The organism is Citrobacter sp. HN-141, assembly GCF_033341895.1.
Lineage (GTDB): Bacteria > Pseudomonadota > Gammaproteobacteria > Enterobacterales > Enterobacteriaceae > Citrobacter.
Genome location: NZ_JAWPBF010000027.1, coordinates 1 through 40,389, shown reverse-complemented (window position 1 = coordinate 40,389; position 40,389 = coordinate 1). Strand labels below are relative to the sequence as shown.

Here is a 40,389-nt window from a genome sequence, read left to right as displayed (position 1 = left end):
AATCGGTGGAGCTGCATGACAAAGTCATCGGGCATTATCTGAACATAAAACACTATCAATAAGTTGGAGTCATTACCAGTAGATATTACACTTTGTTAAAATTTAAGATAAATCGTTTAAATCACCTCTGTGAAGATGATTGATAGATTTCGCTTATTGATCGGCGGGGTTTTGTGTCCGTCGATTCGATAATGACAGGGGATTCCTATAGGTTTTGAAGGGGGATATTGTTAATTTTTATTAATTTCAAACAGATATGTGATTTTCTTAACGGGGAAGGAAACAACCAGGAGAATTCTTAATCAAAGACAGGGCCGGAAAGGAGATAAATGTTCAGAAGAAGAAAATAGCGTTTGATTTGAATTAATGGGCTGTAAATGAAAATAATTTAGATTTATATTCTTTTGGTTTATTGATTTTAAGGTGTTTTATCTAAAGTAAGCTTTTCGTGCTTAATCTAAAAATCAGTCTTGCAGCCGCTTTTTTGTCTGCTTTTTGTACGCGAATTTTCTTAGCCAGCCAATAGCTCTTGCTCCACTTGTTGTACCTGCATTTCCAGCGTAGTGCGGATTTCTGTCAGTGCTCGTTGCTGATCGGAGAAGTAGGCTTCTTTGTCTGTTACTGAAGTGGCAAGACGCCAGGCGTTTTCCGCCTCCAGATCGCTAATCTCTTTGAGCAGCGCATTAATTTGCTCCCTGAGCTGCTGAATCTTGCTGCGTAAATGCTGCAGATCGTTTAATCGGTCACTTGCCATCATCGGTTCGAGCCCGGCTTGTAACTGGGTCAATAATGCCCTAACCGCGGCCAGATCGGCATTTTGTCGTGCCTGATTAAGCTGTACCATCATCTGATGGGCTTTCTCTTTCAGGTCATCCGCTACCACGTCCGGGTGGCAAAGGCGACTGGCCTGACGCCACAGGCGTTTTAACTCATTACGTTCATCTGCTGAAAGCCGCTGGTCGCGGGTGTAACGGTGCTGTGCATCCTGCTGTTGTTCCTGATATTCATCATACTCATGGCTGGCTTCCTCCTGTGCCTGACGGGTCGCGCTGTCGTCCTGGCGAGAAAAGTCGTTTTCCAGTTCACGAATTTCCGCCAGCAGGGCGGTGATAAGCTCAGTCTGTTGCTGAATGCGCTGGCGAGTTTCCACGGATTCGCGGGAGTCCGAACTCAGATTTACCCAGTGCTGCTTGAGTTTCGCCAGTTGATCAACGGCCTGTGAAATATAGTGCAGGCAGGACTGATAATCTTTTTCCCGACGTTTTCGTTCTGCTTCCTGCTTACGTTGCGCGCTGGCGGCCAGCTGCTTACGCAGTTCGAGAATTCGGCTCATCAACGGTCCAAGACGAAGATGGTACAGGTCATTGAAATCATCGAGGATTTGAATGCGCGTGTTGCGCTTATCAATCAGATCGCGCAGTTGGGTTTCAAGCGCTTTCAGTTCGAGCTTACTGGCGGCAATGCCGGGGTCCTGCCACGTTGATACTGCGCGCTGGGATTGTAGCCAGTGTGTAATTTCACGCAGGGCATCGCCGAAACGCCGTTCTTCAATCGCCGTCACGATGACGCCGGGAATGACTGGCAAAGGTTCATTTTTCAGATGCGCCAGCTGCTGGAAAATAATCTCTTCATCTTCCAGTTCGATGGCGCTTTTGACGATCTCAAGTCGTTTAATGATCTTATTCATGACAGTCGTTGCCTGGCGTGGTTCAAAAACGAGTGACTGAACCACGACAGGTTCACCCGTTTGAAAATGTTGGAAAAACAGTAAAGTGCATTCTGTGGCCTGCGATGCCTTTTCGTCCAGAATAATTCACTGTAATTATGAAAAAGCGGTACTGCCGCGCACTTCTTCGCGTCTTTAAACCCTCGTTTCATCTTTTTTATTCACCAGCTAATTATTCTTGATCTGATAAAGATAATGCGTATAGTTCTCATTCTCTTTTTGTTATTAACAATCTGCGTGAACTCTGGTAAGGACCCCGACAATGAAAAAAACAACATCCGCTCTGGCATTGTTGGTTGCCGTTGCATTAAGCGGCTGCACAGCTAACGCCACGCCAGCCAGTAACCCGGTGGCACAGGAAAAAACAATCGCACCGGCAGCAACGGATATTCAGCAGCGAGCACTGGCTGATGGCTTGTATGAAATGGCGCTGAGTCCAGCGGGTGATGCGCTGTACGTCGCCAGTGCGGAAGGGTTCAAAGATGTTCAGGGTGGGGTGGTTTACAAGCTGGAACCGCAAACGCTGAAGACCCTCGGTCTGAGCCACACCGATCTGAAAAACTTTGGTATGGCTATCTCGCCAGACGGTAAAACGGTGTATGTCACCAACTCTCTGGATGGTGGTCTAAGCGCGCTGAATACCGCTGATGGCAAAGTGAAGAATCGCGTGTTATTCCCGGAACGTAACCCAGAAGGATTCCCGTACGGCGCACGTCAGGTGCTGTTGCATAATGGTCTGCTCTATATTGGCGCCGTTGCCGATCCGGCGGTGATTTGGGTGGTTGATGCTGAAACGCTGAAACTGAAAACCCGGATTAAAAATACCGGTAAATGGATGACCGGACTGCATTACTCAGAAATGACGCAGCGTATTTATGCGGCAAATGGCGGCGGTGAAATCCTCGTTATCAACCCACGCACTCAGCGCGTTGAAAAACGCTGGCAACCGCTGGGCGATAAACCCGCGTTGCTGTTGAATATGGCGGAAGACCCGCAAACCGGTCGCCTGTTTGTCACCGACAATTCCAAAGCGAAAACGACATTGGTGTTGGATATTCATACGGGCAAGCTGCTTAAACAGCTGGATATCGGGGATTCGCTGGCGGTGAAATTCAATGCAAAACGCAACGAAATCTATATTACCCAGCGTGATTCCGGAAAATTGCTTAGCCTGAATGCAACGGATTACAGCGTGAAGAAAAGCTGGGATCTCCTCCCCAATCCAAACAGCCTGTTGCTCTCTGCTGATGGCCAAACCTTGTTTGTTACAGTGAAACAGAAATTCAATAAAGACCACTCCACCTCCGCGCCAGATAACGTGGTGCGTATCGATCTGAATAAATAATAACACCATGTTGCCGGGGCGCTCTCCGGCAACGTCGTCAGACTTTTAATGGCATGGCTATGGACAACACTAAAACATACGCACACTTAATGAGAAAAACGGTGCTGGCCGCTACTATTGGCGCGCTTTCCGGCACGGTGAATGCTGCTGAGACTCCCACAGAAGCGGAAGAGACCATTGTGGTCCAGGCTGCCGAGAGAAGTGATTTTAAATCCGGTGGCGATACGTTACTGCCTGCTTTTCTCGACGGCCAGGTCGCCAATGGCGGCAGGCTGGGGATGCTAGGTCAGCAAAATGCCATGGATGTGCCATTTAACGTTATAAGTTACACCTCAAAAATAGTCGAAGATCAGCAAGCTAAGACCGTAGCCGATGTTGTCGCCAATGACGCGAGCGTGCAGGCGGTACAAGGCTACGGTAACTACGCAGAGACATACCGTATTCGCGGCCTGAAACTTGACGGCGATGATATGACTTTTGGTGGATTATCCGGTGTGCTGCCGCGTCAGGTGGTGGATACGCAGATGATCGATCGCGTTGAAATCTTTAAAGGTGCGAATGGATTGCTCAATGGCGCGGCCGGTAGCGGCGTTGGCGGGATGATTAATCTTGAACCCAAGCATGCAGACGATACGCCGATCACACGCCTCGGTATGGATTACACCAGTGACTCACAGGTGGGAACGTCGCTCGATGCCGGACGCCGTTTTGGTGACAATAACCAGGTCGGCGCCCGTGTGAATCTGTTGCATCGTGAAGGGGAGGGGGCGGTAGACGACGATAAACGCCGTACTACGCTGGCATCGCTGGGACTGGATTACCGTGGCGACCGTTTCCGCAGTTCATTAGACGTTGGGTATCAGAAAAAGACGTTTCACGGTGGCAACATGGGGATCAATATTTACTATGTGCCATTTGTCCCCGATCTGCCGAAAAATACGCACAACTATAGCCAGAGATGGGGTTATAGCGATATTGAAAATGAGTTCGGAATGGCGCGCACGGAATATGATCTGACCGATAACTGGACCGCTTATGCCGGTTTAGGCGCGCAACACGCGCATGAGATTGGCTTGTACAGTGCCCCGGAAATATACAACCAGGCCGGTGACGCGAAAGCCGGACGCCTTGATACCAATCGTATTATTGATGCGTTCAGCGGGATGGCAGGGCTGCGCGGGAATTTTGATACGGGTTTTGTGTCGCATAAGGTAAACGTAGGTTATTCCGCCGTCACTAAAGAAGACAAAATCGCCTGGCGCATGGGGTCACGTGCCGCACGTCCGGACGTCAATATCTACGATACGCAAGCTGTCGCAAAACCCGCGGTGACGGCGACGGGAGGTAACTATAGCGATCCGTTAACCAGTGGACGTACGCGTAGTCAGGGGTGGTTACTCAGCGATACGTTGGGCGTGCTTGATGATCAGCTTCTGTTTACCGTCGGCGCACGCCACCAAAAGGTCGTGGTACGTGATTACAACAAAGAAACTGGCGCTGAAAACGTTAAGAACAGTTTTGATGACAGCCGCTGGATGCCGACGTACGGTGTTGTATACAAGCCGTGGCAGGAACTCTCTTTTTACGCGAACCATACCGAATCGCTACAGCCAGGCAGCACCGCGCCAAGTAATGCGGTGAACTACGGTCAAAGCACCGGAATCATCCATGCAAAACAGAATGAGGTTGGGGTCAAAACCGACTTTGGGCGTGTCGGCGGCTCACTGGCGCTGTTTGAAATCAAAATGCCGGTCGCGCAACTGGATAGCCAGACCCGGTATTACGCCATCAACGGTGAGCAGCGTAACCGTGGCGTGGAGCTGAATGTTTTTGGTGAGCCAGTGTTAGGATTGCGGCTGAACGCCAGTGCAACGTGGCTGGATGCGACGCTCAGTAAAAATCAAAACGGCGTCAACAACGGTAACACGGCAATCGGCGTACCGGACTTCTATGCGGTGCTGGGGGCTGAATATGATATTAAACCGGTTGAAGGACTCACCGCGACGGCACGGCTGAACCATTCTGGCGCTCAGTATGCCAACGCGGCAAATACCAAGAAACTCGACAGTTTTACCACACTGGATTTAGGTGTGCGTTACCGTATGTCACTCAATCAAAACCAGAACCAGATGATTTTGCGTGCAGGGGTCGATAACGTCACCAACGAAAATTACTGGTCAGGTATTGATGATACCGGAACTTATCTGTTCCAGGGCGAGCCGCGCACGCTGAAGGTTTCCGTCAGTTACGACTTCTGATTTTTTTTCCTGGGCCTCGGTGCGTTGGGCAAGGATGCCCGGCGTATCCAAACGATTGCGCCTTGCGACAACCAGGTTGAAATGTTAAAAGAAGCCCCTTCAATAAAAACCACACAGGGGTAGGGCGTGAAAAACGCGTCAACTGCATCTGACACCAGCGTGTCTGATGCCGCGTCGACGAATGAACCGACGCTTCAGCGGGGGTTGCAAAACCGCCATATTCAGTTAATTGCGCTGGGAGGCGCAATTGGTACTGGCTTGTTTCTGGGAATCGGCCCGGCTATTCAGATGGCGGGACCTGCTGTATTACTCGGTTACGGTGTTGCCGGGATCATCGCGTTTCTGATCATGCGTCAGCTGGGCGAAATGGTGGTTGAAGAACCCGTTTCAGGATCGTTTGCCCACTTTGCCTATAAATACTGGGGTCCGTTTGCCGGTTTTTTGTCTGGCTGGAACTACTGGGTGATGTTTGTGCTGGTTGGCATGGCAGAACTCACCGCCGCCGGAATTTATATGCAGTACTGGCTGCCTGATGTCCCAACCTGGATTTGGGCCGCGGCTTTCTTCGTGATTATCAATGCGGTCAACCTGGTCAACGTGCGTCTGTATGGCGAAACGGAATTTTGGTTTGCGCTGATCAAAGCCCTGGCAATTATCGGCATGATTGGCTTTGGTATCTGGATGCTGTTTTCCGGCAACGGTGGCGAACATGCAAGCATCGATAACCTGTGGCGTTATAACGGCTTTTTCGCGACTGGCTGGAACGGACTGATCCTGTCGTTGGCGGTGATTATGTTCTCGTTTGGTGGTCTGGAACTGATCGGCATTACCGCTGCCGAAGCGCAGGACCCACAAAAAAGCATTCCGAAAGCGGTAAACCAGGTGGTGTATCGTATTTTGCTGTTTTACATCGGCTCACTGGTGGTGCTGTTGGCGCTGTATCCGTGGGTGGAAGTAAAATCGAATAGCAGCCCGTTCGTAATGATTTTCCACAATCTTGACAGTAACGTGGTGGCATCTGCGCTGAATTTTGTCATTCTGGTGGCTTCACTGTCGGTCTACAACAGCGGTGTTTATTCGAACAGTCGTATGCTGTTTGGCTTGTCGGTACAGGGAAATGCACCGAAATTCTTAACCCGGGTCAGCCGTCGTGGCGTACCGGTGAACTCATTGATTCTGTCCGGCGCGATTACGTCGCTGGTGGTACTCATCAACTATGTGCTGCCGCAAAAGGCCTTTAGCCTGCTGATGGCGCTGGTGGTGGCGACGCTGCTGCTGAACTGGATTATGATCTGTCTGGCACATCTGCGATTCCGGGCGGCGATGCGTCGTAAGGGACGTGACACGCAGTTTAAAGCACTGCTATATCCGGCAGGGAACTACGTGTGTATCGCCTTTCTCGGCATGATTCTGGTGCTGATGTGCACCATGGATGATATGCGCCTGTCCGCTATCCTGCTGCCGGTGTGGATCTTGTTCCTGTTCGCGGCATTCAAACTGCTGCGTCGCAAGTCCCGCTAATATCTAACCGATCTCATCCTGGTGATGAGATCGGTCCTTTTTTCATGCTACCGATTAACGCTGAAAAACGCCTGCCAGTGCGCGAATATCATTTCCGGTAGGGGATTGATGAATGCGTAAACCGAACTCTTCGACGACGGCAAAAATATGGTCGAAGATATCAGCCTGAATACTTTCATATTCCAGCCACACCACCGTATTGGTAAACGCGTAAATTTCAATCGGTAAACCGTGGTCATCGGGTGCAAGCTGGCGCACCATTAACGTCATATCTTTGCGAATGCGCGGATGGTGGCGTAAATATTCGTTCAGATAAGCGCGGAAGGTGCCGATATTGGTCATCTGGCGATGATTCAATACGGACTCAGGCGCATCTAATTGCTGGTTCCACTCGCTGATTTCCTGGTGACGCGTGGTTAAATAGGGTTTCAGCAGATGCGCTTTATGTAATCGCTGGCGTTCATCTTCATCGAGAAAATGAATGCTGGTGGCATCGATGCTGATGCTGCGCTTAATGCGTCGACCACCGGAAGCTGACATCCCGCTCCAGTTTTTAAACGAGTCTGATACCAGCGACCAGGTAGGGATAGTGGTGATGGTGTTATCCCAGTTGCGTACTTTTACCGTGGTTAATCCAATATCAATAACCGCGCCATCGGCACCGTATTTCGGCATTTCCAGCCAGTCGCCCAGCTTGAGCATATCGTTGGCTGACAGCTGAATACCGGCGACCAGTCCGAGGATCGGATCTTTAAATACCAACATTAAGACGGCGGCCATCGCACCCAGACCGCTGATCAGTATCGCTGGGGACTGACCAATCAGCAGGGAAATCATCAATATTCCGACGATAATTGCGCCAATTAACTTGATGCCCTGAAATATTCCTTTCAACGGTAGTTGTGATGCGGCAGGGAGTTTTTGCGACAGATTGAGAATCACGTCCAGCAGGGAGAATAAAGACAGCAGGGCGTACATCATGATCCACAGCTGTGCGCAGGTGACTAATATTTCTGCGGCTTCACTGCCTTTCTGTAGCCAGAGTGCGGCCTGTATATTGACAATGATACCCTGCAGGGTGAATGCCAGTCGGTGAAATAATTTGTTCTGCGTGATGATTTGTAGCCACAGGCGGGAGCTGGCGTTGGCGCGCTTTTCAAATGCGCGTAATACCACCCAGTGCAAAATAACGTGAACAATAATGGCGGTGATAAAAATAATGCCAAAAATCATCACCAGCGAGGTGGTGTGATTTATTTCAATGCCGAGTTCTTCTACCTGAGATATCAATTCCTGCATAATGTCTCCTTAATAAACAGCGGTCTATGATGACCGCTGTGTGGAGCTTATGCAAATGTGGGGATCAGACTTCTGTCAGCGTCGTTTCTTGCGGCAGACGTGATTTTGGCAGGGCAGCGTTGAAGTCTTCTACGCTGTGATGACCCACCGGGACCACAACAACGCTGGTGTAACCTTTTTCTTTCAGGCCAAATTCTGCATCCATGATGTCCGCATCAAAGCCTTCAATCGGTACAGCATCCAGACCCATCGCCGCCACACCCAGCAGGAAGTTACCGACGTTCAGGTACACCTGTTTCGCCATCCAGTGGTTGTCGTCTTTCAGTTCCTTGCGGTGCAGGTCGGCAAAGAATGTACGACCTTTGTGGTTTGCCGCTTTGGCTTCTGGGGTAGCAAAGCGTCCATCGCGCTCTTCTTGATCCACCACGCGTTCCAGCCACGCATCGTCCATCGCCGTTTTGGCGCAGAACACCACGACGTGGGAAGCATCCAGCATTTTACGTTCGTTGAACACAAAGCCGCCGGCTGCGGATTTAGCCACCCGCGCTTTTCCTTCGTCAGTGCTGGCAACGATAAAGTGCCAAGGCTGAGAGTTGGTACTGGACGGACTAAACTGCAGCAGTGTTTTTAATTTTTCTGCTTGCTCAGCGGTCAGTTTTTTATTCGGATCAAATGCCTTAGTGGAGTAACGTTTTAAGGCGACAGAAACAATATCCATAACTACTCCTGGTGGTTTTTCGTACCCTGCGGGTGCGTTTTGTTTCAGCAGGGTACAGGGTTAGCGGGAAAATGATAAGACCGAAAAATGCAAAAACACTTATCGACGCTAACGATAAATCAGCCAGGCCGCAGGCGTTTTTGATCCCGCTTAGGCAGGCCGTCTACCACCCGATGCCATGAGTCGTTCACCAGGTCGGTCAGTAATGACTCGCTAATATCATCGCCGGGGTAGACGGATATCCAGTGCTTTTTATTCATGTGATAGCCCGGTTCGATACTGCGGTAAATCTGCTGATTCAGTAGTGATTTTTGTGGGTCTGACTTCAAATTAACCAACGGACGGCCGCGCTGCTCTGAGACAATCATAAAAATCTTACCGCCGACTTTGAAGACATCGTATTCCGGGCCGAACGGCCAGCATTGCTCGGTAAAAGGGAGTTCGAGCGCAATACGTTTAGCACAAGCATGCAGCGTTTGGCCGTCCATTATTTTTCCTCGCGGGTTAGTGCGCGCCACATGGCCTCAAACCCCATCGAAATGTATTCATTCGCGCGGGCAGGATCGCGGGCGGCGAATTCCATGGTTGTCTCTGCCAGTGAAAGAAAAAGCCCATCACCGAAGGCACGATATTCGTCAGACATAAATTCAGGGCGAACGGAACGATGACATAAATCGCGCAGTTCCGGAAACATATCGTCAGCCTGCTGTTCGGTTTCTTTGCTGATTTTCTCGCTGACGGCCAGTTGGCGGATAGTGCGATGTCCACAAGTATGGTCCAGACCCCAACTGATGTAGCTGTTCCAGATGTAGTGAGTCATGGTTTTGGCATCGGTCACTGAGCGATCAAGATTTGCCATCATTGACTGGCAGAGGTCTTGCTTTAAATGGAGGTAAAGCTCGTTGATCAGATCATCTTTTGTTGCGAAATAGCGAAACAACGTTCCCTCTGCGACACCTGCATTTCGGGCAATAACGGCGGTAGAGGCCGCAATACCTGATTGTGCAAATGCTATGGTTGCAGCTTCCAGTAATGCCTGTTTTTTGTCTTCACTCTTCGGACGAGCCACTACACTTTACCCCTAAGTCTGTAAAAAAATAGGATTGAATCACGGCCTTTGCAGCACCGCAACGGCGAATGTCAAAGATTGAAAATCATCTTGACGACAAACTTTCGATTTCTATAATGAGTGCTTACTCACTCATAATCAAGAGTCAGTCGTGCAACCCAGCGGAAAGGGAGCGCGTTTAAGGTCAGGATATGAAGCGTCTCACAGTTTGTGTGGTTGTTATTATGCTCATTGCCGCAGCAGCAAGTTTACCGTTTGTACTCAATGCCGGATTTGGTCAGGCGCCGCAAGGAGCACAACTGAGTCAGGTTGAACAGTCGCCACACTATCGTGATGGACAGTTTCATAATCAGGTCCCGACCCCAGGCTATACCGGCAACAAAGGTATGTTGGCGGCCTGGTGGGAGTTTCTGGTCGCGAAGCGAGAAAACGCGCGACCCGCGCAGCCGTTACCCCTGGTTGCGACCGATCTCGCCAGTTTATCGCCACAGCAGGATACCCTTGTCTGGCTGGGGCATTCCTCATGGTATTTGCAGTTGGCGGGCCAGCGTATTCTTATTGATCCGGTGTTGAGCAATTATGCCGCACCGTTTTCATTCCTGAATAAAGCCTTTGCCGGCGAGTATCCGTGGACCGCGCAGACGATGCCGGAGATCGATCTTCTTATTATCTCGCATGATCACTATGACCATCTGGATCTCGCCACCATCAAGGCTCTGATGCCGAAGATTAAGCGCGTGATTACACCGCTTGGCGTAGGTTCGCACCTGCGTTACTGGGGAATGAACAGCGAGATCATTGAGGAACGCGACTGGAATCAATCCGTCAAAGTGACGGATTCACTGATCGTCCATGTCCTGCCTGCCCGCCATTTTTCTGGCCGGGGGATTAAACGTAACCAAACGCTGTGGGCCAGTTTCATGTTTGAAACGCCGGAACAGAATGTTTACTACAGCGGCGACTCCGGCTACGGGCCGCATTTTAAAGCGATTGGCGAGCAGTTTGGCAAGGTCGATTTGGCAATTATGGAAAATGGTCAGTATGACCAGGACTGGAAGTTCATTCATATGATGCCGGAAGAGACCGCCCAGGCCGCAGCCGATCTCCACGCGAAAGCGGTATTACCCGGACATGCGGGTCGCTTCGTTCTGGCAAAACACACCTGGGATGATCCCTACAAAAGACTGGCACTTGCCAGTCGCCGCCAACATTACCGATTGCTGACGCCGATGCTGGGTGAGCCGGTAGCACTGTCCGAACCGGACCAACAGTTTACGGCCTGGTGGCAGCAGGCAACGCAATGAACAGAGGGGAGAGCATGATGACGATTTCTGCTCAGGTAATTGATACGATTGTTGAATGGATTGATGATAATTTGAATCAACCCTTGCGCATTGATGATATTGCGCGCCATGCGGGGTATTCAAAATGGCATCTGCAACGCCTTTTTCTGCAGTACAAAGGCGAGAGCCTCGGGCGGTATATCCGTGAACGTAAGCTATTATTAGCGGCACGCGATCTGCGCGATACCGACCAAAAAGTTTACGATATCTGCCTAAAGTATGGCTTCGATTCGCAGCAGACTTTCACGCGTATTTTTACCCGTACGTTTAGCCAGCCGCCTGGGGCGTATCGTAAAGAAAATCACAGCCGCACACATTAACGGTATACGGGTTCTCGCGGGTCTATTCTGCCAGCGAGAACCAACGCCGCCAGATGAAGCGCAGTACAAAATACTCGATCACCCCGAGAAGCAAGAACCACAGACAGAACAACAAAGTATAAAACTGGTTAAGATCCATTAAATGAAAGGTTGTGACTAACTTTTGCGCCAACACCAGGCCAAGCGAAGGGGCGGGCAGCAACAGACAGGAAAGCAGAGCCAGCAGCAGTATCCCGGCGGCGGTCATCAGTGATTCAAGCGGGTGTTTCATGGCATTGTTAAACTTGAGTTAAAAAGCCATTGTCGGGGATATCGTTGGTTAACGCAAACGTCGCGCTTAATGCCCCGCCCAGATCTCACAGTGTTTTTTCACCAGTCCACTCAGCGAGCCACCGTTTGCCACAAAATCACGCATGTGCCGGACCTCATTGTAACCCTTTTTCACCTGCTGATGTAAGGTGTTTATGGCACTCGCTGCCCCCACTTTTTCCGCCGACGCGGCGACAGTGTCCAGTAAGCGTAGCGTGTCATCCGCCAGGCGATGGCGATCCCCGGTATTCACGTCGGTGAGTATTCCTTCCATACCAAAACGACAGGCCTGAAAACGGTTGAACGTGTACAACAGATAATCATTTTCCTGATGCCTGAATGGCCGGTCGGTGAGTAACCAGTGGGCGGTAGCCTGAATAAGCCCGGCCATGTTGAGTGCGTGCTCAAGGGTCAGCGGGGTGTCCATCACCCGCACCTCTACCGTGCCAAAATGCGGACTGGGGCGAATATCCCAGTGCAAATCTTTAATGCTGTCAATCATGCTGGTATACGCCAGTCGGCGAAAGAGCCCGGTAAATTCCTGCCAGTTGCTCACCCACGGCATCGGGCCATTATCGGGAAATCCGGAGAAAATGTTCAGCCGTGCACAGGCAAAACGTGTATCGGCAGCCTGCATATAGGGCGAGGCCGCAGAGAGCGCAATAAAGTGGGGGACAAATCGCGACAGGCCGTGCAGCAGGTAAATCGCATCGTCACCGTTGGCGCAGCCGATATGGACATGCTGACCGAAAACCGTCGCCTGCTGAATAAGGTAGCCGAAGTTCTCCAGGTTCCGCCGATAGCGTTCGTCATCACACACTTCCTGACGCTGCCATGTTTGAAACGGGTGCGTACCACCGCCGCAGATTTCGAGGTGAAGCGTTTGGGCTGCGCGCAAAACAAGGTGCTGCATGGTGGAAAACTGCGCGGCCGCCTGGTCAACATCGCGACACACCCCGGTCGCCATTTCCAGCATGCTTTCGGTGATATCGTGCTTCACCTCGCCGACAGTGAGTTCTGACTTCACGGTGTCAATCAACCTGGATGCGTCCTGGCTCAGATCGTATCCCGGAGGATTGATTACCTGCATTTCCAGTTCAATGCCTAACGTAAAGGGGTCAGAGACATGAAAATCGGGTAGTGACATCGTGTTCTCCTGAGCGTTGATTTTTAATCAGTATAGAAGGGGCGGCGATTTTCTGTTCTGCGTGAAAAATCCCTGACCAGTGCTTTGAAGGTGAAATGGCGGGTGCTATAACGTGGTTTTTACTTGCATAACAGGGGTTGAACAGTGCCAGAGATAAATCTGTATGGGCAGACGGTGGGTGATGCCCTGCCGGACTGGAATGGCGCAACCGCGCTGCCACGGAGTGTGCTTATTGGTCAATATTGCCGTCTGGAGCCCCTGGATGCTGACCGCCATGCCGCCGATCTGTTTGACGCCTACGCGCAGGCACCTGACGAACGTGACTGGACCTGGCTTGCCAGCACGCGTCCTGCGAGCGTAGAGGAGGCCGTGCGTTGGGTCACGGGCAAATCAACGGATGCCTCTTTGGTTCCCTATGCGGTGATTGATTTACAATCCGGGCGCGCCGTGGGGTTAGTCTCATTTATGGCGATCGACCTTGTAAATGGCTCGGTCGAGATAGGCCATGTGACCTGGTCGCCACGAATGAAGAATACGGTACTGGGTACAGAAACCGTCTGGCTGTTGCTACGCCAGGCGTTTGCGCTGGGCTATCGCCGCGTGGAGTGGAAATGCGATTCCCTGAACGTCGCATCCCGCCGTGCGGCGGAGCGTTTAGGATTTATCCATGAAGGGCGCTTTCGCCAGAAAATGGTGCGTAAGGGGCGCAACCGCGACAGCGACTGGCTATCAATGATTGACGATGAGTGGCCACAGTGTGACGCTGTTTTGCAGCGTTGGCTGGCTGTCGACAACTTTGATGAAAACGGGCGACAACGCCGATCGCTGGCGGCGTTTCAACCGGCATAGTGCGTTTTCCCTGACCACTCAGACAGAAAAGGCTGGTGAGTATGATGGCGGGGCCGGGCATAGGGTAATGATGTTTTCTTCACGCCGAAACCAGCTAACGTTAACGCTCAGCCCGGCGAGGCTTTGCGAAAATGACGGCGTGATTTGCAAGGTGATCTGCGTCGTGGTGAGAGCGATAACGTTGGCGCTGGAGAAGCCCGGAAGGTGAGTCAAGTGCGCTGAAAATGCCTTATACAGACTCTCTTTGGCGCTGAAGGCCAGAGTTAAAGCTAGCGGAAAGGGGAGTGACGCGTGAAGCAAGATCTGTCGCTCAGTGTTGTCTATTATGCTGTCAGCAAGCTCAGCTGCGACCTGCTGCGAAAAAATAGCTTCAATGTCCAGTCCGACGGGGTAGCGTGAGACGACAGCCAGTGCCGTTGTTGCGCTATGGCTGATACTGCCAAAGAGGCCATGTGGCCACAGCGGTTGTCGCTGCTCGCCGATGCCTGGTACAGTTTTGATACCGTATTCACGTAATGCATGTATTGCGGCGATACGTCCTGCCAGGTGTTCTGCTTTACGTTTACGTGCACCAGCGGTTAGCTGGGCATGGTGAGGGAGCCAGAGCAGATCGTGTTCGTGAAAGCTGTTGGGATCAAACCCGACAATATGCAGCGTGTGGTCAGCGAAAGGGAATGATGTGTGTGTTGTACGCATGATTTTGTATCGTTTCCCTCTCCCCACCGGGAGGAGAGGGAACAACGCTATCAGAAGTGGGTATTCACGCTCATGAACCACGTACGACCCGGTTCGTTATAGGTGTACGCGCCAGCGCCCGCCATATAGTCGCCAGTTTTGATATCACTGGTTGTTTGGGCATTGCCTTCACGCCACAGACGTTTGTCGAAGACGTTATCCACGCCGCCGGTCAGGCTGACGTTTTTGGTCACATCCCAGGTTGCGCTCAGGCCGACGATGCTGTACGGGCTCACTTCCTGGGCAGAACTGCCGGTCACCGGTTTACCCTGGTAATCATATTTCTTCGGCTGTTGTTTGCCGTACCAGGTAAAGGTGGATTGCAGTGACAAATCTTCACGCGCCTGCCAGCTCAGCGTTGAGTTCAGCGTGTATTCAGGAATAATCGACAAGCGTTCGCCGGTCTCTTTATTCTTACTTTGCAGCATGTAAGTGATGTTGTTGGTCCAGGTAACGGTTTCGCTAACCGGTACGTTCAACGTCCCTTCCAGGCCTTCCACCACCGCTTTAGGTACGTTTTCCCACTGATAGATATCGGTGTAGGTTGTTGTTGCTTTACCCGTAGTCGGGTTTTTCTGGGTAATTGACGTTCTGCTTAGCGGTACAGTCCCCGCTTCGATCTTGTTGCGATAATCGTTGCGGAACCAGGTGACGCCGGCCAGCCAACCGTCACGTTTGAACTCCAGACCAATCTCTTTGTTGATACTGGTTTCGGCCTTCAGGTCATCATTGCCCATCATATAGCAACCAATGCCCGTCGCAGAACCGGTGGCATAGCAGCCCTGGCCTTTGCTGTACAGAATATAGTTCGGGTTAGTCTGGTACAGGCTAGGTGCTTTATAGGCCCGTGCGATACCCATTTTCAGCGTAAAGTCGTCGCCCAGACCTTGGGACAGGTTCAGGGATGGGCTCCAGTTGTCACCAACGACGCTGTGGTGGTCGAAGCGCAGACCCGGCGTCAACATGGTGCTGTCGGTCAGCTCCATGTTATTTTCTGCAAACAGGGAGAAAATTTCAGCCTGTGAATACGGGCTACGATCGGTGCTGCTGGCACCCGGTATGTTCCCACCCATAAAGGTCTGGGTATTGGAACTCATGTCTTTCATACGCTGCTGGTTCCATTCGGTACCGAGCGTCAGGTTCTGGTTAACCAACAGGTCGAATGGAATGCTAATTTCGCTGTGCAGGGTGACATCCGCCAGGTCAGTGTCGGTAAATTGATTACTGTTAAATAACCCTTCAAGGCCACCTGCCAGACCTTCACCCAAACGGGAGTTACGGGTGTGTTCGTATTGCGCCCAGTTGCTGGTGGTAATGCCGTTGTCCCAGCCGCCGTTCCACGTCAGCGCATAGTTCTGGCGGTACATACGGTTGGTTTCTTTACCGTAGTATTTTTTTACCAGCCCGTTAGTTTTGTTATCGTTGTTGGTATTTTGAGTGTCACCCGCATACAGGTTGCCCTGGCGGCTGTAGCCGGCTTCAAACTCCAGCGATTGCATTGGGGCAAAATCCCAACGCAGCAGGCCGTTGATATCTTTGTTTTTTACACCTTCACGACCCGCAGGCATCGTATCGGCATATGACCCTGTACGTGCTGACTGGTGACCGTCGTTAATGTCCCAGGCATCGGCCTGAGTTTTGTCGAGGTTACCGTTCAGGCGGAAGCTGAAATCCCCACCCAGCGGGCCATTCAGGCTAAAGTTGGTGCGTTTGGTCGAGCCTTCTTCTTTGTGTTCTGGGGCGTTGAAATAGGTATTCCAGGAGCCATGCCACTCATCGCCACCTTTTTTGGTGATGATATTCACCACACCACCTGCCGCGCCGTTGCCGTAGCGTGCCGCTGCTGGGCCGCGCAGGACTTCAATGCGTTCAATCATTTCTGGAGCAACCCAGCTGGTATCACCGCGGGTATCACGCTCACCACGCCACCCCTGGCGCACAGAGTTGCGACTGGTTACCGGCTTGCCGTCGATCAGAATCAGGGTGTTTTCTGGGCCCATACCGCGAATATCGATCTGACGGTTGTTGCCGCGCTGTCCGCTGGTTGAGTTACCGGTCAGGTTCACACCAGGCATGGTACGGATGATTTCCGAGACGTCGCGAGCCGGAGGATTCTTACGGATCTCATCTGCGGTGATGGTTGAAACGCCCGGCGCCTGCAGGTTCTGCTGGGCAGCGGTAACGACGATGGTGTCTTCATGAGAGACGGTGGCGCTATCGGTTTTATCTTCTGCCATCGCGGGCAGTGCTACCCCGTAAATCCCTAAATTGACCAATAAGGCCAGTGAATGAATCTTGTTGTTCATTGTATGTCCTGCTTTCTTTTAGCCACGAGTACCCGTGTGCCGTTTTGGGCACCAGGCCTGATGTCGCCCGCATCTGCGTAAACCCTCCGTTCCAGAAAAAGTACGCAGCGCCAGGTCGGTTTATAAGTGGTGAAAAACTGTGCGCGCTTCCCACAGCGCGTCAATACGCTATTGCAAATGCAAATAGTTATCAATAATATTATCAATATATTTCACGCTCAGATATAAAATTTCACAATAAACATGGGGTTATGACGGTGACGGCGTTAATGATGGGAAGCGAGGCGTGGTGGCAGTCTAAAAATGGCCCGGAATGGGAGCGTGAAGACAACGGCGATTACCGTGTAACGTTCTGGTGGCGCGACCCGCAGGGAAGCGAAAAAGAGTCATCCATTCGCCGGGTGTGGGTCTACATCACGGGCGTTACCGATCATCATCAAAATGCCGTACCCCAGTCGATGCAACGTATTGATGGTACGAATGTTTGGTGCTGGAGCATTTCCCTGAGCGCTAACTGGCGCGGCAGTTACTGTTTTATCCCCTCCGATCGAAACGATATTTTTGCCTCACTGGCACCGGGTGATACGCCCGATCGCGCTGTGCTACGCGAAGGCTGGCGACAACTGTTGCCACAGGCTATTGCGGACCCTCTCAATACTCAAAGCTGGAAAGGGGGCCGGGGGCATGCGGTGTCCGCACTGGAGATGCCAGATGCTCCCGTACAGCCGGGATGGGATCGCCCTGAAAATCCCGACTCGCCCGCCGTATGCCTGCAATGGCACAGTGACCGGTTGGGTAATACGCGCCGGGTATGGGTTTTCACCACCGGTGAAGCCAACCCGGAAGAACGTCCCCTGGCTATTCTGCTGGACGGACAGTTTTGGGCACACAGTATGCCGGTCTGGCCGGCTCTGACCTCACTCACTCATCGTGGCCAGCTTCCTCCCGCGGTATATCTCCTGATTGATGCCATTGACACGCCGCATCGCAGCCATGAATTGCCGTGTAACGCTGATTTTTGGCTGGCAGTTCAGCAGGAATTATTGCCGCGGGTGAAGACCACGACGCCATTCAGCGACGACCCGCAGCGTACGGTGGTTGCCGGGCAAAGTTTTGGCGGCTTGGCTTCTCTGTATGCCGGACTGAACTGGCCGGATCGGTTTGGCTGCGTACTCAGTCAGTCCGGATCTTATTGGTGGCCGCATCGCGGTGGTCATCAGGATGGCGTGATTATTGAACAACTGAAGGCCGGAACGCTAAGCGTTCAGGGTCTACGTATTGTGCTGGAAGCCGGGACCCGCGAGCCGATTATTTTTCGTGCTAATCAGGCGCTATTCGCCCAATTTCCCTCTGCACCACAGTCTATTTTCTGGCGTCAGGTTGAGGGTGGACATGATGCGCTTTGCTGGCGCGGCGGCTTAATGCAAGGGCTGATGACGCTCTGGCAACAGCTCACCGACACGCTTTAACCGGACGATGTTCCACGACAGGAGTTGAGTATGGAATTCAGTAACCCCTTCGATAACCCGCAGGGACAGTTTTACATTCTGCAAAACCCACAACGTCAATTCAGCCTCTGGCCTCAGCAGTGCTCACTTCCTGCTGGATGGACGGTTGTGTGTGAACCGCAGTCGCAGGAAGTCTGCCAGCAATGGCTGGATGCGAACTGGACCACGCTGACGCCAGCGAACTATGTCGATGTACAGGAGGCGCAATGACTCAGCGCTTACCCTTAGTTGCGGCCCAGCCAGGGATCTGGATGGCAGAAAAGCTCTCCACATTGCCCTCGGCATGGAGCGTTGCACACTATGTCGAATTAACCGGTGAACTGAATGCGCCACTGCTGGCACAGGCGGTCGTGGCCGGTCTGGAGCATGCGGATACCCTGCGGATGCAGTTCACTGAGGATAACGGTGAAATCTGGCAATGGGTTGATCCTACGCTCACCTTTGCTGAACCTGACATTCTCGATTTACGCGATGAATCCAGTCCGCACGAGGCGGCACGTGCGTTGATGCGGGCGGATCTGCAACAGGATCTGCGCGTTGACGGCGGCAAGCCGCTGGTCTTCCATCTGCTCATTCAAGTGGGAGATAAACGCTGGTACTGGTATCAGCGCTATCATCACTTATTGGTTGATGGCTTTAGTTTCCCGGCTATTACCCGCCAGATTGCTGCAATTTACACAGCGTGGCTGCGCGGTGAATCCACGCCAGCCTCGCCATTTACGCCGTTTGCCGAGGTCGTGGAAGAGTATCAACAGTATCGTCAAAGCGATGCCTGGCAACGTGATAGCGCATTCTGGGCTGAGCAACGCCAACAACTGCCGCCGCCGGCTTCATTATCGAACAAACCGCTGCCGGGACGCTCAGCCAGCGCGGATATTATTCGCATGAAGTTAACGGCGCCTGAAGGTTCATTCCGCCAGCTTGCGTCGCGTATGCCAGAGGTTCAGCGTGCGGATCTGGCGCTGGCGCTGGTTGCATTGTGGCTCGGTCGTTTATGCAGCCGAATGGACTATGCCGCCGGGTTTATCTTTATGCGCCGCATGGGCTCAGCGGCGCTTACCGCTACCGGACCAGTGTTAAATGTCCTGCCCTTTGGCGTGAGACTTGATGCAGCAGAAAGTCTCCCTGCGCTTGCGCAACGGCTGGCCGGGCAGATGAAGAAAATGCGCCGACACCAGCGCTATGATGCCGAACAAATTGTCCGTGACAGCGGGCGTGCGGCCGGGGCTGAACCGCTGTTTGGCCCGGTGCTGAACGTGAAGATCTTTGACTATCAGTTGAATATTCCTGGCGTGCAGGCGCAAACCCATACGCTGGCGACGGGGCCGGTTAACGATCTGGAACTGGCGCTGTTCCCGGATGAAAACGGTGGGCTGAGCATTGAAATTCTGGCGAATAAGCAGCGATATGACGCCGCTACGTTGGCACAACATGCTTCGCGTTTAACGGCGCTTATCGCGCAATTTGCCGCAAATCCGGCGCTACGCTGCGGGGATGCGGAGATGCTGCTGGCGTCCGAGCACGAACAGCTGGCGACGATTAACAATACGGCAGTGACGATCCCTTCCACCACATTGAGTGCGCTGGTGGCTGGGCAAGCCAGCAAAACACCGGATGCGCCGGCGCTGGCCGATGCCCGCTATCAGTTTAGCTATCGCGAAATGCGTCAGCAGGTGGTGGCACTGGCAAAACTGCTGCGCGAACGCGGTGTGCGCCCGGGGGACAGCGTGGCGGTTGCCTTACCGCGCTCCGTTTTCCTGACGCTGGCGCTGCACGGTATCGTCGAAGCGGGGGCCGCCTGGTTACCGCTGGATACCGGATATCCGGACGATCGCCTGCGGATGATGCTGGAAGACGCTAAACCTACGTTGCTTATCACCACTGATGAACAACGGGTTCGTTTTAGCGGTATCCCGGGGCTGGAAAGCCTGTGCTACACCGCGCCATTGCCAGAACAAGATGACACACCATTAGCATTATCACGACCAAATCATACGGCCTATATCATCTTCACCTCAGGATCGACGGGCAGACCCAAAGGGGTGATGGTGGGGCAAACCGCCATCGTGAACCGCCTGCTATGGATGCAGAATCACTATCCGCTGACGGCCGACGATGTGGTGGCGCAAAAAACGCCATGCAGTTTTGATGTTTCGGTCTGGGAATTTTTCTGGCCCTTCATTGCCGGTGCAAAACTGGTGATGGCTGAACCAGAGGCACATCGTGACCCGCTGGCGATGCAACAGTTCTTCGCGACGTTTGGGGTGACGACAACGCACTTTGTACCGTCGATGCTGGCGGCGTTTGTGACCTCACTGACGCCCGAAACGGCGCGGGAAAGCTGCTCCACGTTGAAACAGGTGTTTTGTAGCGGAGAAGCGCTGCCGGCAGCCTTGTGCCGCGAATGGGAGCAACTGACCCACGCGCCGCTGCACAATTTGTATGGGCCAACCGAGGCGGCGGTAGATGTCAGCTGGTATCCAGCCTGGGGTGAGGAACTCGCTGCCGTGACCGGCAACAGCGTACCCATCGGCTATCCGGTCTGGAATACCGGTTTGCGGATCCTCGATGCCATGATGCGTCCAGTGCCCATTGGTGTCGCCGGCGACCTGTACCTGACGGGGCTCCAACTGGCGCAGGGATATCTCGGCCGACCAGATCTGACGGCGAGCCGTTTTATTGCCGATCCCTTTAGCCCTGGCGAACGTATGTACCGTACCGGAGACGTGGCGCGCTGGCTGGAAAATGGTGCGGTGGAATATCTTGGGCGCAGTGATGACCAGCTAAAAATCCGTGGGCAGCGTATTGAACTGGGCGAGATTGATCGGGTGATGCAGCAGTTGCCAGATGTTGAGCATGCTGTTGCCCATGCCTGCGTATTCAATCAGGCGGTAGCGACAGGCGGCGATGCGCGCCAGTTAGTGGGCTATCTGGTGTCACAATCGGGCTTACCGCTGGATATTCCGGCATTGCGCGAGAGTCTGCGCGCAACCCTGCCTGCACATATGGTTCCGACAGTGCTGCTGCAACTGCCGGAGCTCCCGCTCAGCGCCAACGGCAAGCTGGATCGTAAAGCGTTACCGATGCCACAACTGACGTCACGCCAGGAAGGGCGGGCGCCGCGAGCAGGGACTGAAACCACGATTGCTCAGGCGTTCACGGCCTTACTGGGCTGTGAGGTCAATGATGTTGAAGCGGATTTCTTTGCGCTTGGCGGGCATTCTCTGCTGGCGATGAAGCTGGCGGCACAATTGAGCCGCATTTTTGCGCGCCAGGTAACGCCTGGACAGATTATGGTGGCCTCGACCGTCGAACAGCTCAGCGCATTGCTGGATAGCAACGATGACGAGCAGTCGCAACGGCTGGGATTTGAAACGCTGCTGCCGCTGCGTGAAAGCGATGGCCCTGTGCTGTTCTGCTTCCATCCGGCATCGGGTTTCGCCTGGCAGTTTAGCGTGTTGTCACGCTATCTTCCTCCACAGTGGTCAATTATGGGTATCCAGTCACCGCGACCGGATGGCCCGATGCAGACAGCAGAAAACCTGGATGCGGTGTGCGAACAGCACCTGGCAACGTTACTTCGCCAGCAACCTCATGGACCTTATTATCTGATTGGGTACTCGTTGGGCGGTACGCTGGCGCAGGGCATTGCTGCCCGATTACACGCGCGCGGAGAAACGGTCGCGTTTCTTGGCCTGCTGGATACCTGGCCGCCGGAAACGCAAAATTGGTCGGAAAAAGAGGCCAATGGACTCGACCCGGAAGTGTTGGCGGAAATTGATCGTGAGCGGGAGGCGTTTCTGACGGCTCAGCAGGGCAATGCGTCCGACGCATTGTTTAGCGCCATCGAAGGTAACTATGCCGATGCGGTTCGACTGCTGAGTACGGCACATAGCGTACCGTTTGCGGGACACGCGACGCTGTTTGTTGCTGAACGCACGTTACCGCCGGGAGTCAGCCCGGAACGCAGTTGGTCACCGTGGATTTCCAGTCTGGATGTTTATCGCCAGGACTGCGCGCACGTCGATATCATTACGCCGAAGGCTTTCGAGAAGATTGGGCCAGTCATGCGTGACGTGCTCAAAGATATCCAATAAATGGACTCGCCACCTCTGCGGAGGTGGCGCGATTTACCTGTTTGCTGTACGTCCTAGCGGGACCACTAACGGCGTTCCGGCAACCGGATCGTCGATAATCATACACCGCAGCCCATAGATTTTTTCAATGAGCTCTGCCGTGACAATCTCTTTCGGCGCACCCTCGGCAACGATCTTTCCATCACGAAGTGCAATCAGATGGGTGGCATAGCGACATGCCTGATTCAGGTCGTGCAGAACGGCGGCCAGCGTGTAACCTTTCTCCCGGTTTAGCTCACTCAGCAGCTCCAGCAGATCAATCTGATGGCTGATATCCAGCCAGGTGGTCGGTTCGTCGAGCAGCATAATCGACGTTTCTTGTGCCAGCACCATCGCTATCCACGCGCGTTGGCGTTGACCGCCGGAGAGGGTATCCACACTTTGCGCCGCCAGATGCGTGATCCCCGTGGCCTGCATCGCATGGGTTACCGCGGTTTCATCTTCTTTACGCCAGCGTGTAAATAAAGGTTGATGTGGGTAACGCCCACGAGCAACCAGCTCCTGCACGGTAATATCGCCCGGCGTGGTGGCATTTTGCGCCAGCAGACCAATTCTGCGTGCAACCTCTTTACTGGGGTAATGTTGAATATGTTCACCATCGAGCCAGACGTTGCCGTGCGCGGGTGTCATCAGACGACTCAATGTACGCAGCAGCGTGGACTTTCCACAACCGTTGGGTCCAATAATGGCCGTGAAGTGACCATCGGGGATCGAGACATTAAGGTTTTCCGCCACGGTAAATTTGCCATAACCCAGCGTTAACTGGTCGCCACGCAAACGGGCTACTGATTCGGTCATTTTTTGCGGGACTCCTGAATTAACAAGACGATAAGGTAAATACCGCCGAGGCTTACGGTGACAACGCCAACCGGAAGCTGATAAGGCATAAAGAGCTGCTGAGCGCATAAATCGGCCATCAGCAGTAACAGGGCGCCGCACAGCGCCGACTGCGTTAATCCCCAACGAGCCGTGCCGCTAAGCCGGCGCGCGATGTGTGGGGCAACCAGGGCAATAAATGAGATAGGGCCTGCCAGCGCGGTAGCCGCAGCGGTCAACACCACGGCGACCAGCATCATCATCAGACGTGAGCGTTCAACGCTGACACCCAGCGCACAGGCGCTGTCATCACCCATTTCCAGTAAACGCAGGCGGCGTACCAACAGCGCGGCGCACCCCAGCATCACGATAATCAGCGGCGCAGAAGGCCAGGTCTTAGCCCAGGTCAGACCGTTGAGCGATCCGGCGTTCCACAGCCCGGCGGTCAGCGCGGTTTCTAAGGATGCCTTCAGCAGCAGCCAGGTGTTGAAGGCCACCAGCATAGCGCGAATGCCGATCCCGATGATGATCAGTCGGAAGGTGTCGATGCCGTTGCGCCAGGCCAGCGCCCAGACCACCAGCGAAGTCAGGACCCCGCCGAGCATGGCCGCCAGCGCGATAGCGGTAAGATGCTGACCAAATAGCACCATTGCGACCAGTACGCCGCTCCAGGCACCGGTATTGAAACCCATCACGTCCGGACTACCCAGCGGGTTGCGCATCAATGACTGGAATATCGCGCCGCTAACGCCCAGCGCCGCGCCAATCAGCAGCGCCATCAACACGCGTGGTAATCGCCACTCGGTCACTACCAGCGTAATGCTACGCGGTGCATCACCGAGCAGGGCGGCAATAATTTGCTGGGTCTCGAGCATAACGGCACCGCTGCGCAGGCTCCACAATCCAACGGCCAGGCAACCGACGACCAGCAGCAGACAACTGATAATCAGGCGACGGGATAGATGCATCATGCGCCACCTCCGCGCTGTTTGCGGCGTACCAGGAAGATGAGAACCGGCGCACCGATAAACGCGCTGACGACCGAGACGCGCAGTTCGCCGGGCACAATCAGACGACCGATGATATCGGCAATCAGCAGCAGAGAAGGGGTGGCCAGCAGGGTGACGGGCAGCGACCAGCGATGATCTGCGCCCACCAGCCAGCGTGCCATATGCGGCATCATCAGGCCGATAAAGGCGATAGGGCCGACGATGGCGGTCGCACTTCCGCACAGTACGGTAATCACCAACAGGCCGATAAACTGGGTACGCGCAACTTTGCTGCCCAGCGCCGTTGCGGTGTCACTTCCCAGACTGAGGCTATTCAGACCACGGCTAAGAAACAGCGCGACAGCGCCGGCAATCAGGACCGGGATCAGCACGACTTTCAGGGTCTGCAGGCTGCGGATATCCAGTGAACCGGCTTGCCAGAAACGCAACTGGTCGTAGACATCCGGGTTGAGCAGGGCGATGCCGGTGGATAATCCTTCCAGAACAGCACCCAGCGCAACACCGGCCAATGTCAGGCGTACCGGGCTGAGCTGTCCGCCGCCCTGACTACCGGTAAAAGCCACAATCAGTGAGGCTGCGAGAGCCCCGGAAAAAGCCATTAGCAGTTGTTCTTGCGGGGAGGAAAAGCCAAACAGCGACGCGCCTAAAACAATCGCGAAGCTGGCCCCGGAATTGACGCCAAGAATACCCGGATCGGCCAGCGGGTTACGGGTGAGCGTTTGCATCAGCGCACCCGCCAGGCCCAGCGCACCCCCTGCGAGGAGCCCTGCCAGCGTACGCGGGAGTCGCGCGTCCAGCACGATGGTGCAATCGGCGCTTTGACAACTGCCGGTGAGTGCATCAAATACCACGGAGGCGGGCAGCGACTTTGCGCCAATAACCAGACTTAATGCCGTGGTGAGAACAAGGAGTAACAACAGTCCGGGCACGGCGAAGGCACGTGTCGCGGAAACAGAGCATGACATATCAACTTCCCTGATAATGATAGTAATTATCGTTATCGATCTTATTTGGATATGTTAGCATGTGCAGCCATTGAATGGATATTGAAAAAGTACCTGGTAAGGCTCTGTAATGAATCGACAATCCTGGCTGCTTAATCTCAGCCTGTTAAAGACCCATCCTGCATTTCGCGCTGTTTTCCTCGCCCGTTTTATTTCCATTGTCTCTCTGGGGCTATTGGGGGTTGCGGTTCCGGTACAGATCCAGATGATGACCCAGTCGACCTGGCAGGTGGGTTTGTCGGTTACGCTGACCGGGAGCGCCATGTTTATTGGTCTGATGGTGGGTGGCGTACTGGCCGATCGCTATGAGCGCAAAAAGGTGATCCTGCTGGCCCGCGGAACCTGTGGTATCGGTTTTATTGGCCTGTGCCTGAACGCGCTGCTGCCCGAACCGTCGTTGCTGGCTATCTATGTTCTGGGTTTATGGGATGGATTTTTTGCCTCGCTGGGTGTCACTGCGCTGCTGGCGGCGACGCCTGCGTTGGTCGGGCGTGAAAATCTGATGCAAGCCGGGGCGATTACCATGCTGACGGTGCGTCTGGGATCGGTGATTTCGCCAATGCTTGGTGGGGTGCTGCTGGCGACCGGAGGCGTGGTCTGGAACTACGGCCTGGCGGCGGCGGGTACATTCATTACCTTGCTCCCATTGCTGAGCCTTCCCGCGTTGCCGCCTCCGCCACAACCGCGTGAACATCCGTTGACATCGCTGGTGGCGGCGTTCCGTTTTCTGTTCGCCAGCCCGCTGATTGGCGGCATTGCGCTGCTTGGTGGTCTGTTGACCATGGCGAGCGCGGTACGTGTATTGTACCCGGCACTGGCGATTAACTGGCAGATGTCGAGCGCTCAGATTGGGTTACTGTATGCGGCTATTCCCCTGGGCGCGGCCATCGGGGCTTTAACCAGCGGGCAACTGGCACACAGCGTGCGTCCTGGTCTGATTATGCTGGCATCAACCGTGGCCTCTTTCCTGGCTATCGGCCTGTTCGGCTTGATGCCAGTCTGGGAGCTGGGCGTTGTTTGTCTGGCGCTGTTCGGCTGGCTGAGTGCGGTCAGTTCTTTGTTGCAGTACACCCTGTTGCAGACGCAGACGCCGGAAGCGATGCTCGGGCGAATTAACGGTTTGTGGACCGCGCAGAACGTAACCGGTGATGCGATTGGCGCGGCGCTGTTAGGGGGGCTGGGGGCGATGATGACGCCTGCGGCCTCGGCAAGCGTCAGTGGGTTTGGGTTGGTGATTGTCGGTCTGTTGCTGCTGCTGTTGTTAAGCGAGCTTCGTCGTTTCCGACAGATACCTGTGAATGCCTGATAGCGTTGTGCGCTACGGTTTGTAAGCCGGATAAGGCGTTAGCTGCATCCGGCGATAGCCATTAAAAGAGCGCCGACAGGCGTTGCAGCAATAGCGTCGCGCTGTAGTAATCCAGGCGGAAGGTTTCCGTGCCCAGCGCATAAACGCGTTTGTTTTGCACAGCAGGCAGATGTGCCAGCAGTGGATTAGCGTAAATCGCCTCGGCATCTTTGCTGTCGCCTGCAAACAGGAACAGCGCTTCACCGTTCAGGCCAGCCGCCAGATTCTCACCGCCAAGCTGGATAATGTCGTGACGTTTACCCTGGCTCTGGCTGGTATGTAGTCCGGCAGGTAGCGGCGCCAGCGTGAAACCGAGCTGTTCCATCAGCTTGCCTTGCGCGGACTCCGGCGTCCACAGGTTGGCGCTGTGCGCGGCTGCGGTATACACCAGCGCGCTGACCGGCTGTGGCGGCAGGGTGATACGTTGCTTTACCGCGAGCAGTTGCTTATCAAACTCAGCAATACGCGCCGCTGCCTGTTGCTCCTGCCCGGTGATTTCGCCTAATTGTGTCAGCAGTGACTGCCAGCTTTTGTCGTCGTAATTAATGATAAGCGTCGGGGCTATGGTGGACAGTTGATCGTACAGCGCAAGCGCGGAATCTCCCCCGGTGGCGCTGACCAGAATCAGGTCCGGCATTTGTGCTGCAACGGCTTCGGCGCTCGGCTCGCCAATATACAGGCGGCTTAGTTTGCGTGCTTTGGCGACGTCGCTCCACTGGCGTAAAAAGCCCTGAGCGTCACCGATACGGTTATTCGGTGTCGTGGCACCGCTGGCAATGATGGGCGCATCAATAGCGAGCAGAGAACCGGTGAGCGTGACGCTGGTGGACACAATGCGCAGTGGCTTATGTTCCAGCGTGTGCGTGCCGCGGCTGTCGGTAACCTGGCGCGGCCAGTCAGCGGCATGGCTTAAAGAAATTCCTGAAATAGCGAGTCCAACCAGTAACAGCGCAGTGCGGTAAAACGCGGAAAATCTCACAAATAAGCTTCCTGTTATCAATGTGGTTAATGCTTCTCATTTTCATTGTTACGCGTCAGGGATGCAAGTCTAAGTCGCACATTGTGTTACCACAAGAGTTGACATACCGGCGCTTTGCTTTTAGGTTAGCGACCGAAAATATAAATGATAATCATTATTAGAGCCTTTATCATTTTATGGAGGATGATATGGACACGTCACTGGCCGAGGAAAAAACGCAGACTATGGCAACTCTCGCTCCCGACAGTTTTTTCTTTATGTCGCCGTATCGTAGTTTTACGACGTCAGGATGCTTCGCCCGCTATGCGGAACCGGCAATTGATGGTGATTCACCAGACAGCCCTTTCCAACAGAAAATGCACGCACTGTTTGCGCAGGCCAAATCGCAGGGCATCGCAAACCCCATTATGGTCGGGGCCATTCCCTTTGACACCCGCCAGCCCTCGTCGCTGTTTATTCCTAAATCATGGCAAAGCTTCTCGCGCACGGCAAAGCAGCAATCAGCACGTTACTTTACTGCCCATCAGTCGCTGAATGTCGTTGAGCGTAAGTCGATTCCTGAGCAGGACTTTTTCGAAGATATGGTCGCCAGAGCAGCGGCGCTGACGGCAACCCCGGAAGTCGACAAAGTGGTGCTGTCTCGTCTGATTGATGTGACCGCCGACGCCAATATCGACAGTGGTGCGCTGCTGGAGCGGCTGATCGCGCAAAACCCGGCAAGCTACAACTTCCATGTGCCCATCGACGATGGCGGTGTACTGATCGGCGCCAGCCCGGAATTGCTGTTACGCAAAGAAGGCGACCATTTCAGTTCGCTGCCGCTGGCGGGATCTGCGCGTCGCCAACCGGACGATGTTCTGGACCGGGAGGCGGGGATCCGTCTGTTAGCTTCCGAGAAGGATCGCCATGAACACGAGCTGGTCACCCAGGCGATGAAAGCGGTTCTGCGCGATCGCAGCAGTGAGCTGCAACTTCCTTCGTCTCCGCAACTGGTCACCACGCCCACACTCTGGCATCTCGGTACCCCGTTTGAAGGTAAAGCCAATGCCCAGGAAAACGCACTGACGCTGGCATGTCTGCTGCATCCAACACCGGCGCTAAGTGGCTTCCCGCATCAGGTTGCTCAGAAACTGATTGCCGAACTGGAGCCGTTCGATCGCGAACTTTTCGGCGGCATTGTTGGCTGGTGTGATTCGCAAGGCAACGGCGAGTGGGTCGTGACGATCCGCTGCGCGAAACTGCTGCGTAATCAGGTACGTTTCTTCGCCGGAGCCGGCATTGTGCCCGCCTCGTCACCGATTGCGGAGTGGCGTGAAACGGGTGCCAAGCTATCCACCATGTTGAATATTTTTGGACTGCATTAAGCGCCTGGTCTACCAGGCTATTCAGGCCTTATCGACAGGCTCTAAGGAGCAATAATGAGTATTCCTTTCACCCGTTGGCCGGAAGAGTTTGCCCGCCGCTACCGTGAAAAAGGCTACTGGCAGGATTTGCCACTGACCGACATTCTGACCCGCCATGCCGATAGCGACCATACGGCGGTGATTGACGGGGAACGCCATCTTAGCTACCGCCAGTTAAACCAGGCGACGGATAATCTGGCCTGTAGCCTGCGTCGCCAGGGGATCAAACCCGGCGAGAGCGCACTGGTGCAGTTAGGCAACGTGGCTGAGCTGTATATCACTTTCTTTGCGCTGCTCAAACTGGGCGTAGCCCCCGTATTGGCACTGTTTAGCCATCAGCGTAACGAACTTAACGCCTACGCAGCGCAAATCAAACCGGTGTTACTGATTGCCGATCGCCAGCATGCGTTATTCAGTGGCGACGATTTTCTGAATACCTTTGTTGCCGAACACAATTCAGTGCGCGTGGTTCAGTTGCTCAATGATGACGGCGAACACAATCTGCAAGCGGCAATAAGCCAACCCGCAACGGCGTTTACCGCGACACCATCACCGGCTGATGAAGTGGCTTACTTCCAGCTTTCCGGCGGCACGACCGGGACGCCAAAGCTGATTCCACGCACCCACAATGATTACTACTACAGCGTGCGCCGTAGTAACGAGATTTGCCATTTTACCACTGAGACCCGCTATTTATGCGCGATCCCGGCCGCGCACAACTACGCCATGAGTTCGCCTGGCGCGCTGGGCGTTTTCCTCGCGGGTGGAAGCGTGGTGCTGGCGGCAGACCCGAGCGCGACGTTGTGCTTTCCGTTGATTGAACAGCATCAGGTAAACGTGACGGCGTTGGTACCGCCAGCGGTGAGTCTGTGGCTGCAGGCAATTCAGGAGTGGGGCAGTAACGCACAACTGGCTTCGCTGAAACTGTTGCAGGTGGGAGGCGCACGGCTTTCGGCTTCGCTTGCCGCTCGCATTCCGGCAGAGATTGGCTGCCAGTTGCAGCAGGTCTTCGGTATGGCGGAAGGGCTGGTGAACTATACCCATCTGGATGACAGCCCGGAGCGCATTATTAATACCCAGGGCCGTCCGATGTGCCCTGACGATGAGGTCTGGGTGGCTGATGCTGACGGGAATCCTTTACCACAGGGTGCGACGGGACGCCTGATGACGCGCGGTCCGTACACCTTCCGGGGTTACTTCAATAGCCCTGAGCATAACGCCAGCGCGTTTGATGCTAACGGATTCTATTGCTCTGGCGATCTGATCGCCATCGATCGGGATGGTTACATCACGGTGCAGGGACGAGAGAAAGATCAGATCAACCGTGGCGGAGAGAAGATCGCCGCAGAAGAGATTGAAAACCTGTTGTTGCGGCACCCAATGGTGATCCATGCCGCATTGGTCAGTATGGACGATGAGCTGATGGGCGAGAAAAGCTGCGCCTGCCTGGTGGTTAAAGAGCCGCTGCGTGCAGTACAGGTCCGTCGTTTTCTGCGCGAACAGGGCGTGGCGGAATTCAAATTGCCGGACCGTGTCGAGTGCGTTGAGTCATTGCCGCTGACCCCGGTCGGCAAAGTGGATAAAAAACAATTACGTCAGTGGCTGGCATCACGTTCACCGGCCTGAAGGAGAAGAAGAAATGGCAATTCCTAAACTGCAGGCTTATGCGCTGCCAACGGCGCTTGATGTTCCGGCAAATAAAGTTGACTGGGCATTTGAACCAGAACGCGCCGCGCTGCTAATCCACGACATGCAGGACTATTTTATCGGCTTTTGGGGCGAGAACTGCCCGATGATGGAACAGGTCGTGGCCAACATCGCCGCGCTACGTCAGTACTGTAAAGCGCATAATATTCCGGTCTATTACACTGCGCAGCCGAAAGAACAAAGCGATGAAGACCGTGCGTTGTTGAACGATATGTGGGGACCGGGCCTGACGCGCTCGCCTGAACAGCAAAAAATCGTCGCTGCGCTGGCGCCGGATGAAGCGGATACCATTCTGGTTAAATGGCGTTACAGCGCGTTTCATCGTTCGCCGCTGGAGCAGATGCTAAGAGACACCGGGCGTAACCAGCTGATCATCACCGGCGTGTATGCGCATATTGGCTGCATGACCACCGCGACTGATGCCTTCATGCGTGATATTAAGCCGTTTATGGTCGCAGATGCGTTGGCAGATTTTAGCCGTGATGAACACCTGATGTCGCTGAAATACGTGGCGGGACGTTCCGGTCGCGTGGTGATGACTCAGGAGTTACTGCCGACACCTGTTCCGGACAGCAAAGATGCGCTGCGCGGCGTGATTCTGCCGCTGCTCGATGAGTCTGAAGAGCCAATGGATGACGAAAACTTGATCGACTACGGTCTGGACTCAGTACGTATGATGGCGCTGGCGGCCCGTTGGCGGAAAGTGCATGGCGATATCGACTTTGTGATGCTGGCGAAAAACCCAACGATTGACGCCTGGTGGAAACTGCTCTCCCGCGAGGTGACGTCATGACCGGTTTTGATTTCACCGGTAAAACGGTCTGGGTTACCGGGGCGGGAAAAGGGATTGGTTACACTACGGCACTGGCGTTTGTTGACGCGGGTGCGCAGGTGACCGGCTTCGATCTGGCGTTTGACGGTGAAGAATATCCGTTTGCCACTGAGGTGATGAACGTGGCGGATGCACCGCAGGTGGCGCAGGTGTGCGAGCGCTTGCTGGCGAACACCGAGCGGCTGGACGTGCTGGTCAATGCCGCCGGGATTTTGCGTATGGGGCCAACCGATGCGCTGAGCGTTGAGGACTGGCAGCAGACCTTCGCCGTTAACGTGGGCGGTGCGTTCAACCTGTTTCAGCAGACGATGGCGCAGTTTCGTCGTCAGCAGGGGGGGGCGATTGTCACTGTCGCATCCGATGCTGCGCACACGCCGCGAATCGGTATGAGTGCATATGGGGCATCAAAAGCCGCACTGAAAAGTCTTGCACTGACGGTCGGGCTGGAGCTGGCGGGTAGCGGAGTACGCTGTAATGTGGTTTCGCCAGGCTCGACCGACACTGACATGCAGCGCACGCTGTGGGTGAGTGATGACGCGGAACAGCAGCGTATTCGCGGGTTTGGCGAGCAGTATAAGCTTGGTATACCGCTGGGGAAAATCGCCCGTCCCCAGGAAATCGCCAACACTGTCTTATTCCTCGCCTCCGATCTGGCCAGCCATATTACGTTGCAGGACATTGTGGTCGATGGCGGTTCGACACTGGGAGCATGACGGTGATCTGGAAACGACATTTAACGCTTGATGAACTGAATGCCACCAGCCAGAACACGCTGGTGGCGCATTTAGACATTGTCTATACCCGACTGGGAGACGATGTGCTGGAAGCCGAAATGCCGGTGGATAGCCGCACGCATCAGCCGTTTGGCCTGTTACACGGTGGGGCGTCAGCGGCGCTGGCCGAAACGTTGGGGTCAATGGCGGGTTATCTGATGACCCGTGACGGGCAGTGCGTGGTGGGAACCGAGTTGAACGCCACGCATCACCGCGCGGTATCGCAGGGGAAAGTGCGCGGCGTGTGCCAGCCGTTGCATCTCGGGCGACAGAATCAAAGCTGGGAAATCGTCATCTTTGATGAGCAGGGGCGGCGCTGCTGCACCTGCCGTTTAGGCACGGCGGTGATGGGGTGAAGTCACCCGGCAAAGTAAAATGAAATTGCAGGGGTAACAGGTAAATGAAGTGATCTAGTTAACAATGCAATGTAAATACTCAGTGATACTTCGGGTTTGCATGGTTGTCAGGTTGTTAAATCCAGAAAAGGTGTTATAGAAACAAAATGTAACATCTCTCTGGATCAGACAACGGATAACAACTATGAACAAATCAGGGAAGTACCTCGTCTGGACATTGCTCTCCGTGATAGGAGCATTTGCCCTCGGCTATATTGCGTTAAACCGTGGTGAGCAGATCAACGCGTTGTGGATAGTCGTCGCGTCGGTCTGTGTCTACCTTATTGCCTACCGTTTCTATGGCCTGTACATCGCGAAAAATGTGCTGGCGCTGGACCCGACGCGTATGACGCCAGCCGTGCGCCATAACGACGGGCTCGATTACGTTCCTACCGATAAAAAAGTACTGTTTGGCCACCATTTTGCAGCAATTGCCGGAGCGGGTCCGTTAGTTGGACCGGTGCTGGCGGCGCAAATGGGCTATCTGCCCGGGATGATCTGGCTGCTCGCCGGGGTAGTGCTGGCCGGCGCGGTGCAGGACTTTATGGTGCTATTTGTTTCTACCCGTCGCGATGGTCGTTCCCTTGGCGAACTGGTGAAAGAAGAGATGGGCCCTACAGCCGGTGTGATTGCGCTGGTGGCCTGTTTTATGATCATGGTGATAATCCTTGCCGTGTTGGCAATGATCGTCGTGAAAGCGCTGACGCACAGCCCGTGGGGAACCTATACCGTCGCATTCACCATCCCGCTGGCGATCTTTATGGGGATTTACCTGCGCTATCTGCGTCCGGGGCGTATTGGCGAAGTGTCAGTCATCGGTCTGGTGTTCCTGGTATTTGCCATTATTTCCGGCGGCTGGGTTGCGGCAAGCCCGACCTGGGCACCGTATTTTGACTTTACCGGTGTACAGCTGACGTGGATGCTGGTGGGCTACGGTTTCGTGGCTGCCGTGTTGCCGGTATGGCTGCTGCTGGCGCCGCGAGACTACCTCTCGACCTTCCTGAAGATTGGTACCATTGTCGGTCTGGCGGTGGGTATTCTGATCATGCGTCCCACGCTGACGATGCCTGCGTTGACCAAATTCGTTGACGGTACCGGTCCGGTTTGGACGGGTAACCTGTTCCCGTTCCTGTTTATTACCATTGCCTGTGGTGCGGTATCTGGCTTCCATGCGCTGATTGCCTCCGGTACCACGCCGAAGATGCTGGCGAATGAGGGGCAGGCCTGTTTTATCGGCTACGGCGGGATGCTGATGGAGTCCTTTGTCGCCATAATGGCGCTGGTCTCCGCATGTATCATCGATCCGGGCGTGTATTTTGCGATGAACAGCCCGATGGCGGTGCTGGCCCCTGCGGGTACGGTGGATGTGGTCGCTTCTGCGGCGCAGGTCGTTAGCAGTTGGGGCTTTGCGATTACCCCGGACACCTTGCACCAAATTGCCAATGAAGTGGGTGAGCAATCCATTATTTCCCGCGCAGGCGGAGCGCCGACGCTGGCCGTGGGGATGGCTTACATTCTGCACGGTGCGCTGGGCGGCATGATGGATGTGGCGTTCTGGTATCACTTCGCCATTCTGTTTGAAGCTCTGTTCATCCTGACGGCGGTTGATGCGGGTACCCGTGCCGCACGCTTTATGTTGCAGGATCTGCTGGGCGTTGTGTCTCCGAGCCTGAAACGGACCGACTCGCTTCCGGCAAACCTGCTGGCAACCGCGTTGTGCGTACTGGCCTGGGGTTACTTCCTGCACCAGGGCGTGGTTGATCCGTTAGGCGGTATTAACACCCTGTGGCCGCTGTTTGGTATCGCCAACCAGATGCTGGCCGGTATGGCGTTGATGTTGTGTGCGGTCGTCCTGTTCAAGATGAAACGTCAGCGCTACGCATGGGTAGCGCTGGTGCCAACCGCCTGGCTGCTGATTTGTACGCTGACCGCGGGCTGGCAGAAAGCGTTTAGTCCGGATGCGAAAATCGGCTTCCTGGCTATCGCTAACAAGTTCCAGGCGATGATCGACAGCGGTAACATTCCGGCACAGTACACTCAGTCGCAGCTGACGCAACTGGTATTTAACAACCGTCTTGATGCTGGCTTGACCATCTTCTTCATGGTGGTCGTGGTAGTACTGGGTCTGTTCTCCATTAAAACTGCGCTGGCCGCGTTGAAAGAGGACAAACCAACGTCGAAAGAAACACCGTACGAACCGATGCCCGAGAATGTTGAAGAGATTGTGGCGCAGGCGAAAGGCGCGCACTAATATTCTCTTAACGAAAAGCCCTCTCCTTAATGGGGAGGGCGTTTGTACGACAGGGACTCACTATGTTTGAAACACTCGCTAAAGCTGGGAAGTATTTAGGGCAAACTGCCCGATTGATGATTGGTGTGCCGGATTATGACAACTATGTTGAGCATATGCGTGTTACGCACCCGGACCAGGTGCCGATGACTTATGAAGAATTTTTCCGCGAGCGCCAGGATGCGCGCTATGGGGGGAAAGGCGGCGCGAAGTGCTGTTGAATTTTTGCCGGATGGCGCTGACGCTTATCCGGCCTACAACATTGCATTAGCCGTAGGCCTGATAAGGCGAAGCCGCCATCAGGCAACCTGCACCATAGTCACACCGTAAACGTCTCTACCTTCTCAAATGCCGCACGCAGTGTTTCCGGTGTTAGCTTCACCGGCAGCGCGTGAATGGACTCCACCGGGCGCAGAGTGTGCGCGATCACCTTATCGATTTCGGCGCGGTTTTGGATGTCCACGTCCAGTTGAGCCAGCCGGGTTGGCAAATTGAAGCGCTGATAAGCAGTAATTAACTGCGTTAGCACATCATCTTGTCCCAACAGTGCACACTGTACCAGTATGCCGTACGCCACTTTGGTGCCATGGAGAAACGTCTCCGTTTGCGGCAGGACGGTCAGGCCATTATGCACCGAGTGTGCCGCCGCTACGCGGGTGTAGCGCTCGCCCAGACCACCAACCATGCCGCCTCCGGCAATAATCGCATCTACCACATCGCAAAACGTGCGGCTTAGCGTGCCCTGTTGTTTGTCTGCCAGCGCCTGCTCGCTGCTCTGAAGGAGAACATCGCGGACAGCCAGTGCGCCGTTGATGCCCAGACGTACGGTCAGCGGCAAGGTTTCAGGCTGCGGGGCGAGCACAACCGCTTCGTACCATTTCGCCAACGTGTCCCCGATACCGGCCAGCAAATACGCGTCTGGCGCATTAAGCACGATCTCCGGCTCTACCAGCACCAAAAAATTGGCATCATCGAAAATTTCGAAATGCAGTGCCTGACCTGCATCGTTGTACCACACGGAGAGCGGCGTCCAGGCCGCACAGGTGGCGGCAATGGTTGGGATTGCCACAAAGGGTAAACCAAGGCGGCGCGCCAGCGCTTTGGCGGTGTCGAGCAGTGTCCCGCCGCCCACGCCAATAACCACACTACGATCCTCTCCCGACTCTGTTGCCAGTTGAGCAACATCGGTTTCGCTGCAATGTCCCGTAAACAGCAGGCGTTTAGCCTCGGCGAGATGAAAAGCCTCTGGCAGATAAGGGCGGGCTGCATCGATGGCGCGCTCACCATATACCCAGACGGCGCGTGAGAGTTGATCCCTAGTGAAAAAATCGTTGAGTCTCGACAGGCTGCCGGGGTGGGAAAAATAGTTGGCCGGGCCGGTAACGACGCGAATCTCGGTATTACTCATGTTGTGTTGTCCTTTTGACTGTCCTGTCCAGGCAGGTTATTTTTATATAGACGTCTGAACGTCTTGATTGCCAAATACTAGCATCGTGTTATAGTGGCTTCAACCACAACATCACACGCTGGGATAACAATAATGAGTAATAACCCGCTGATTCCGCAAAGCAAACTGCCTAATCTGGGCACTACTATCTTCACGCAAATGAGCGCGCTGGCGCAGCAGCATCAGGCCATTAACCTCTCGCAGGGATTTCCTGATTTTGACGGTCCGCTCTTTTTGCAGGAACGTCTGGCGTATCACGTCGCGCACGGCGCCAACCAGTATGCGCCGATGACGGGCGTGCAGCCGCTGCGCGATGCCATTGCCGACAAAACCGCCGAACTGTATGGCTACAAGCCGGATGCAAACAGTGACGTGACGGTCACGGCAGGGGCGACAGAAGCGCTGTATGCCGCCATTACGGCACTGGTACGGCCTGGCGATGAGGTGATATGTTTTGACCCGAGCTACGACAGCTATGCGCCCGCGATCGAATTATCCGGCGGCGTGGTTAAACGCATTGCGCTGCAACCGCCGTCTTTTCGTGTCGACTGGCAGAAATTTGCTGCGCTAATCAGTAACCGCACCCGGCTGGTAATCTTAAATACGCCGCATAACCCCTCGGCTACGGTATGGCAGAAGGCGGACTTTGAGGCGTTATGGCAGGCCATTAACGGGCATGAGATTTATGTTGTCAGTGACGAAGTCTACGAGCATATCTGTTTTGCCACGCATGGGCATGCCAGCGTACTGGCGCATCCGCAACTAAGGGAGCGCGCAGTTGCCGTTTCATCATTTGGCAAAACCTATCATATGACGGGCTGGAAAGTGGGGTACTGTATTGCGCCACCGGCTATCAGCGCAGAGTTACGTAAGGTCCATCAGTATTTAACCTTCTCGGTCAACACGCCGGCACAACTGGCGCTGGCGGATATGCTGCGCGAAGATCCGACGCACTACCGTGAGCTGCCCGCGTTTTATCAGAGAAAACGTGATGTGCTGGTGAATGCGCTGCGTGACAGTCGGCTGGAGATACTGCCCTGCGAAGGGACGTACTTTTTGCTGATTGATTACCGTGCTGTTTCTGATCTCAACGATGTGGAATTTTGCCAATGGCTGACTAAAGAGGTCGGCGTGGCGGCGATCCCACTGTCCGTTTTCTGCGCCGATCCTTTCCCACATAAGCTGATTCGCCTGTGTTTTGCGAAGCAAGAATCGACGCTGCTGGCAGCGGCAGAACGGCTGGTTGCGCTGTAGCTATTTCACCGTCCAGGCTTTGGAGAAGCGACGGTCGGCAAATAACTCTTGCAGACCGTTGATTTGCTTCAGACGTAAGACTTCGTCGCTATCCATTCCCAGCTCTTTACCGATTTTCTCTTCGCTCCAGCCTAATTGTGATAATTCACGAACGATTTCCGACATGGCATGGATTTGATGCCGCCCACGGGCACGATTGTGGCGGATTGTCGCCGCCATGCGCTCCTGACGCCCGCGTTGTAGGCAGGTAACGGGCAGATAACCTTTCAGGCGTGATTTTAGCGATGATTTGTTTTTGCCGATTTCATGTCGATGGAATCCGTCGACGATTTCATATTCTTCCTGGGCTGATTGAACCACGACGATCGGCTGTGTGAAGCCCTCGGCTTCAATGGATTTCAGCAGCAGCTTTTTCTCCGGCGGCGCAACGTTATTTGGGTTGTAATCATTCGGCGAAATCGCGTTGTTTTTGATCCACAGAACGCAGTCTACCGGTTCTTCACGGAAAGGACTGACGCTATGGATTGCCATCCTGAATTCATTGATTGCTTCAATTCGTTCCTCTTCTGAAAGATCAGAAAGAAAACCGGTGAGTTCCTGAGTTAGTCGTCGTTGCATAAGATCCCCCATTCCTGGCGTTTGGTTTTCATACGTTCGTTATAACGCTGATAGTTTTTCGTTTTTGTGGGACTGAATGAGAGCGCCCGACACCAGTAGTCATTATTCAGCAGTACTTTGCAGATCCGTCTCCATGAGGGGATATCTTTAGAGCCAATATCGCTTTCCTGGGTTTGAGGAATATCATCGATCCCTTTTTTCTTGTACCACTGTAAATAGACGGCGATTTTGTTGCGGTAGTGTTCTGCGGTCTGTTGCGGCATGCTGTCTAATAGCAGCATGGCGTACGCTTGCCAGCTTAAATGCTCCGGTTTTAATATTTTGCGGTGGCCGTAAAAATGGTTGTCATGACCGGCGTATATTCCGCCGCTTTTAACGCCGCTAACCCGGGCGCACATGGCTGCCCATCGCTGTGGCTCAATAACATGATACAGCCACAGACCCTGGCGTTGTTCCGGGCCAAAGGGTTCGCAAATGCGCATATATCGTGTTGGCACGCCGGCCTGGTACATCAGGTTATACAGGGGATTGCATGGCATTTTTGTTTTCGCAAACCATGTCCAGATATCGGCTGTTTTCCAGTCATACAGCGGATAGATATACCAGGTGTGTCCTCCCGGTGCGGCGGTAGTCCACGGTTTGTCATCGGCAAAACGTTGCTTACGTGAATGGGCAATGGCGACAAAACGGTTATATGACTCGTCGGCACGGATGCCCACCATCATTGCCGCAGGGCGTTTTTCAGAAAACCAGTCAGCGAACTCACGAACGAATTGTTCAAAGGTCATGCCGGGTTGGTAGAAATGAAATAAACTGGGATCGGTAATCGCATCTGCTGGTGGTTGCCGCACCCATTGTGTATTGGGTTCCCAGCACTGCCATTCTGGTTGAAATTGTGAGAGAGAATTCTGTGTGGTAAGCGGTATTGCTACCCAATAAAAGCGTTCAATAACGTCAGAATAGCGTTCTCGTAACTCTTCAACATAGTCGATAGTGCAAGAGAACTGGGCTTCCCAGTCAATAAACAATACACTGATTTTTTTATGTAACTGGCGCGCAAGAGTGGCGGTGAGGTGCATCATGAGCCCGGAGTCTTTCCCTCCGGACAGTGAAACGCACACGCGAGGCAGTGTTTCCAAAGTCCAGGTAATGCGTTCCTGAGCGGCTTCCAGCACGCTCTGACTCAGAGGGATTTTGTAAACAGACATAGCAAGTCCATACTGAAAGAATAAAAGAGTAACATCTCTAATGTATACCCTGAATAAGATATGCCAATTTACGCAGCGTGCAACCTTTAAATACATTCACATAACGCATCTAAATTTTTTTTCATTTAGAATGTGAATAGTTATTTGATATGTCGCTTTTCCTGGTTTTTTTGTTTATTTTTGTTATGGAGTCCTCAAAATTTTTGTTGTTAAGTGATGCCCGGTTGTACATTAAAAATAGCTCCATTGATGGAAACTTAATATCTGTTTTGATTTCCTTTAAATTGAATAGTGAAGCATATAATTCAAAGGATATTTTGGGAAGAAAACCAATGATGTCTGTAAGGGATATAACGTTGATAATTGACATGAGTGAATCACTAGAGAACCCGTTTTTACGATTGGCGAGAAAAAAACTTGTTTCCGACTGGTACTCTCTTATACCGGCATCGTCAGAGAGAAGCCGCGAAAACTGTTCTTCCAGTATTTCATTTAACGTGGTGTTTTCATTTATTCTGGGGTGGTTTTTGCAACAGGCCAATACGGTCTCAACTGTCTTGAATGGGGTACATATAATCGAGCGGTTAACGATCGGTGATGTGGTGATGACAACATCCGCTTTACGGTAGGCTAGTAAGTCTTCGGTAATGACTCCAACTTATTGATAGTGTTTTATGTTCAGATAATGCCCGATGACTTTGTCATGCAGCTCCACCGAT

37 protein-coding genes are annotated in these 40,389 nt (G+C 53.8%); 19 read left to right on the top strand and 18 right to left on the bottom strand.

The annotated features are described in order from the left end of the window. Positions 1-62, top strand: a 62-nt coding sequence (locus RYZ59_RS24880; RefSeq protein ID WP_071528444.1) for an IS1 family transposase, incomplete at its 5' end; no start/stop codon positions are given. A 449-nt stretch (positions 63-511) separates the two neighbouring features. Here the strand turns inward: RYZ59_RS24880 and RYZ59_RS22830 are convergent. Then, positions 512-1,687: a DnaJ family molecular chaperone gene (locus RYZ59_RS22830; RefSeq protein WP_318050867.1), complete on the bottom strand. Its 1,176-nt coding sequence runs from the start codon at positions 1,685-1,687 to the stop codon at positions 512-514. 301 nt (positions 1,688-1,988) lie between these two features. Here RYZ59_RS22830 and RYZ59_RS22825 point away from each other — a divergent pair, with 301 nt between their 5' ends. The 3 genes from RYZ59_RS22825 (at position 1,989) to pheP (ending at position 6,850) form a co-directional block, all read left to right on the top strand. Next, on the top strand, positions 1,989-3,071 hold the full coding sequence (locus RYZ59_RS22825; protein ID WP_318050865.1) for a YncE family protein: 1,083 nt from the start codon (positions 1,989-1,991) through the stop codon (positions 3,069-3,071). Between the two features lie 59 nt (positions 3,072-3,130). Further along, complete coding sequence (locus RYZ59_RS22820) at positions 3,131-5,329, top strand: TonB-dependent siderophore receptor (protein ID WP_318050864.1); 2,199 nt, start codon at positions 3,131-3,133, stop codon at positions 5,327-5,329. A gap of 126 nt (positions 5,330-5,455) precedes the next feature. Further along, on the top strand, positions 5,456-6,850 hold the full coding sequence (gene pheP, locus RYZ59_RS22815; RefSeq protein WP_318050862.1) for a phenylalanine transporter: 1,395 nt from the start codon (positions 5,456-5,458) through the stop codon (positions 6,848-6,850). 54 nt (positions 6,851-6,904) lie between these two features. Here the strand turns inward: pheP and RYZ59_RS22810 are convergent, their stop codons facing one another. The 4 genes from RYZ59_RS22810 to RYZ59_RS22795 all read right to left on the bottom strand — a co-directional run bounded on the left by RYZ59_RS22810 (position 6,905) and on the right by RYZ59_RS22795 (position 9,936). Further along, positions 6,905-8,149, bottom strand: coding sequence for a mechanosensitive ion channel family protein (locus RYZ59_RS22810; protein ID WP_202039199.1), 1,245 nt, complete (start codon positions 8,147-8,149; stop codon positions 6,905-6,907). 64 nt (positions 8,150-8,213) lie between these two features. Then, positions 8,214-8,867 (bottom strand): oxygen-insensitive NAD(P)H nitroreductase, encoded by a 654-nt coding sequence (gene nfsB / locus RYZ59_RS22805; protein ID WP_318050860.1) that lies wholly within the window; start codon positions 8,865-8,867, stop codon positions 8,214-8,216. Between the two features lie 119 nt (positions 8,868-8,986). Continuing rightward, entirely contained in the window at positions 8,987-9,355 is a 369-nt protein-coding gene (locus RYZ59_RS22800; protein ID WP_048212349.1) for an MmcQ/YjbR family DNA-binding protein, read from the bottom strand. After that, the gene (locus RYZ59_RS22795) at positions 9,355-9,936 is read right to left on the bottom strand and encodes a TetR/AcrR family transcriptional regulator (protein WP_271457209.1); all 582 of its coding nucleotides are present in this window, start codon (positions 9,934-9,936) and stop codon (positions 9,355-9,357) included. The genes RYZ59_RS22800 and RYZ59_RS22795 overlap by 1 nt, the downstream gene beginning before the upstream one ends. 191 nt (positions 9,937-10,127) lie before the next feature. Between RYZ59_RS22795 and RYZ59_RS22790 the strand changes: the two genes are divergently transcribed. Next, positions 10,128-11,240, top strand: coding sequence for an MBL fold metallo-hydrolase (locus tag RYZ59_RS22790; protein WP_202039198.1), 1,113 nt, complete (start codon positions 10,128-10,130; stop codon positions 11,238-11,240). A 17-nt stretch (positions 11,241-11,257) separates the two neighbouring features. Next, a complete protein-coding gene (locus RYZ59_RS22785; protein WP_005122005.1) occupies positions 11,258-11,599 on the top strand; it encodes a RamA family antibiotic efflux transcriptional regulator in 342 nt (113 codons plus the stop codon). A gap of 22 nt (positions 11,600-11,621) precedes the next feature. On the opposite strand, the gene RYZ59_RS22780 is transcribed toward RYZ59_RS22785, so the two are convergent. Further along, complete coding sequence (locus tag RYZ59_RS22780) at positions 11,622-11,870, bottom strand: DUF1158 family protein (protein ID WP_005122002.1); 249 nt, start codon at positions 11,868-11,870, stop codon at positions 11,622-11,624. A gap of 66 nt (positions 11,871-11,936) precedes the next feature. Then, positions 11,937-13,055: a YbdK family carboxylate-amine ligase gene (locus RYZ59_RS22775; protein ID WP_318050852.1), complete on the bottom strand. Its 1,119-nt coding sequence runs from the start codon at positions 13,053-13,055 to the stop codon at positions 11,937-11,939. A 144-nt stretch (positions 13,056-13,199) separates the two neighbouring features. On the opposite strand from RYZ59_RS22775, the gene RYZ59_RS22770 reads away from it, so the two are divergent. After that, on the top strand, positions 13,200-13,904 hold the full coding sequence (locus tag RYZ59_RS22770) for a GNAT family protein (RefSeq protein ID WP_318050851.1): 705 nt from the start codon (positions 13,200-13,202) through the stop codon (positions 13,902-13,904). An 18-nt stretch (positions 13,905-13,922) separates the two neighbouring features. Here RYZ59_RS22770 and entD read toward each other — a convergent pair whose 3' ends face one another. Beyond that, positions 13,923-14,600, bottom strand: a complete 678-nt coding sequence (gene entD, locus RYZ59_RS22765; protein WP_318050849.1) for an enterobactin synthase subunit EntD — start codon at positions 14,598-14,600, stop codon at positions 13,923-13,925. Between the two features lie 50 nt (positions 14,601-14,650). After that, entirely contained in the window at positions 14,651-16,945 is a 2,295-nt protein-coding gene (locus RYZ59_RS22760; protein WP_318050848.1) for a TonB-dependent siderophore receptor, read from the bottom strand. Positions 16,946-17,196: 251 nt separating this feature from the next. On the opposite strand from RYZ59_RS22760, the gene fes reads away from it, so the two are divergent. From fes to entF, 3 genes are read left to right on the top strand one after another with little or no spacing between them, the layout of a single operon-like run. Further along, a complete protein-coding gene (gene fes, locus RYZ59_RS22755) occupies positions 17,197-18,414 on the top strand; it encodes an enterochelin esterase (protein ID WP_318050846.1) in 1,218 nt (405 codons plus the stop codon). A 30-nt stretch (positions 18,415-18,444) separates the two neighbouring features. Further along, positions 18,445-18,663, top strand: a complete 219-nt coding sequence (locus RYZ59_RS22750) for an MbtH family protein (RefSeq protein WP_061067489.1) — start codon at positions 18,445-18,447, stop codon at positions 18,661-18,663. After that, positions 18,660-22,550, top strand: coding sequence for an enterobactin non-ribosomal peptide synthetase EntF (gene entF, locus RYZ59_RS22745; RefSeq protein WP_318050844.1), 3,891 nt, complete (start codon positions 18,660-18,662; stop codon positions 22,548-22,550). The genes RYZ59_RS22750 and entF overlap by 4 nt, the downstream gene beginning before the upstream one ends. A 33-nt stretch (positions 22,551-22,583) precedes the next feature. On the opposite strand, the gene fepC is transcribed toward entF, so the two are convergent. Genes fepC through fepD form a run of 3 tightly spaced genes read right to left on the bottom strand, consistent with a single transcriptional unit; the run spans position 22,584 to position 25,380 of the window. Continuing rightward, positions 22,584-23,387 carry an iron-enterobactin ABC transporter ATP-binding protein gene (gene fepC / locus RYZ59_RS22740; protein ID WP_202039191.1) on the bottom strand — a complete coding sequence of 268 codons (804 nt, stop codon included), beginning with the start codon at positions 23,385-23,387 and terminating at the stop codon, positions 22,584-22,586. Continuing rightward, entirely contained in the window at positions 23,384-24,376 is a 993-nt protein-coding gene (gene fepG / locus RYZ59_RS22735; protein WP_202039190.1) for an iron-enterobactin ABC transporter permease, read from the bottom strand. The genes fepC and fepG overlap by 4 nt, the downstream gene beginning before the upstream one ends. Further along, on the bottom strand, positions 24,373-25,380 hold the full coding sequence (fepD, locus tag RYZ59_RS22730; protein ID WP_137384542.1) for a Fe(3+)-siderophore ABC transporter permease: 1,008 nt from the start codon (positions 25,378-25,380) through the stop codon (positions 24,373-24,375). Before fepD ends, fepG begins: the two co-directional genes overlap by 4 nt. Before the next feature lie 109 nt (positions 25,381-25,489). Here fepD and entS point away from each other — a divergent pair, with 109 nt between their 5' ends. Continuing rightward, complete coding sequence (gene entS, locus RYZ59_RS22725) at positions 25,490-26,725, top strand: enterobactin transporter EntS (protein ID WP_202039188.1); 1,236 nt, start codon at positions 25,490-25,492, stop codon at positions 26,723-26,725. Between the two features lie 61 nt (positions 26,726-26,786). Here entS and fepB read toward each other — a convergent pair whose 3' ends face one another. Further along, positions 26,787-27,743 carry a Fe2+-enterobactin ABC transporter substrate-binding protein gene (gene fepB, locus RYZ59_RS22720; RefSeq protein WP_137384540.1) on the bottom strand — a complete coding sequence of 319 codons (957 nt, stop codon included), beginning with the start codon at positions 27,741-27,743 and terminating at the stop codon, positions 26,787-26,789. Positions 27,744-27,931: 188 nt separating this feature from the next. On the opposite strand from fepB, the gene entC reads away from it, so the two are divergent. The 7 genes from entC (at position 27,932) to RYZ59_RS22685 (ending at position 35,364) form a co-directional block, all read left to right on the top strand. Next, positions 27,932-29,107 carry an isochorismate synthase EntC gene (gene entC / locus RYZ59_RS22715; RefSeq protein WP_318050840.1) on the top strand — a complete coding sequence of 392 codons (1,176 nt, stop codon included), beginning with the start codon at positions 27,932-27,934 and terminating at the stop codon, positions 29,105-29,107. A 54-nt stretch (positions 29,108-29,161) separates the two neighbouring features. Continuing rightward, the gene (gene entE, locus RYZ59_RS22710) at positions 29,162-30,772 is read left to right on the top strand and encodes a (2,3-dihydroxybenzoyl)adenylate synthase EntE (RefSeq protein WP_318050838.1); all 1,611 of its coding nucleotides are present in this window, start codon (positions 29,162-29,164) and stop codon (positions 30,770-30,772) included. Positions 30,773-30,785: 13 nt separating this feature from the next. Then, entirely contained in the window at positions 30,786-31,646 is an 861-nt protein-coding gene (locus RYZ59_RS22705) for an isochorismatase (RefSeq protein ID WP_318050836.1), read from the top strand. Beyond that, a complete protein-coding gene (gene entA / locus RYZ59_RS22700) occupies positions 31,643-32,398 on the top strand; it encodes a 2,3-dihydro-2,3-dihydroxybenzoate dehydrogenase EntA (protein ID WP_318050834.1) in 756 nt (251 codons plus the stop codon). Before RYZ59_RS22705 ends, entA begins: the two co-directional genes overlap by 4 nt. A gap of 2 nt (positions 32,399-32,400) precedes the next feature. Then, positions 32,401-32,814 (top strand): proofreading thioesterase EntH, encoded by a 414-nt coding sequence (entH, locus tag RYZ59_RS22695; RefSeq protein ID WP_137384535.1) that lies wholly within the window; start codon positions 32,401-32,403, stop codon positions 32,812-32,814. Positions 32,815-32,998: 184 nt separating this feature from the next. Beyond that, positions 32,999-35,104, top strand: a complete 2,106-nt coding sequence (gene cstA, locus RYZ59_RS22690; RefSeq protein ID WP_137384534.1) for a pyruvate/proton symporter CstA — start codon at positions 32,999-33,001, stop codon at positions 35,102-35,104. Between the two features lie 62 nt (positions 35,105-35,166). Beyond that, positions 35,167-35,364 carry a YbdD/YjiX family protein gene (locus RYZ59_RS22685; protein WP_202039182.1) on the top strand — a complete coding sequence of 66 codons (198 nt, stop codon included), beginning with the start codon at positions 35,167-35,169 and terminating at the stop codon, positions 35,362-35,364. Between the two features lie 98 nt (positions 35,365-35,462). Here RYZ59_RS22685 and RYZ59_RS22680 read toward each other — a convergent pair whose 3' ends face one another. Further along, on the bottom strand, positions 35,463-36,551 hold the full coding sequence (locus RYZ59_RS22680) for an oxidoreductase (protein ID WP_318050831.1): 1,089 nt from the start codon (positions 36,549-36,551) through the stop codon (positions 35,463-35,465). A gap of 132 nt (positions 36,552-36,683) precedes the next feature. On the opposite strand from RYZ59_RS22680, the gene RYZ59_RS22675 reads away from it, so the two are divergent. Then, positions 36,684-37,844, top strand: coding sequence for a pyridoxal phosphate-dependent aminotransferase (locus RYZ59_RS22675; RefSeq protein ID WP_318050829.1), 1,161 nt, complete (start codon positions 36,684-36,686; stop codon positions 37,842-37,844). On the opposite strand, the gene RYZ59_RS22670 is transcribed toward RYZ59_RS22675, so the two are convergent. The 4 genes from RYZ59_RS22670 to RYZ59_RS24875 all read right to left on the bottom strand — a co-directional run. After that, entirely contained in the window at positions 37,845-38,462 is a 618-nt protein-coding gene (locus tag RYZ59_RS22670; RefSeq protein ID WP_318050827.1) for a ParB/RepB/Spo0J family partition protein, read from the bottom strand. It lies immediately after the preceding gene. After that, on the bottom strand, positions 38,447-39,670 hold the full coding sequence (locus tag RYZ59_RS22665; RefSeq protein ID WP_202039178.1) for a phosphoadenosine phosphosulfate reductase: 1,224 nt from the start codon (positions 39,668-39,670) through the stop codon (positions 38,447-38,449). The genes RYZ59_RS22670 and RYZ59_RS22665 overlap by 16 nt, the downstream gene beginning before the upstream one ends. Before the next feature lie 121 nt (positions 39,671-39,791). After that, positions 39,792-40,319 carry a LysR substrate-binding domain-containing protein gene (locus RYZ59_RS22660; protein ID WP_318050869.1) on the bottom strand — a complete coding sequence of 176 codons (528 nt, stop codon included), beginning with the start codon at positions 40,317-40,319 and terminating at the stop codon, positions 39,792-39,794. 9 nt (positions 40,320-40,328) lie between these two features. Continuing rightward, positions 40,329-40,389, bottom strand: a 61-nt coding sequence (locus RYZ59_RS24875) for an IS1 family transposase (protein WP_071528444.1), incomplete at its 5' end; no start/stop codon positions are given.

Excerpts from the sequence above, each read along its gene's own strand:
- RYZ59_RS22830 (WP_318050867.1), bottom strand. The coding sequence starts at position 1,687 with ATGAATAAGATCATTAAACGACTTGAGATCGTCAAAAGCGCCATCGAA.
- RYZ59_RS22825 (WP_318050865.1), top strand. The coding sequence starts at position 1,989 with ATGAAAAAAACAACATCCGCTCTGGCATTGTTGGTTGCCGTTGCATTA.
- RYZ59_RS22820 (WP_318050864.1), top strand. The coding sequence starts at position 3,131 with ATGGACAACACTAAAACATACGCACACTTAATGAGAAAAACGGTGCTG.
- RYZ59_RS22810 (WP_202039199.1), bottom strand. The coding sequence starts at position 8,149 with ATGCAGGAATTGATATCTCAGGTAGAAGAACTCGGCATTGAAATAAAT.
- nfsB (WP_318050860.1), bottom strand. The coding sequence starts at position 8,867 with ATGGATATTGTTTCTGTCGCCTTAAAACGTTACTCCACTAAGGCATTT.
- RYZ59_RS22800 (WP_048212349.1), bottom strand. The coding sequence starts at position 9,355 with ATGGACGGCCAAACGCTGCATGCTTGTGCTAAACGTATTGCGCTCGAA.
- RYZ59_RS22790 (WP_202039198.1), top strand. The coding sequence starts at position 10,128 with ATGAAGCGTCTCACAGTTTGTGTGGTTGTTATTATGCTCATTGCCGCA.
- RYZ59_RS22785 (WP_005122005.1), top strand. The coding sequence starts at position 11,258 with ATGACGATTTCTGCTCAGGTAATTGATACGATTGTTGAATGGATTGAT.
- RYZ59_RS22780 (WP_005122002.1), bottom strand. The coding sequence starts at position 11,870 with ATGAAACACCCGCTTGAATCACTGATGACCGCCGCCGGGATACTGCTG.
- RYZ59_RS22775 (WP_318050852.1), bottom strand. The coding sequence starts at position 13,055 with ATGTCACTACCCGATTTTCATGTCTCTGACCCCTTTACGTTAGGCATT.
- entD (WP_318050849.1), bottom strand. The coding sequence starts at position 14,600 with ATGCGTACAACACACACATCATTCCCTTTCGCTGACCACACGCTGCAT.
- RYZ59_RS22760 (WP_318050848.1), bottom strand. The coding sequence starts at position 16,945 with ATGAACAACAAGATTCATTCACTGGCCTTATTGGTCAATTTAGGGATT.
- fes (WP_318050846.1), top strand. The coding sequence starts at position 17,197 with ATGACGGTGACGGCGTTAATGATGGGAAGCGAGGCGTGGTGGCAGTCT.
- RYZ59_RS22750 (WP_061067489.1), top strand. The coding sequence starts at position 18,445 with ATGGAATTCAGTAACCCCTTCGATAACCCGCAGGGACAGTTTTACATT.
- entF (WP_318050844.1), top strand. The coding sequence starts at position 18,660 with ATGACTCAGCGCTTACCCTTAGTTGCGGCCCAGCCAGGGATCTGGATG.
- fepC (WP_202039191.1), bottom strand. The coding sequence starts at position 23,387 with ATGACCGAATCAGTAGCCCGTTTGCGTGGCGACCAGTTAACGCTGGGT.
- fepG (WP_202039190.1), bottom strand. The coding sequence starts at position 24,376 with ATGATGCATCTATCCCGTCGCCTGATTATCAGTTGTCTGCTGCTGGTC.
- fepD (WP_137384542.1), bottom strand. The coding sequence starts at position 25,380 with ATGTCATGCTCTGTTTCCGCGACACGTGCCTTCGCCGTGCCCGGACTG.
- entS (WP_202039188.1), top strand. The coding sequence starts at position 25,490 with ATGAATCGACAATCCTGGCTGCTTAATCTCAGCCTGTTAAAGACCCAT.
- entC (WP_318050840.1), top strand. The coding sequence starts at position 27,932 with ATGGACACGTCACTGGCCGAGGAAAAAACGCAGACTATGGCAACTCTC.
- entE (WP_318050838.1), top strand. The coding sequence starts at position 29,162 with ATGAGTATTCCTTTCACCCGTTGGCCGGAAGAGTTTGCCCGCCGCTAC.
- RYZ59_RS22705 (WP_318050836.1), top strand. The coding sequence starts at position 30,786 with ATGGCAATTCCTAAACTGCAGGCTTATGCGCTGCCAACGGCGCTTGAT.
- entA (WP_318050834.1), top strand. The coding sequence starts at position 31,643 with ATGACCGGTTTTGATTTCACCGGTAAAACGGTCTGGGTTACCGGGGCG.
- cstA (WP_137384534.1), top strand. The coding sequence starts at position 32,999 with ATGAACAAATCAGGGAAGTACCTCGTCTGGACATTGCTCTCCGTGATA.
- RYZ59_RS22685 (WP_202039182.1), top strand. The coding sequence starts at position 35,167 with ATGTTTGAAACACTCGCTAAAGCTGGGAAGTATTTAGGGCAAACTGCC.
- RYZ59_RS22680 (WP_318050831.1), bottom strand. The coding sequence starts at position 36,551 with ATGAGTAATACCGAGATTCGCGTCGTTACCGGCCCGGCCAACTATTTT.
- RYZ59_RS22675 (WP_318050829.1), top strand. The coding sequence starts at position 36,684 with ATGAGTAATAACCCGCTGATTCCGCAAAGCAAACTGCCTAATCTGGGC.
- RYZ59_RS22670 (WP_318050827.1), bottom strand. The coding sequence starts at position 38,462 with ATGCAACGACGACTAACTCAGGAACTCACCGGTTTTCTTTCTGATCTT.
- RYZ59_RS22665 (WP_202039178.1), bottom strand. The coding sequence starts at position 39,670 with ATGTCTGTTTACAAAATCCCTCTGAGTCAGAGCGTGCTGGAAGCCGCT.